The sequence below is a fragment of the Pararobbsia silviterrae genome (assembly GCF_003628125.1).
In the GTDB taxonomy this organism is placed as follows: domain Bacteria; phylum Pseudomonadota; class Gammaproteobacteria; order Burkholderiales; family Burkholderiaceae; genus Pararobbsia; species Pararobbsia silviterrae.
Window position 1 is genome coordinate 454,954 of the sequence record NZ_RBZU01000003.1, and the last position, 57,069, is coordinate 512,022.

Below are 57,069 nucleotides of genomic sequence, written 5' to 3' on the forward strand. Positions count from 1 at the left end.
AAGCGCGGTCGACATCGTGTTCTGTTGGCCGAGGTTCGTCGTCGTATCCGTGCCATGTCCGAACAACAGCCATGAGAGCTTTTCGGAATCGGGCAGATCGGGGATCGAGACGAGCTTCGCGATCGGCGCGCGCACGGTCCCCGTGACTTGCACGCCCGCCTCGTACTCCTGGTTGCGGCGCATCGCGAGAATATTGATGCCGGGGTTGTCGACCGGTCCGTTGAACGTGAAGTAGCCGTTCTCGATGTCGAGCTTGCGGCCGAACGCCTCGTACGTCGATCCGGGTTCGACGCGCACGTTGCCGTCGGCGCGCAGCGGCTCGTTCGGCGCGCTGACGACCGTGATCGCGCCGCGCAACGCCATATCGGCGCCGCTCCCCTTGAAATAGAACCGCTGTCCGAGATCGATCGACACGTTCGCGCGCGGCGCAAAGCGGCTGACCGGTTTCTCCGACGCGGCCGGCACGCCGGTCGCGGGCGCGGCGCCCACGAGTTCGCCGTCGCTGCGCACGATCTTGACGTCGTCGCCGAGCGCGGGCGCGGCGCTCTCGGGCAGGTCGAATTGCGCGTGATCGACGACGAACTTGCCGTCGATCGCGAGGCCGCCGACGGGCCCCGAGTGTTTGAGATCCGCGCTGCCCGAGAGCGACAGTTGCCGATCGGGCGAGGCGAAGATCTGAAGCTTGTCGGCGATGATCTGCGCGGAGATCTGCGGATCGTCGCGGTCGAGCTGGATCTCGCCGGTCGCCTTGAGCAGGCCGTCCGCGCCATGAAACTCGACTTGTTTGAGGTCCACGCGGTTGTCGGTCAGATCGATCCGCACGATGCCGTTCTTGAGCGTGATCTGCTGGTCGACGGCCGTCACCGACAAATCGTCGCCCGTCAGCGCGCCGTTGAGCTTGAGGCGGCCGACTTCGCCCGAGACATCGAGCGCGAGCGCCGCGCGGCCCGCAAGCAGATAAGCGGGGCCGAACAGTTCGCCCGTCGTCTTGAGCGCCGGCACATCGGCCTGAATATGGCCGCTGATCGGCTCGCCGCGCTCGAACGTCAGCATGCCGTCGCGCGCCGCGAGTTCGACCGTCAGATCCGCGCTCGCCGTGCCGATCCGGCTCGCATCGACGGCCGCGTTCACGTGCGCGCGATTCGCGCCCTCGAAATCGACGCGCGCCGCGAGCTTGCGCAAGCCGAGCGGCACCACGCCGCGGCCGTTCCCCGACTGCAGATCGCCCGTGCGGCGCTGGATCGCGAGATGGCCCGATGCCGTGTTCGCGAGCGTGAAATCCCAATCCGCATCGAAGACGAGGTCGGTGCGCAGCGTCGACGGCGTGCCGCTGAACTCGGCCTGGATCGCGAGCACGCGGGCGAGCGCGAGGTCGCTCAGCGAACCGGCCGACGTGATCCGGCCGTGATCGAGTTCGAAGCGACCGAGCGCCAGCGTCGCCGTATCGATCGCGATCTTGGTGTCGCCGATCGAGACCTTCTGATCGGCCACAGCGACCTGTACGGGCGATTGCAGCGCGATACGCGGCGAGCCGCGGTTGTCGAGCGCCGAGATCGTGCCGGACCATGCGGTCGCGCCGCGCGCTTCGGTCAGCGCGCCGCGTCCGGCCACGCCGAGATCGACCGGATGTCCCTGGACCTTGCCCGTCGCGCTTGCATCGAAGGTATGCGCGGCGCGCGTACCGCTCAGGTGCGCGGCGAGCGTCGCGAACTCGACACCGGGCACCGCGACGTCGCGCGCGTCGAGCGTCAGCGAGAGCGCGCCGTTCGCGCCGTCGCGCAACTCGGCGCGCCCTTGCGCGTGGCCGACGCGGTTGTCGCCGAAGACGAGATGCTCGGCATCGTAGGTCGCGCTCGCGTTCGGGTGCGCGAGCGTGCCGGTCAGATCGGCATCGGCCTTGACGAAGCCCGCGACGCCGAAACCGAGCCGTTCGAGCGCGGGCGCGTCGACATGCACGAGCAGATGGTCGCCCGCGCCGCCGAAGCCGCCCTTGAGACTCGCGTCGTTGCCCGCGACGGACAATTCGATATGACTCGGCAGCAGGCGCATGCCGGCGAGCGCCACGGTGCCGGCGCCCGTCATCGGCAAGCCCGCGTAGACCGCGTCGCGCAAGGTGAACGTCGCCTTGACCGTCGTCGGCGCGGCGAGCGTGCCGTCGGCGCTCAAGGTGCCCGAGATCCGGACATCGCGCGGATCGAAGCTCGGATGCGCGGGCGCGGTATGGGCGACGGGCGTCGCGGTCGTCACGCCCGCCGGGGTCCCGCCGGCGACCGCTGCGGATGCTGAGGCCGCGGATGCCGACACCGCCGCGCTAGCGCGCGCCGCGTCGCCGTGGACCGCCTGGCTCCCGCCCGCATCCGCCTGCACCGCGGGTTCCGCCTTGCTCGGCGGCATAATGGGTTTTGACGCGGCTTTTGACGCGGGTTTTGACACCGGTTTCGGCGCAGATTTCGAGGCGGATTTCGATACGGGTTCCGACGCGAGCAGCACGAACGGATCGAAGTCCGTCAACGTGGCCTTGACCGAATAGCGCGAGGCGAGGTCGTGCTTGAGCGACCCGCTCGCTTCGACGCGGCCCTTGCCGAGCTGGAGCTTCAGCGAATCGATCTGCGTCTGCGACGGCGTGAGGCTGACCGCGGCCTGCGCCCGCAACGCGAGCGCCGGATCCGCGAGGTCGGCTTCGACCTGCTGCGCGCCGTCCTTGAGCACGATGCGCACGGGGCCGCCGACCCGCGTCTCGCGCACCGCGGGCGTCAGCGTGCGCAGATCGAAATTCGCGATCCGGAGATCGAACTGGCCCTTGCCGTCATGCAAGCGGCCGCTGCCTGTCACGCTCGCGTCCTTGACGATGCGCACCTGCAGTCCGTCGATCGCCTGATCCGTCGGATCGAGATGAATCTGCGCGTGCGCGTCGATCAGCGGCAACTTGCCGTCGCCGATCAGGCCGGGCGTCGCATTGACGATCGACGCCGTGCCCGCGACGGTGAACGCCGTGCTGCCCGCCGTCGGCGCAACGGGGGCGACGTCGGCATGCACCGACAAATCGGCCGACGGCGCGCTCGCGCTGAATGCGCGCGGATCGACATGCTCGAACGCGAGCGACAGCGTCTTGAGCGGCACGTCGGCGAACGGCATCGCGACCGCGCTCGCGTGGCCGACGAGCTGCATGCCGCTCGCGTCGACCTCGGCCGTCAGCGTTTCGAGCGATCCGCTCACGCGTGCGCCGACCTTGATTTCCTGTTCGGAGACCTTGCCCGACCATCCTGCGTCGCCCGACAGCGCGAACGGCCGCACGCCGTCGAGCTTGGCCGCGGCGGTCAACGCGCCCCACGGCGTCACGAAGCTGTCGATCGCGACCTCGTGATGGCGCCCGTCGGTGCGGCCGCGCGCCGCGATATCCGTGAATTCGGTCGTCGCATCGCCGTCGTGGATGCGGACTTTCGATACGCGCAGTTCCTCGATATCGAGCGCGAGCGGCACGCGCAGATCGCGCGGCAGCGTCATCGGCGTCGTGCTCGTCGATGGCGCGATCCGTACGTCGATCGTGCCCGCGCGAACGTAATCGATCGTGAACTTGAGCGGACGGCGCGTCAGGCGCCAGCGCCCGTCGAACCGGTCGATCTCGATATCCGTACCCGCGTCGTGCCAGCGCAGATGGCTGAACCGCACGCCCGTGGCGAGCGCGCCGCCTTCGAACGTGCCCGACAGATGGCCGTCGAGCAGTTGCACGGCGGCCTGCCAGACGTGTCGCGTGCCCTTCTCGGTCTGGATCGCGCCGAGCACCGAGCCGAGCGCCACGACGACGAGCGCGGCGAGCGCCACCAGCGGCCAGACCGCCGCCCGGAGCCAGCGGCCGCGCCGCAGCGCCGCGCGACGTTCGGCGCGCCGCGCGTGCCGCGGATCGCCGCCGTCACTGTCGCCGTTGCCGCCATCGCCACCGTTGCCGCCGCCTCCGGAACGGCCGCCGTCACCCGCGCCTTCCGCGGGGTCGGGGTTCGCGCCGGGCGCGTGCTCTGGATTGTCGGAAGTCGGGTCTGGATTCATCGGCCGAGGTCAGAACGCGATGCCGAGCGTCAGATACGGACGCCACGAATGGTTCTGGATTCCATACGCAATATCGAGATTGACCGGGCCAACGGGGCTGCGCCAGCGCGCACCCGTGCCCACGCCGCTGTAGATCGTCTTTTCGTACCAGGTATCGGTCGCGGTGCCGACATCGTAGAACACCGCGGCGCCCCAGTCGCGCGTGAACCAGTGCTGGTACTCGGACGTGCCCGTGATCATGTATTTGGTCGGCAGGATCGAGCCGCCGACGTTGTTGCCGAGGGCGTCGTAGCTATAGCCGCGCACGGAGTTCGCGCCGCCCGCGCGATAGAGCAGCGAAGCGGGCACGTCGAGCGTACTGGCCGACGTGAAGACGGCGCCGAGTTCGAGCCGCAGCAGCACGAGATCGGTCTTGCCGATCGCCACGTACTCGCGCCCGGCCGCGTAGAGCCGCCCGAACGTCGCATCGCTCGCGAGCTGCTTGACGCCGACGCCCGCCGAGATCGTCACGATATTGCCCGAGCGCGGGAACACGAGATCATCGACGTCGCGGCGCGTCCAGGTCCAGTTCGGCACGAGCGCGGAACTCGTGACCGACGATCCGACGTTCTGGAGCAGCCGGTCGCGGTAGTAGAGCAGCGAATACGTGAAGTCGTAGTACTGCGACGTGCGCGCGCGCTGGATACCCGCGCGCATGCTGAAGATCTCCGTGTCCTGAATATCGCTGCGCGTGTACGCCGCGAGCGCGCTGTTGACCCAGCCGTACCGGCCCGGCGGCATCGAGATCTGGACCTGCCCCTGGTCCTGATCGCGCTCGATGCGCCCCGTCACGCTGAACACCCACGCGCGGTCGAACAGGTTGAAGTACTGATAGTTGCCCTGGATGTAGGCGCCCGTGTCCGAGCTGTAGCCGACGCCCGTGCGGACCGACTGATACGGGTATTCGCTGACTTTGAGCCGCACGGGCGTGTCGTCCGGGTGCGCCGTATCGCTGTCGACGTCGAGCGCGACGCTCGCGAAATACGGCGTCGCCTGAAGCTGCTTCTGGAGTTCCTGCACACGCTCGGCCGAGTAGATCTCGCCGACATTGAGCGGATTGATATTGGTGATGATCCAGTCGGGATACCGGCGCGTGCCGTCGATCGACAGCGCGCCGAGCGTGAACGTCGGCCCGCTCTCGAAATTGACCTGCAGCGACGCCTTGTGCGTCGCCGGATTGATCCGCGCCTCGGAATGCGTGATCTTGGCGCCGAGATAGCGCTCGGCCTGCAAGGTCTTGAGCGCCGTGTCCTTGGCGGCATCCCAGGCCTCCTGGCTGAACGGGTCGCCCTCGTGCAGCGACCACGCGTCGCGCGTGGCTTTCGCGCGCGCCGGCGCTTCGGTCAGCATGGGGCCCGCGAAACCGAGATTGACGGTCGTCACGACCGTGATCGGGCCCGGTTCCACGTTGATGTCGACATGCCGCTTGCCTTCGATCACGCGCTCGTCGGTCGTCACGGCCGGCGTGAAGTAGCCCTGGGTTTCGAGCAGATCGGCAACCTGGCGCGGCGCGGCCGTCACGAGAAACTCGTATTCGTCGTCGGTCAGATCCTGGCGATCGGCGAACCGCGCGAGATCGAGGTGCGCCTCGAGCAGCTTGCGCAGCGCGCGCGGCGCATGAATGTCGACGACGTACAGGGCCTTGGGCTTCGCTTCGGCGCGCGGCGCGGCGATCGACACGGCGAGCGCGGCGGCCACGAGCATCCGGACCGCGATCCGCGCCGCGGGCCGCCGTACGGACAGGGCCACGCGGCAAAGGCGGGCGACAAAGGCGCGGGCGCGGACCGGCAAACAGAAATCTCCTAAACGAGGGTCGTATCAGTCGTCGATGAAGCGACGGGCGTTCGAGAGCGCCGGCCCGCGTTATTTGACCACAACCCAACCCCGACCGGCCGCGAAAGCGTCAACCCGCTCGCGCGATGCAATCTGCGAAGAACGCAAATTCGTAATCTGCGTTCTTCGCAGATTCGTGCGGTAAAATCCGGTTCGCGCATTCCCGCGCTTAGACGACAACCGCGCGTTCCCCGCGCAATGCCAGCCATGTACCAGTCGGACATTACTCAATTCCTCAACAAGCTCAAGGCAGATCGTCCGCAACTCGAAGACGAGCAGCGCAAGGGCCGCTCGCTGTTGTGGGACAAGCAGCCGATCGACCTCGAGGAACGTGCTGACCAGCAAGCGTCGCGCATTGCCCAGACGCCGTACTCGTACTACCAGAACTTCTAAGCCCGCCGTTCGAGCCCCGCGCCCACGCCGATGACCGCTCAGGTATCCGCCCCGGTAAGCGACGACGCGCTCGCGGCCCCGGTTGCCGATTCGACGCCCGACGTCGTCGACGGGGTCGCGTTCGCGCGCCTCTACGGCGAGCCGCTGTTCAAGCTGCCGCAGGATCTCTATATCCCGCCCGAGGCGCTCGAAGTCTTCCTCGAAACCTTCGAGGGACCGCTCGACCTGCTGCTGTACCTGATCCGCAAGCAGAACTTCAACGTCCTCGACATTCCGATGGCCGAGGTCACGCACCAGTATCTCGGGTACGTCGACCAGATCCGCGGCACCAATCTCGAGCTCGCGTCCGAATATCTGCTGATGGCCGCGATGCTCATCGAGATCAAGTCGCGCATGCTGCTGCCGGTCAAGAAGGCCGACACGGGCGAAGAGGCCGAGGATCCGCGCGCCGAGCTTGTGCGCCGGCTGCTCGAATACGAACAGATCAAGCTCGCCGCGCGCAAGCTCGACGAGATTCCCCAGCTCGGACGCGACTTTCTGCGCGCCGAGGTCTATATCGAGCAATCGCTCGCGCCGCGCTTCCCCGACGTCGATCTCGGCGAACTCCGCGAAGCCTGGGCCGATGTGCTCAAGCGCGCGAAGCTCGTCGCGCATCACAAGATCAGCCGCGAGGAACTATCGGTCCGCGAGCATATGAGCCTGATGCTGCGCCGGCTCCAGGGCGCGCGGTTCATCGAGTTCGCCGAGCTGTTCGACGTCTCGCGCGGCGTGCCCGTCATGGTCGTCAACTTCATCGCGATGCTCGAGCTCTCGCGCGAATCGCTGATCGAGATCACGCAGGCCGAGCCGTTTGCGCCGATCTATGTGCGGCTCGCCTACCTACCGACCTGAACCCGACCGGAACGGCGCGGGCCGGGCGCAGAGTCCCGGCGCGCGCCGCTTCCTCCCTCGACACCCTGAAGGACAACCGCTCCGATGAAAGTCATCAGCTCGATTCACGAACTACGCGACCAGTTGCGCGGACAGAACCGCGTCGCGTTCGTGCCGACGATGGGCAATCTCCATGAAGGCCACCTGTCGCTGATGCGGCTCGCGCGCCAGCACGGCGACCCCGTCGTCGCGAGCATCTTCGTGAACCGGCTTCAATTCGGCCCGAACGAAGACTTCGACAAATATCCGCGCACGCTCGAAGACGACATCGAGAAGCTCCAGAAGGAGAACGTCTACGTGCTGTTCGCGCCGACCGAGCGCGATCTGTACCCCGAGCCGCAGGAATATCGCGTGCATCCGCCGGCCGACCTCGGCGACATCCTCGAAGGCGAATTCCGGCCGGGCTTCTTCCAGGGCGTCTGCACGGTCGTCACGAAGCTGTTCTCGTGCGTGCAGCCGCGCGTGGCCGTGTTCGGCAAGAAGGATTACCAGCAGCTCATGATCGTGCGCGGCATGGCCCAGCAGTTCGCGCTGCCGACCGAGATCATCGCGGCCGAGACCGTGCGCGCCGAGGACGGCCTCGCGCTGTCGTCGCGCAACCGCTATCTGTCGCCCGAAGAGCGCGCCGAAGCGCCGAAGCTCAAGGCCTTGCTTGACGACGTGCGCCGTCAGGTGCTCGACGGACGCCGCGACCTCGCGGCGCTCGAAGCCGAAGCGCTCGGCACACTGGCCGCGCGCGGCTGGAAGCCCGACTACGTCTCGATCCGCAAGCGCGCGAATCTGCGCGCGCCGGCCGCCGACGAGGCGTCGGCCCCGCTCGTCGTGCTCGCGGCCGCGAAGCTCGGCCAGACGCGGCTCATCGATAACCTCGAAATCTGAGCGATGCGCCGGCCGCGGCCCGGTCCGGCGTCGCGTCCGCGCGCCACCAGCCGCCGCGAGCGGCCCGACCCCATGGCGATGCGCGCCAAGACGCGCCGCGCATCGCGCCCCGTCTTGAATCAAGGAGTCATCCGTGCAACGCATCATGCTGAAGTCGAAGATTCACCGCGCGACCGTCACCCATTGCGAGCTTCACTACGAAGGATCGTGCGCGATCGACGAAGACCTGCTCGACGCATCGAATATCGCCGAGAACGAACAGATCGATATCTGGAACATCAACAACGGCGAGCGCTTCACGACCTATGCGATCAAGGGTGAGCGCGGCAGCGGCATCATCTCGCTCAACGGCTCGGCCGCGCGGCGCGCGCAGCTCGGCGATCTCGTGATCATCGCGGCGTTCGCGATGGTCGAGGACGCCGACGTGCGGGGCGGCAAGCACAAGCCCGATCTCGTGTTCGTCGATGCGCAGAACCGGATCAAGGGCACGCGCGACCACGTGCCGACCCAGGCCTACGAAACCGTCTGACACCGCGCGCGCGGCCTGCCGGCGGGACGCGGCGCCGCCTCTGGACGCCTGCCGTTCACCGCTCGCGGTTCAAGCCTTGGCGTCGAGCCAGTCGAGGATCGGCTGCCATTGTTCGAGATCCTTCGCGACGCGGCTCGGCGTGACGTCCCAGAGCGTCAGGCCCTGCGCGGCCAACTGGACGTAGTTCTGCGTATCGCGGATATAGCCGAGGACCGGGAGGCCGAGCCCTTCGACGAATCGATGCAGTTGGTCCGCCGATTTGGTCCGCGCGTCGACGCGCATGCCGACGATGCCGATCTTGATGTCGCCCTTGCGGACCGCCTTCTCCTTGGCCAGCCGATCGAGGAAATCGCGCGTCGCGAGGATGTCGAAAATCGACGGCTGGAGCGGCACGATGACCCGATCCGCGAGGCCGAGCGCGACGTCGAGCCGGTTGCCGTGCACGCCGGCCGGCGTATCGACGACGACCTGTTCGAGTCCCTTCGGCGGCTTCTGCGGCGCGTCGAGATTGATGTTCCAGGCCTCGATCGCGGGCAATGCCGCCGGACGGATATCGAGCCAGGCGTGCGCGGACTGCTGGCGGTCAAGGTCGGCGAGCGCGACCCACTCGCCGCGTGAGGCGAAAAAGCCCGCCAGATTGGTCGACAGCGTGCTCTTGCCTACGCCGCCCTTCGGATTCGCGACAACGATCACCGCCATAGGGTCTCCCGGAGCGAAGGTGTTCTTGAAGCAGATTCGGTGCTGATGTGTTTGACGTGCCGCGCATCGCGCACGAAGGTGCGCGTGCGTCAGCGGCGCTTTATTATCGACGAAACCGTCGTCGTGCGGGAAATGCCCCCATGCAAGGCCCTCTTCCGGTAATTCCACTTATGACCCCAGGTGATTCGGAGTCGATGTCGGCCTCTCCCGTTCCGGCGTCGTCAACCGCGCGCACGGTGTTCGTGCTCGGCGGCGCGCGCTCGGGCAAGAGCGCTTACGCGGAACGCTGTGCCGCGCAAAGCGGATACCCCGTGCGCTATATCGCGACCGCGACACCACCGAGCGCGCACGACGATCCGGAATTCGCCGAACGCATCGCGATCCATCGCGCGCGCCGGCCGGCCGGCTGGCAGACCGTCGAGGCGGGCGCGGATCTCGCGTCGGCCTTGCGTGACACGGGTGACGCGGGCGACGCCTGCCTCATCGTCGACTGCCTGACGCTCTGGCTGACCGGACTGTTCTTCCCGGCCGGCGGCGGGGGCCCGGTCGCGGACTGGGCCCGTCACGTCGATGCGTTCGACGCCGCGCTGGCCGGCGTTCGCGCGCCCGTCTACGTGATCAGCAATGAAATCGGCCTCGGCGTCGTGCCGCTCGGGGCCGACACGCGCCGCTTCGTCGACGAACTCGGCCGGATCAACCAGCGCATGGCCGCGCGATGCGACGAAGTCGTGCTGATGGTCGCGGGCCTGCCCATGCGCGTCAAACCATGAGACACACGACCATGCCACGCTCCGGCGCCCTCGCCTTGGCCCTGGCCCCCGCGCGCCCCGGGCCCGCGTACCGAATCAGCCTGAAGGGTGCCGCATGCGCCCTCTCGGTCACGCTCGTCGCATCGCACGCGCACGCCGCGGCGATCACCGTGACCGACGACAGCGGCGCGGTCGTCACGCTCCAGGCCCCGGCGCACCGGGTGATCAGCCTCGCGCCGCACACGACCGAACTGATCTACGCGGCGGGCGGCGCCGATGCGATCGTCGGCGCCGTCAGCTTCAGCGACTACCCGAGCGCCGCGCGCGCGTTGCCGCGCGTGGGCGACAACCAGGCGCTCGACCTCGAGAAGATCGTCGCGCTCAAGCCCGATCTGCTCGTCGTCTGGCGTCATGGCAACGTCGCGCAACAGATCGACGCACTGCGCGCGCTCGGCATTCCGATGTTCGAGAGCGAGCCGAAACGGCTGCCCGAGATCGCGCAGAACCTGCACAAGCTCGGCGCGCTGATGGGCACCGAGGCGGTCGCCGATCATGCGGCGGCGGACTTCACGGCGCGTATCGACGCCTTGCGCGCGCGCTATGCGCAGCGTTCGCCGGTCCGCGTGTTCTATCAGATCTGGGACAACCCGCCGATGACGCTCAGCGGCCAGCATATGGTCAGCGACGTCATCGCGCTCTGCGGAGGACAGAACGTCTTCGCGTCGCTGGCGCCGATCGCGCCGACCGTCTCGACCGAAGCGGTCATCGCCGCGAATCCCGAAGCGATCGTCACGGGCCGCTACGACGATTCACCGCATGCCGGGACCGATGATCGGGCACGCGACGCCTCTTCGCCGCAAGCGACGCCGGCGCTACCGAAAAGCCTCGACCGCTGGAAAGCATGGCCGCAGATCGCCGCGGTCGCGCATGACAATCTGTTTTCGGTCAATGCCGACTGGATGGATCGCGCGGGCCCGCGGATCGCCGACGGCGCGGGCGAGCTCTGCGCGGAGCTCGACGTCGCACGCCGGCATCTCGGGCGTTAGGCATCGCCGCGATTGAGCCGATCGGCGGCGATTCGAGAGTGCCGTCGGGTGGTCGGTGGTCGGTGGTCGGTGGTCGGTGGTCGGCGGTCGGCGGTCGGTGCGGTGGTCAGCGGTTGGCGGTTGGCAGTCGGCCTGTTGTAGCTAACCGTCGCGCTCTCCGCCCGCCGGCGCGCCGACGTCCTCGCCGTTCCAATGCGTGAGTGCCCAGTCGCCGACATTCGCGGCCCCGTCCGCGCGATCGGACGGGGTGCGTCGCGCGAAGCAGCAGACCCCCTCGAATTCGAGCGGTCGCCGCAGACTCTCCGCGATCGGCTCGCCGAGCAGACGCGCGGCAGCCACACGCATGACACCCGCATGCGTGATCGCGACGAGCGTGCCGGCCCCTTGCGCGGACGCACGCGCAAGCCAGCGCTCGACACGCTGGCCGACCATCGCCACGCTCTCGCCGCCATGAGGCCGGCCATGTTCGAGATCGGCCGCCCAGGCATCGAGCGCGTCGCGGTCGATCGAATCCCAGGGCCGGAGCTCCCAGCGCCCGAAGTCGAGTTCGGCCAGATCCGAATCGATCGCGAGCGGCCCCCCCCATTGCGCGGCCAATGCGCTCGCGACATCCGCGCAGCGCACGAGCGGACTTGCGTAAAGCCGCACGGATCGCGCGCGCGTCCCGGTGATCGCACATAAGGCCGCCACACGCGCAGCAATCCGATCCGCGCCGGTTGTCGGGGGCGCTTTGAGCGATATGTCACTACGTCCATAACAGATACCCGGCGCTATCGCGACTTCGGGATGACGGACCAGCACGAGTCGCATCGGCTCGTGCTGGTCCGGGTCGGCATCGGCCGGGCTCATGGTCGGACGCGGGTCTCGATTCATGTGGCGAGCCGCGTCCCGATCCGCGCCGGCGTCGCTCATCGCCCGATCCACGCGAGCGCGACGAGATAAATCGCCAGCTCGAAGAGCTGCTGCGCGAATCCGAGGCAATCGCCCGTATAACCGCCGATCCGTCGCACGAACCACCGCCCGAGCGCGTATCGCATGCCGGCCAGGATCGCCGCGGTCAGCAGGCCGAGCCGCCAGTCGGGCCAGAAGAGCGCGGGCAGCCCGGTCAACGCGATCCACGCGAACGACGCGGGCCCGAGCCGTTGGACGACGGGCTTGGCCTTGCCCTGCGCGCGGACGTAGTCGAGCGTCATCACATAGCTGATCGCGCACGCACGACTCGCCGCATGCGCGGCGATCAGCAGGCCCGCGACGCGTGTCGCGGGCAGCGCGGCGATCGTCTGCCACTTGAGCAGCAACGCGATGACGATCCCGATCGCACCGAATGCGCCGATCCGCGAATCGTGCATGATCCGCAGCACGTCCTCGCGCGTGTAGCCGCCCCAGAACGCATCGCAACAATCCGCGAGTCCGTCTTCGTGGAAGGCGCCCGTGAGCAGCACGGTCGCGGCCATCGAAATCAAGACCGCGACGGGCTGCGCGACCACGTGCGCGCAAAGCGCAAACACGCCGGCCGCGATACCGCCGACGAACAGACCGACGCACGGAAACCAGCGCGCCGCGGACTCGAGATAGTGGGCCTCGTAGCCGACCCACTTCGGGATCGGCACGCGCGTGAAATAGCCGAGCGCGGTCCACGCATAGCGCATCTCGTCGACGAGCGCCGCCGCGAGGCCGCGCCGCCGCCCGGCGCGCGGGCTGTCAGCCTTCATGGGACGCCGCGTCGGTCCGATCGCTGACGCCGGCCGATTCGAAGCTCGCCATCTCGCTCAAGAAGCCGGCGGCCGCACGAATCAACGGCATCGCGAGCGCCGCGCCCGTGCCTTCGCCAAGCCGCAGTCCAAGCGAGAGCAAGGGCTTCGCGCCGAGCGCATCGAGCATCGACTGATGGCCCTGCTCGCCCGACGCATGCGCGAACACGCAATAGTCGAGCACGCGGACATCGATCTTCGATGCGGCAAGCAGCGCGGCCGTCGCGATGAATCCGTCGACGACGATCGTCATGCGCGCATGGGCCGCCGCGAGATACGCGCCCGTCATCATCGCGATCTCGAAGCCGCCGAACGTCGCGAGGACGTCGTATGGATCGGCGCTCGCCGGATGATGCGCGAGCGCGGCGCCGAGCACCGCGCGCTTGTGCGCGAGACCGGCGTCGTCGAGGCCCGTGCCGCGTCCGACGCACGCGTCGATCGGAAGGTCGAGCAACCGGCTCATCAGACAGGCGGCCGACGACGTATTCGCGATTCCCATCTCGCCGAAGCCGATCGTGTTGCTGCCCATCGCGACTTGATGATCGACGCGCCGCGCGCCCTCGGTCAGCGCCTGCGCAAGCTGCGCGCGCGTCATCGCGGGTTCGATCGAGAAGTCGCGCGTGCCGCGGGCGACCGCGCGCGCGACGAGATTGCCCGGATACTCGAGCTCGGTCGCGATCCCCGCATCGACGACTTCGAGTTCGATACGCGCGGCGCGCGAGAACGCGTTGATCGCCGCGCCGCCCGCGAGAAAATTCATGACCATCTGCGCGGTCACGGCCTGAGGAAAAGGACTCACGCCCTGTGCGGCAATGCCGTGATCGCCCGCGAACACGATGATCGCGGGGCGTCGGATCACCGGGCGCAACGTGCGCTGAGTCAACGCGAGCCGGTAAGCGATCTGTTCGAGCACGCCGAGACTGCCGAGCGGCTTGGTCTTCGTATCGATCGCATGCTGCACACGCGCGGCGAACGCGCGTCCGTCGACCGCCGGTTGGGGGAGGCCCGCCGTCGCGACGCCCGGCATCGCGACGACGTCGGCCTCGTCCAGCAGCGGCGCGATCGAGGGAGGCGTGTAATCAGGGCAAGCGATCGGGGCAGTCGACATAAGCATGAAGTCAAGAGTGAAGCGGCGTGCGCGGCGTCGCGAAGTCGCCAAGGGCGGACCGATTCGGGTTTCGGTTCGGGTATCGATTCCGGAACGGTCCGGGCCCACATGCTACTCGCGCGGCGCGGGCGTGGGTGTGGACGCGGGTGTGGACGTCGGCGTCGGCGTCGGCGTCCCAAGATGCGGCACGAGCATGTCGCGTTCGCCATCGCCAAGCAGCACGAGCGGAAAACCGAACGCGCGGCTCGCATGCTCGGGCGTTAGCACGTCGCGGACCGGACCGCAGACGACCGCGCCCGCGCCGTCGAACAGCATCGCATGGGTCGCGAACGTTCGCGCGAGATTCAAATCGTGGCACGAAAAGATCACCGTTCGCTGCTCGCGCGCATCGGCGACCCAGCGTTCGAGCACGCGCAGGCAGTCGATCTGATGCCGGAGATCGAGGTGCGCGAGCGGCTCGTCGAGCAAGAGCAGCGGCGCCTGCTGGCACAGCGCCGCCGCGAGCGCGACGCGTTGGCGTTCGCCGCCCGACAGCGTCGTGATATCGCGCTGCGCGAGCGCGTCGATGTCGAGCGCATGCAGGGCGTCGCGCGCGATCTCGCGATCGGCGTCGCGTTCCCAGCCCCAGCCGCCGAGCCACGGATACCGGCCGATCAGCACGGTTTCGAGGACCGTTGCGCCGAATGCGTCGTGCGTCGCTTGCGGCATCAGCGCGCGACGCCGCGCGAGCGGCTCGGCCTGCCATTGCGCGAGCGGCGCGCCGTCGACGACGATCCGCCCCGCGGCCGGCGCGCGCAGACCCGCGACGACATCGATCAGCGTCGTCTTGCCCGCGCCGTTCGGTCCGGCGACGCACCAGATCTGGCCCGCGCCGATCCGCAACGAGAGATCGTCGGCCAGCACGCGGGTGCCGGCGCGCAGACGAATGCGATCGAGTTCGACGCACGCGTTCATCGCCGGCGCCCGAGCAGGATATAGAGGAACACGGGCGCGCCGACGAGCGCCGTCACGACCCCGACCGGCAATTGCGCGGGCGCGACGATCGTGCGCGCGGCCAAATCGGCGGCCGCCACGAGCGCGCCGCCGCCGAGCGCCGCCGCGGGCAGCAGCATGCGCTGATCGTTGCCGAACGCGAGACGCAGCAGATGCGGGACGATGAGTCCGACGAAGCCGATCGTGCCGGCCGTCGTGACCGCGACCGCCGTCGCGAGCGATGCGATCAGATAGATCCGCCTGCGCAGCGGCGGCACGGCGATGCCGACGGACTGCGCGAGCGCTTCGCCGCGCATCAACGCATTGAGCCTGGGTGCGAGCGGCGCCGTGACGGCGAGCGCGAGCGCGAGCGCAAGCCAGGCCGGCCACGCGCGTTCGACGCCGTCGAGATCGCCCGATAGCCAGAACACCATGCCGCGCAGACGCGCGTCGGGCGCGAGGCTCAACATCAAGGTAATCAAAGCGCCCCACGCCGCGGCGAGCACCGCGCCCGTGAGGAGCAAACGCGGCGAGACGTCGCGCGGCTCGGCGCGCCAGAGATCGCCGCGCGTCAGCACGAGGACGAGCGCAATCGAGACGATCGCGCCTGCGAAGGCGGCGGCGTCGACGCCCCACCAGGGCAGCATGAGCCACATGGCGGGCAAAGCGAACACGGCGGAACCGCCCGACACGCCGAGGACATACGGATCGGCGAGCGGATTGCGCAGCAACACCTGAAGCAAGGCGCCCGCGAGCGACAGCAGCGCCCCGCAGGCGAAACCCGCCAGCGCGCGCGGCAAGCGTAGTTGGAGCACGATCGCGCGGGCGAGCGGATCGCGCGCGCCGTCATGCGCGACCGACGCCGACGCATCGAAGACGTGGGCGAACAGCGCGCCGAACCCGCGCGCAATCGGATCCCATGCAAGATGCGCCAGCACGGCCGGCGCGATCACGACGCTGCCGATGCAGACCGACGCGGCCAACACGACGCACGCCACCGCGGCGAGCGCCAACCAGATCAGCGACGCGCGTCGCGCGGTCATCGGTCGCACGATGCCGGGCTCCTGGAATGCGTAACGTGCATCGTCACTATTTGCATGTTTGACATCGATGGGGAAATCCAAAGGCGATCACGTCATCGCGAATACGCGATGGGCATGTCGAACGCCCGATCCGCAACGGCCTGCCAGTGTATGAAGCGCACTCCGGAGCGTCAAGAATGCGGGCAGCCTGCGCGCGTCGCGCGCATGACGCCTGTCGTGCGGCAAAACGGCGAGGGCCCGCGATTATCGAAAACACCGCACGCTATCCCGAATTCGTAACTACGCGTATCGCTTCTCGGACGTGCAAGCGATTGGAGTTAGAATGGCAAGCCCTGTGAGGACGCAGCAGACATGCTTAACGAACTCGATCAACTATCGAAAAATATTGGCCGCTTGATCGCAATCAGCGGCCAGCATCAAAATCGGCTGCGCGAACTCGAATCGCAAGTCGCGCATGCGCGCGCCGAACACGAGACGCTGCATGCCGAGGTCGAAGCACTGCGCAGCGAGCGCGACGCCTTACGCGCCGAACGCGATGCGCTATCGTCGAAAATCGACGATGCGCAAGTACGCCTCAATGCGATCCTCGAAAAATTGCCGCACAGCCGTACCGACGAGAGCCAGCTCGATCTGCTCACGCCGGTCGCGCATACGCCTGCCGAGGGGAACGCACAATGAGCACCAAACAAATCGAAGTGCAGATCATGGGGCAATCGTATCGGCTCGCATGCGCGCCCGAGGCCGAAGCCGCATTGCGCGAAGCCGTCGAACGCGTCGATGCCGAAATGACGAAGGCGCGCGATCTCAGTTCGGTGCGCGGCACGGATCGCGTGGCCGTGCTCGCGGCGCTGTCATTGGCGTCGGAATTGCTTAAGCTGCAAAAGAGTGTTCGACACGGAGAAGCTTTTCCGGTCGAGGAAATCCGGCGTACAATGTCCCTCATGAATTCGCAGCTCGATGCGGCAATCGGGCAACTCGAAACACAGGCTTCGGTTCAGTAATCACTTCCGGATTGTGTGTTTCGGATGTATTGATTCACTCGTTTCAACAGTTTCAAAGCTTCCCTGCCTGGTTCGCCAAGGTCATAAATTCCTTGAACCAATGCTATATGCAAGGTTGTGGAAATTGAAGCGCGGGCGTGAGCGTCACACTGTCTGATGAACCCGAAGCGCTTTTGACTGCAACCGTCTTGAACCTCCGGTTCAGGATGCCGGCCTAGCGGCCAAGGTGGGGACCCTAACGAACGGCGTTGGCTGCAGGCCAACGCCGTTTTTCTTTGTGGATCGGCGCACGCGCGCTGCCGCTGCGGAGGATCGACGGACATGCACTATTGGCTCATGAAATCGGAACCCGACGAGGCCAGCATCGACGACCTCGCACGCGCCGCCAACCAGACGCTTCCGTGGACCGGCGTGCGCAACTATCAGGCGCGCAACTTCATGCGCGATCAGATGGCGATCGGCGACGGCGTGCTGTTCTACCACTCGAGCTGCGACGTCCCCGGCATCGCGGGCGTCGCGCGCGTGGCCTCGACGCCGTATCCGGATCCGACGCAATTCGATGCATCGAGCGTGTACTACGATGTGAAATCGAGCCCCGCCGAGCCGCGCTGGATGCTCGTCGACGTCTCGTTCGTCTGCAAGACGCCGCTGATCACGCTGCCGATGCTGCGTGCCGAACCGCGTCTCGCGAACATGCGCGTGCTGGCCAAAGGGAACCGATTGTCGATCACGCCGGTCTCTGACGAGGAATGGGATGTCATCACGACCGACCTCGCGGGCGTATCCGCGAGAGCCCTGAACAAAACCTGATGCCGGAGCGCGCATGATCGATCGAAAGACTCTGACCCTCGTTGGCGCCGCCGGCGCGCTGGCCCTCGCCGCCCATGGCGCGTACGCGCAGATGGCGCCGCCGCCGGCCGGCGTGCTGACGCTCGATGCGAGCGCGAGCGCCGAGGTCGCGCAGGACGTCGTGCATATCACGCTCGCGTACGAACAGCAGTCCGACGATCCGGCCGAACTCGCCAATCTCCTCAATACGCGCACGGAACAGGTCCTCGCGGCCGCCAAACGCCAGTCGGCCGTGACGGCGCAGACGGGCGCGCTGACGGTCTATCCGTCGACCGACAGCACCGGCCATATCAGCGGATGGCGCGGCCGCAGCGAAGTGCGGCTCGATTCGCGCGACTTCGCGGCCGCGTCGAAGCTCGCGGGCAGTCTGTCGTCACAGATGCAGGTCGCGAACGTGACGTTCTCGTTGTCGCCCGAAACACGCGACGCCGCACAGGCGAAACTCAGCGGACAAGCCATCGCGGCGTTCCGCCAGAAGGCGGGCACGGCATCGGCGGCCTTCGGATTCGGTGGCTATACGATCCGCGAGGTCAATATATCGAGCGGCGAAAGCGCGCCGCCGCGGCCGGTCATGATGGCGCGCATGAGCGCGGCGCCGGCCGCGAAAATGGCCGATATGCCGATCGAGGCCGGCAATTCGACCGTGACCGTCAACGTCAATGGTTCGGTACAGATGACGCATTGAGCGGCGCGCGTTTCGCACGGCGATACGCGCAGACGAGTATCACGACGCCCACGATGATCATCGGCAGCGACAGCCACTGCCCCATCGACAAACCGAACGAGAGCAGCCCGAGGAAATCATCGGGCTCGCGCGCGAACTCGACGACGAAGCGCGCGACGCCATAGCCGATCAGGAACACCGCCGACACGGCCGCGAGCGGGCGCGGCTTCTTCGAGAAGAAGACGACGAGCACGAATAGCGCAAACCCTTCGAGCGCGATTTCATAGAGCTCGGACGGATGCCGAGGCAGCAACTGGTACCGGCTGAACACATCCTGCAGATGCAGCGCCGCCACGTCCGCCGGATGCGCGAGATACCAGGCGCGATCGTCTTGCGCCGCGCTGGGGAACAGCATCGCCCAAGGTGCGTCGGGACGCGTCACGCGGCCCCATAGTTCGCCATTGATGAAATTGCCGAAACGTCCGCACGCGAGCCCGAGCGGCACCATCGGCGCGACGAAGTCCGTGACCTGCAGCCACGCGCGCCCGCGCTGGTGCGCGAACAGCAGCATCGCGGCAATCACGCCGAGAAAACCGCCGTGGAACGACATGCCGCCTTCCCAGACCTTGAAGATGTCGACCGGGTGCGCGAAGTACCAGCTTGGCTTGTAGAACAGCACGTAGCCGAGACGCCCGCCGAGGATGACGCCGATCACACCGTAGAACAGCAGGTCGTCGATGTCCTTGGCCGTCCAGCCCTGGGCGGCGACGTGCGGCAGGCGAAGACGCAGCCGCGCCACGACGATCGCGAGAATGAAGGCCGCGAGATACATGAGGCCATACCAGCGCACGGCGAGCGGCCCGAGATGAAGGGCGATGGGATCGAATTGGGGATGAATGAACATCGTTGAGCGTTATCCGCGATCAAAAATGGGGGATGGCCGGCCGATCCGGGCACCCCGCTTGCCTCGCGCCACGGCGCGTCCGCGTGCGACATCGCTGCGTCGCAACCGCGCGCCTGCGGCAATCCGTGATGATGTCATAAAAGGACGACAGCAAACGCCGCACGACGGTCACGACCGGCCGCTCGGCAGGTGCGGCTGCCGATGCGTCGTCGCGCGCGCCGCGATCGCGGTCCCGCGGCGTCGAGCTCGAACGCCGCGCTGTCGGGTCATCGACGTGAATCGCAGCCCGCTCATTTCCTTGACCGAATCGGATGTTCGATTCAATAGACGCTGAATACGCGCGTTTGCGCTTCGGCGCTTCGGCGCGATCGCATCCGATCGCCCACGTCCGCCGATTCGACCGCGCCATCTGATTCGACCGCCGGATAGGCGTACGATCGACCGCACACGCGGCCCAACCCGAGACCCCACGGAGACATCCCCATGCCGTTCAATCGCCGATCGAGCCATATCACCCAGGGCGTCGCCCGCTCGCCGAACCGCTCGATGTTCTACGCGCTCGGCTATGAGAAGGACGATTTCGACAATCCGATGATCGGCATCGCGAACGGTCATTCGACGATCACGCCGTGTAACGCGGGACTCCAGCGTCTGGCCGATGCGGCCGTCGGTGCGATCCGCGCGGCCACGGCGAATCCGCAGATCTTCGGCACGCCGACGATTTCAGACGGCATGTCGATGGGCACGGAGGGCATGAAGTTCTCGCTCGTTTCGCGTGAAGTCATCGCGGACTGCATCGAGACGGCGGTTCAGGGTCAATGGATGGACGGCGTCGTCGTGATCGGCGGCTGCGACAAGAACATGCCGGGCGGCATGATCGCGCTCGCGCGCATGAACGTGCCCGGCATCTACGTCTATGGCGGCACGATCAAGCCCGGTCACTGGAAAGGCAAGGACCTCACGATCGTCTCGTCGTTCGAAGCCGTCGGCGAGTTCACGGCGGGCCGCATGAGCGAGGAGGATTTCGAGGGCGTCGAGCGCAACGCGTGTCCGTCGACAGGATCATGCGGCGGCATGTACACGGCGAACACCATGAGTTCGTCGTTCGAGGCGCTCGGCATGTCGTTGCTCTATTCGTCGACGATGGCGAACCCCGACGACGAGAAAGTCGGTTCGGCGGCCGAATCGGCGCGCGTGCTCGTCGAAGCCGTCAAAAAAGACATCAAGCCGCGCGACATCATCACGCGCCGATCGATCGAAAATGCCGTCGCGCTGATCATGGCCACGGGCGGCTCGACGAACGCCGTACTGCACTACCTCGCGATCGCGCATGCGGCCGAGGTCGAATGGACCCTCGACGATTTCGAGCGCGTGCGCCGCAAGGTCCCCGTGCTCTGCGATCTCAAGCCGTCGGGGCAGTACGTCGCGACGGACCTGCATCGCGCGGGGGGCATCCCGCAAGTGCTCAAGATCCTGCTCAATGCGGGCCTGCTGCACGGCGACTGCCTGACGATCACGGGACGCACGATCGCCGAGGAACTCGCGGACGTGCCCGATACGCCGCGCGCCGACCAACGCGTGATCTTCCCGATCGAGCAGGCGCTGTACAAGGAAGGACATCTCGCGATCCTCAAGGGCAATCTCGCGCCCGATGGCGCGGTTGCGAAGATCACGGGGCTCAAGAATCCGGTCATCACGGGTCCGGCGCGCGTGTTCGACGACGAGCAGAGCGCGATGACGGCGATTCTCGGCGACCAGATCCGCGCGGGCGATGTGCTCGTGCTCCGCTATCTCGGCCCGCAAGGCGGCCCCGGCATGCCCGAGATGCTCGCGCCGACGAGCGCGATCATCGGCAAGGGGCTCGGCGAATCGGTCGGCCTGATCACGGACGGCCGGTTTTCGGGCGGCACCTGGGGCATGGTCGTCGGACATGTCGCGCCCGAGGCGTTCGCGGGCGGCACGATCGCGCTCGTCCAGGACGGAGATTCGATCACGATCGACGCGCATGAGCTCAAGCTCGAACTCAATGTCGACGCGGCGGAACTCGAACGCCGGCGCGCCGCGTGGAAACCGCCCGCGCCGCGATATACGCGCGGCGTGCTCGCCAAGTTCGCGACGCTCGTCAAACCCGCGAACCGGGGCGCCGTGACGGACTGAGGGACTGACGCGAAGCGGAGCGCGCACGACATCGCGCGCCGGGACTCGGATCCTATAATGCAGGCGTCGTGCGCGTCTGACGCACGGCCCTTCATGCGCCGGATCCCGGCGCGCGCATCGACAGCTTGCCTATGAATCTCGTGAAGCGCGGGTCGCGGCGATCCGATCCGTCAAATTCGCCGAGCATCCAGTCCCGGCACTCGCCGGGCGTGGTCGACGTGGAAGCGCCGCCGGATACCGACGCGCGACGCGCCCGAACCGGCGTCGTCGGCGTGCACGTCATGCGTCGGTGTGGCCGATCCGCCGTGCGCGCGGTCGGCATCCCGCTCGTCTTCGCGGCCGCATGCGCATGGGCACAAACACCGGACGGCGCAAACCTTTCGCGCAAACTGAATTGCATGAGCTGCCACGCCGCGGACCGTACGCTGCTCGGCCCTTCGATCGCGGATATTCGCCGGCGGTACGCGAACGATCCGGACGCGCGCGACATGCTTGCGCGCAAGATCCAAAAGGGAAGCGAGGGATCGTGGGGATCGGTGCCGATGCCGGCCAATACGCAGGTCAATGACGACGAGGCCCATGCGCTCGTCGACTGGATATTGGCGCCGCAACACTAGGGGATGCGTGTCAGGGCGATCGGGCGGTCGGCTAGTCGAAGCGCCAAATCGCGGGCTGATGGCCCGATTGACCGATTGAATGATCGGCCGACCGGCCGGTCGAGCGACGGTCAGCGGGTCAGCGGGTCAGCGGGTCAGCGGGTCAGCGGGTCAGCGGGTCAGCGGGTCAGCGGATCAGTCAGGCGGAGCAGACGCACGTTCCGCGTCTGCTCCTAGAGCGCTCACTTCGTCGGGTCGCGACGCTCGAGCGTGTCCTGGATGGCCTGCTGAACCCACTGCGAGATTTCGCGTTCAAGTGACGCGGCGATTTCACGCGTGATCCGATGCGCGAGCCAGACCGCCTGCTCCTGGCACCGCTCTTCGATCAAGGTGTGACCTTCGCCGCTCAGATAACGCAGTGCGCGCTCGCCGACTTCCGACGCGACGCGTTCGAGTTCCGCGGGCGTCGGCGCGGCCGTCGCCTGAGCGAGCGGCTCGGGTTCGGGCAACGTGAGTTCGGCCGCGACGGGCTCGTGTCGCGACAGCACCGCCGCGAGATGATCGGCTTCCTCGTCGGCCATATGGACGCCGTGCGAGGGCTCGGTAACGACGGCGTCGGCCGCGTCGTGCGCGGCCCGATGCGCGAGCGCGTCAACCGACTCCGCGACCCCGGCCGTCTCATGCTCGGCGGCACCGACGCCAGGCGCGGCGTCATCGGCCTCGTGGGCCGTTGCGTCTTCCTTATGCGTCAGCGCTTCGGCATGAGCGGTCTCATCCGCCTCATGCACCGCCGCTTCAGCCGCATGGACAGCGTCTTCCTCATGCATCGGTACTTCGGCATGAGCGATTTCACCTGCCTCGTGCACCGCTGCTTCAGCCGCGTGGACGGCGTCTTCCTCATGCATCGGCGCTTCGGCGTGGGCAATTTCACCTGCCTCGTGCATCGCTGCTTCAGCCTCGTGGACGGCGTCTTCCTCATGCATCGGCGCTTCGGCGTGGGCGATTTCGCCTGCCTCGTGCACCGCTGCTTCAGCCTCGTGGACGGCGTCTTCCTCATGCATCGGCGCTTCGGCGTGGGTGATTTCACCTGCCTCGTGCATCGCTGCTTCAGCCTCGTGGGCAGCGTCTTCCTCATTCATGAAAGCTTCGGCATGAGCATGCTCATCCGCGTCGTGCATCGCGGCGTCGATTCCATGCGCCGCTTCACCCGCGACCTCAGCGGGCTCGTTCAGCACGGCGTCCGTTTCCGCGCCGGTTACCTCGGCATGTCCGTGCGCAGGCGCTTCGACGTCCGCTGCCAGCGGGTCGACAAGTTCGAGTTCGGCAAAGCCGGATTCACCGGGCGGCAGCGTATCGAACACGGGTTCGGATGCATGTTCAGCGTGCGCCGGATGGTCCAATTCAGATGCCGCCGCATGCCCCGCCTCGCCATGCTCGACCGTCTCGTCGGCAGCGATCTCGGACGTCGTGAACGGCGGCTCGGACAAGGCCGATTCCAGTTCGTCGGGCTCGTGCGCATTCAACGAATCCGAATCCTCGACGTGACCGAAATCGCGTGAGTCGACTGCCTCCGGCTCGACGTCGAATCGATGATCGACTGCATCGGCAAGCCGATGCGGCTCGTGGTCGCCGAAATCACGTGGATCGAGCGCCGCATCAGCGGCGAGATCCGGTGCAAGCGCGTGCTCCGGATCGATCGCATGGGCACGTTCGGAGGCGAGCGGCTCAGGCAGCGCGGGCTCGCGGAAGGACTCGTCGAGGTCGGCCGAACCGAACGGTTGCGGCACATGGGCCATCGGATACGCGTCCGGCACATCGGACGCGCCGGACAGCAAGGGCTCGACAGGCTTCTCGCCCGGGAACGAACAGAATGCGCGGAACGGTAACTCCGGATCGAACAGATGGGCATCGATCGAAGAAGCCAGCGCCCGAAGATCGTTCGCCGTGTGTGCCGGCGTCGGTAACGGTTCTTCGTCGAATGCCTCGGATGCGTGAGCGAGATCCGGGATCTCCGCATGAGGCGGCTCACCGCGATGGTCCTGCGACAGGGCAGGCTCATGCGAATGCGTATCGGCCGACGCAACCGTAGCGTCTTGCTCCGCATGCACCGCATCGCTCAGTACCGGGATATCTTCATGCGCATGCGAGGCATCCGATGCGACCGGCTCATGAGCCTCGTCATGCACGACATCGCTCAATACCGGGATGTCTTCATGCGCATGCACCGCTTCCGATGCGACCGGCGCTTCGACCTCGTCATGCACAACGTCACTCAAGACCGGAATGTCTTCATGCGCATGCAAAGCATCCGACGCGACCGGCGCATCGACCTCGTCATGCACGATGTCGCTCAAGACCGGGATGTCTTCATGCGCATGCGCCGCTTCCGATGCGACCGGCACATCGGCTTCGTCATGCACGACATCGCTCAATACCGGGATGTCTTCGTGCTCATGCGCCGCTTCCGACGCGACCGGCTCGTCGGCCTCGTCATGCACGACGTCACTCAATAGCGGGATGTCTTCGTGCTCATGCACCGCTTCCGATGCGACCGGCGCTTCGGCTTCGTCATGCACGACATCGGTCAAGACCGGGATGTCTTCATGCGCATGCACCGCTTCCGATGCGACCGGCGCATCGACCTCCTCATGCACGACATCGCTCAATACCGGGATATCGTCATACGCGTGCGACGCTTCCGATGCGGCCGTCGGATCGTCTTCGGGATGCACGACATCGCTGAGCATCGGAATGTCGTCATGCGCATCGACCACATCGGTCAGCACCGGAATCGACGCGTCGTCATGCGCATCGGCGTGCTTTCCAAGATCGCCGATCGCATCGCGATACGACACGACGTCGTTCAGCAGCGGAATGCTCAACGTCGCGTCTGCCGCATGCGGCGCCGGATGCGCGCGTTCGGGATCGCCCTCGGCGAGCACGTCGCTCAACGTCGGAACCGCGCCAAGCGGCTGGTCGTGCGTATCGAGCTGCAGCGCGTCGGCCCATGCATGGGCGACGGGCTGCCGCGGTACGGCAAGATCGGCCTTGGCCGGATCACCTGGCACGAGCACGTCGGCCAGAACGGGAATCGATAGATCGTCGTCTCTCAATTGAGGCACTCCGTCGGGCTCGGCCCGGCCAGATCCAGATATTCCCCGGCGTCCGCACGTGGCGTCGCGCCCTTCGCGATGTCCGCTCCGGTTCGCAACCGCGCGCGGACCGCCTGCTCACCCTGCGTCACCGCAAAAATCGCGGTCTATGCGTCCTGTTTATGATTCGCAAGAGGATAACCCCGATCGCGGTAAAAGCGGTAGCGCTCTCGACCTGCATGGAGTTCTTGCGCGTCGCCGCCGACGATCTCCAGCAGGCGCTCGAAGCTCGCAAAATTCGCCGGCAGCGTCTGCCCCAGATTCATCAGCACCTGGTGGTGCGGCAGCTTGCCTTCAAGCGTTGACGTCAGCACGACCGGCGTCTGCGCCGCAAGCGCATTGTCGGCCATGCAATGCGGCACGAACTCGAGCGGCGCGAACGTCCAGAGCCGCTCGTCGAACGCGCGCAGCTCGGACGGCTCGGCCAGCACGACGACAGGCTGCCCGGCCAGATAGGCCTTGCGCGCGAGCCGGCATGCATAGCCGAGCTTGTCGGCGACGTTCGTGTGGAAGTCGACGCGCGTCACGGCCCGCTCAGTCCGCGCGATCGATCAGATATTGCGAGAGCAGCGGCACCGGACGCCCGGTCGCGCCCTTCGCCGCACCGCCCTTCCATGCCGTGCCCGCGATATCGAGGTGCGCCCACGGATACGCCTCCGTGAAACGCGCGAGGAAGCACGCGGCCACGACCGCGCCGGCGCCCGGCGAGCCGATATTCGCGACATCGGCGAAATTCGACTTCAGTTGCTCCTGATACGCGTCCTCCAGCGGCATGCGCCATGCGGCATCGCCCGACGTCTTCGACGCGGCGAGCAAGTGCTCGGCCAGCGCATCATCCTTCGTAAACAGGCCGCTGTTGTGATGGCCGAGCGCCACGACGCATGCGCCGGTCAGCGTCGCGATATCGATGACGGCCGCCGGCTTGAAGCGCTCGACGTACGTGAGCGCATCGCAGAGAATCAAGCGGCCTTCGGCGTCGGTATTGAGCACTTCGATCGTCTGACCCGACATGCTCGTCACGATGTCGCCGGGCTTGACCGCATTGCCGCCGGGCATGTTCTCGCAGGTCGGAATCACACCGATCACGTTGAGCTTGAGGCCCATTTCCGCGACGGCCGCGATCGTGCCGAGCACCGAACCCGCGCCGCACATGTCGTATTTCATTTCGTCCATCGACGCGCCCGGCTTCAGCGAGATCCCGCCCGTGTCGAACGTGATGCCCTTGCCGACGAGCACGACCGGCGCCTGCTTGGTCGCCGCGCCATGGTACTGGAGCACGATGAACTGCGGCGGCTCGGACGACGCGCGCGCGACCGACAGGAACGCGCCCATCTTGAGCGCCTCGATCTGCTTCTGACCCAGCACTTCGACCTTGAGCTTGAAATCCTTCGCGAGCTTGCGCGCGGTCTGGCCCAGATACGTCGGCGTGCAGATATTCGGCGGCAGATTGCCGAGTTCGCGCGTAAGGTCGGCGCCGTTCGCGATCGCGACGCCCTGCTTGAGCGCGAGCTTCGCGGCCTTCTCGTCGGCCGGATCGACGATCAGCGTCACCTTCTTGAGCACACGCTCGTCGGGCTCCGCCTTACTCTTCGTTTCGGTATAGCGGTACGCGAGTTCGCGGCCGGTCGTGACCGTGACGCGCACCGCCCAGTCCGCGCCGCGCCCGTTGACGGGTGTCTGCGTGAGCGCCCAGGTCGCATTGGCCGCACGCGTCTGCGACAGCGCGCGCCATGCCGCGCGCGTCGCGTCGGTGAAGGCCTTGACATCGAACTTGTCCTGCTTGCCGAGACCGACGAGCAACACGCGTGCCGCGCCGATGCCTTCGACGTCGTGCAGCACGAACGTGCTGCCGTTCTTACCCGTCATGTCGCCGCTCTTGATGAGCCGCGCGACGCGGCCCTTGCTCAGGGTGTCGAGCTGGCGGCTCGCTCCCGACAAGGTCTGCCCCTCGAACACGCCGATGACCACACAGTCCGATTTGGCAGCCAGCAAGGAGGGGGTTCCCGTCTTGCTCCAGTCGAAAGCTTTTATGCTAAAGTCCATCGCGCTTGTCCTTGGATATCATTACGCCCCGATTCCGCTCTCGTCGGGCAAGCGCCGATTATCCGCTATTTTTATTTCGGCGGTGGCACCTGCGCCGCTTGCACGAATCCCCGGACATGATTTTCGAACGTTCCCTTCAACGAGAACTCACCTATACCGCAGGCGCGGTGTTTCTCGTGTTGCTGACCATCATGCTGTCCACGATGATGATCCGCATCGTGGGCTTCGCCGCGTCGGGCGAGATCGATCCGCGTGACGTCGTCGTGCTCATCGGGCTCACGATCGTCGGCTATCTCGCCGTCATGCTCGTCGTCACGATGTTCGTGTCGATCCTGTTCGTGCTCACGCGCTGGTACCGCGACTCCGAAATGGTCGTCTGGTTCGCGTCGGGCGTCAGCCATACGCGGCTCATCCGGCCGATCGCGAAATTCGCGGCGCCGCTCGTCGTCCTCATTGCGTTCTTCGCCTTCGTCGGGTGGCCCTGGTCGAACGAGCAAAGCCAGCTCGTGCGCGAGCGGTTTGCCCAGCGCGACGAAGTCTCGCTGCTCGCGCCCGGCCAGTTCCGCGAGTCGCCGGCCACGCACCGCGTGTTCTTCATCGAGAAGATGTCGCCCGACTCGAAGAGCGTGAGAAACGTGTTCGTGACGGGCACCGAAAACGGCAAGATCAATGTCGTCGTGTCGGCGCAGGGCAAGGTCGAGACCGAGAAGAACGGCGACCGCTTCGTCGTGCTCGAAGACGGACGCCGCTACGACGGCGTGCCCGGACAGCCCGACTACCGGATCATGGAATTCCAGCGCTACGGCGTGCGCATCGAAAGCCACGACATCATCGATACGCCGGGACCGCGCGACCTCATGACGACGACGCTGTTCGCGCATCCGACGCCCGCGAATCTCGGCGAGCTCGCGTGGCGCATCGGCCTGCCGCTCGTCGCGATCAACCTGATGCTGCTCGCGATCCCGCTCTCGCATCAGTCGCCGCGCCGCAGCCGCACGACGAATCTCGTGATGGCCGTGCTGATCTATCTGACCTACTCGAATCTGCTGAACCTCATGCAATCGTGGATCGAGCAGCGGCGCGTGCCGTTTGTCGTGGGTCTCGTCTCGCTGCACGTCGTGATCTCCGTCATCGTGTTCGTGCTGTTCAAGCTGCGCGCGCGCAATCGCCCGCTGTTCCGCCTGCGTTCGCCGGCCGCCACGACGGGGACCGCGCAATGAAGGTCTACGAACGCTATTTCGCGCGTCAGATCTACCTGACGTTCATCTTCGTGCTGTTTGCGTTCTCGGGGCTGTTCTTCTTTTTCGACCTGATCAGCGAACTCGATTCGGTCGGCAAGGGAACGTACGGCTTCGGCTACGCGGTCTTGCGCGTCGCGCTGCTCACGCCGTCGCGGTTCTACGAAATCATTCCGGTCGCCGCGCTGATCAGCGCGATCTACGTGTTCGCGACGATGGCGGCTCAATCGGAGTACACGATCTTCCGTGTATCGGGACTCTCGACGCGGCGCGCGCTCGGCTCGCTCATGAAGATCGGCATTCCGCTGCTGTTCGTGACCTATCTGATCGGCGAGGTCGTCGGCCCGTACGCGGATCAGTTGTCCGAGCGCGTGCGGCTCGAGGCGCTCGGTTCGTCGGTCTCGTCGAGCTTCCGCTCGGGCGTCTGGGTCAAGGACACGCTGACCGCCGACGGCGGCCATCCCGTCACGCGGTTCGTCAACGTCGGCGAGCTGCTGCCCGATACGACGATCACGAAGGTCCGTATCTACGAATTCGATTCGACCTTGCATTTGACCGACGTGCGCACGGCGGAGCGCGGCCGCTTCCAGGCCCCCGATCACTGGGCGCTCGAAGACGTGTCGGAGACGAAGATCGATCCGGTCGTCTCGGACACGACCGACCCGAAAGAGGCGCTGAATCCCGTCTATCGCTCGGTGCTCACGCACGCGCCGCACTATCTGCTGCGCTCGCAGCTGACGCCGCAGATCCTGTCGGTGCTCCTCGTGTCGCCCGACCGGATGTCGATCGTCAATCTCTACAAGTACATCCAGCACTTGCAGGAGAACCATCAGGATTCGCAGCGCTACGACGTCGCGCTCTGGAACAAGCTGCTCTATCCGTTCGCGATCCTCGTGATGCTCGTGCTGTCGCTGCCGTTCGCGTACCTGCATACGCGCGCGGGCGTCGTCGGCATCAAGGTGTTCGGCGGCATCATGCTCGGCATGAGCTTCCAGCTCGTCAATACGCTGTTCTCGCACGTCGGCACGCTCAACACGTGGCCCGCGGTCACGACCGCGGCCGCGCCGAGCCTGCTCTATCTCGCGGTCGGGCTCATCGGCCTCAAATGGGTCGACCGGCATTGAATCGACGTTGCGCGCGGCCTTGGCGCGATCCGGGGCCGCGCCGGCGGGTTCTCTGAAACGCTTCGCACTCGGGCGACGCTGAACCATGACACACGGCCTGATCCTGTTCGGTCACGGCGCGCGCGACGCGCGCTGGAAAGCCCCGTTCGAACGCCTTCAACGCATGCTGGCGACGATGCACACGGGCCCCGTCTCGCTCGCCTTCCTCGAACTCATGTCGCCCGATCTGCCGAGCGCCGTCGATGCGCACGTCGCGCAAGGATGCGCGCGCGTCACGGTGATTCCGGTGTTTTTCGGCCAGGGCGGTCATGTGAGGCGCGACCTGCCCGACATCGTCGCGCAATGCCAGGCGCGGCATCCGGGCATCGAGATCCGATGCGCGACGGCCGTCGGCGAAGACGAAGGCGTGCTCGCGGCGATCGCGGCGTACTGCGTCACGCAGGCCGCGCAATGAATGCGCCGTCGAATCGCGGTCGCTCAGCGACAGCGATTCGACGGCTCGGTCATGAAGTTCTGAATGACTAAGGCGCGCGGTGGCTCAAACACGCGGGCCGCGTGACCTACCCGGCCCGCCCCGCCTTACGCCGCGCGTTGCCGCGAGGCGCTCTCGGGGGCCGCGTCGTCGAAGGTTTCGCGCGCCGGCGTCGGATCGACCGACTCGCCGTCGATCTGCGACGCGCGCGCGGCGAATGCCGCACCGATCATCACGAGACTCGGCTGTGCCGGATCGAGCCAGCCCTGCGCGGCACCGGCGGCGAGCGCATCGAGCGTCAACGTCAGCGTGCGTTCATGCGGCGTGCTGCAGGCCTCGACCAGCGCCACGGGCGTCGATCCCGCACGCCCTGCATCGATGAGTTCCTGCGCGATCGTCGGCGCGCTGTCGCGCCCCATGTAGAACACGAGCGAATCGGCGCTCGCGCGTTCGCGAATCGTCTCGCTATCGGGCGCGCGGCTATGTGTGATGAACGCGACGCTGCGCGACACGCCGCGCAGCGTCAACGAACGCCGCAGCGTCGCCGCGCTCGCGAGCGCGGCTGTAATGCCGGGCACGATCTCGTAGTCGATGCCGGCCGCTTCGAGCGCGCGCATTTCCTCGTCGGCACGGCCGAACAACATCGGATCGCCGCCCTTGAGCCGCACGACGACCGCATGCTCGCGCGCCGCGTCGACGAGTTGCTTGTTGATGAAATGCTGCGCCGTCGAGCGCTGGCCGCAGCGCTTGCCGACCGCGATTTTCTTCGCGCCGGGCGCGAGATCGAGCATCGCGTCCTCGATCAGGGCATCGTGCAGCACGACCTCGGCCTGCGCGAGCAGACGCGCGCCGCGCACCGTAATGAGGTCCGCCGCACCAGGACCCGCCCCGATCAAATACACCTTGCCCATTTCAATGCCCGAAGAGTGTGCCGCGCACGAGTCGCCGACGATGGATCAGTTCGACGCCGCACGAATCATGCCGGCCGCGACCGTGTGATGCGTCGCTTCGTCGATCAGCACGAAGGCGCCGGTCGCCGGTTGCGTGTCGTATTCGTCGGCGACGATCGGCTTTTGCAGCGTCAGCGAGACCGAGCCGATGTCGTTCATCTTGAGCGAATGACGATCGAGCGCATGCGACAGCGTGTGGACGTCGAGCACCTGACGCACCGCGCCGACGCGTGCAAATACCGTATTGCTCGTTTGCTTGAGCAGATACTTGCGCTGCGTCGACAGCGGCTCTTCGTCGAACCAGCAGAGATCGGCTTCGAGCTTGCGCGCGGGCGTCGGCACGTCGTTGGTCGACACGAATGTGTCGCCGCGCGACACGTCGACGTCCTCGGCGAGGCGCACGGTCACGCACTGGCCCGCGAACGCGCGGTCGACCGAGGCCGTGCCGCCCGGCACCGGCGCGATGATCTCGGCCACGATCGCTTCACGATTCGCGGGCAGCACGACGATCGTGTCGCCGACCGAGACTTCGCCGCTCTCGACGCGGCCCATATACCCGCGGAAGTCGTCGGACAGATGACCGTCCTGACGCGCGACCCACTGGACCGGGAAACGCAGCGCGTGACGCGCGCGGCGCACGGGCAGCGATTCGAGCAGCGGCAGCAGCGGCTCGCCCGCGTACCACGGCATGCTCTCGCTGGCCTGCACGACGTTGTCGCCCTTGAGCGCCGAGACGGGCACGAAGCGCACGTCGTCGAGTTTCAGATGCGCCGCCAGCTCGACATACGCGTCGCGGATCTCGTTGAACCGTTGCTCGCTGTAGTCGACGAGGTCCATCTTGTTGATCGCGACGATCACGTGCTGGAGGCCCAGCAGCTTGACGATCGCGCTATGGCGCTTGGTCTGCGCGAGCAATTGCGTCTTGCCGTCGACCGTCGTCACGCGCGTCGCATCGACGAGCACGATTGCCGCATCGGCCGTCGACGCGCCCGTCACCATATTGCGCGTGTACTGCTCGTGGCCCGGCGTGTCGGCGATGATGAACTTGCGGCGCACCGTCTGGAAATAGCGGTAAGCGACGTCGATCGTGATGCCCTGCTCGCGCTCGGCTTCGAGGCCGTCGGTCAGCAGCGACAGATCGATTTCGTCGCCGACCGTGCGCTTGTTCTTCGCGCGCGAGAGCGCCGAAAGCTGGTCGGACAACACAGCCTTGCTGTCATAGAGCAGGCGGCCGATCAGCGTGCTCTTGCCGTCGTCGACGCTGCCCGCCGTGATAAAGCGCAGCACGCCCAGGTCTTCGGTGTGATTCGTGGTACTCATCGTGATTCGTTCCTTGCCCGGCTCAGAAGTAGCCTTGCTTCTTGCGTTGTTCCATCGCGGCTTCGGACGCTTGATCGTCCATACGCGTCGCACCGCGTTCGGTGATTTCAGTCACGGCCGTCTCGGCGATGATCTTGTCGAGATCGTCGGCATCGCTTTCGACAGGGCACGTGCAGCTGATATCGCCGACCGTGCGGAAGCGGACCGTGGCGATTTCGCTCGTCTCGCCGTCGCGCATCGGCGTCAGGTTCGTAACCGGCACGAGCAGGCCGTTGCGGCGCACGATCTCGCGCGAGTGCGCGTAGTAGATCGCGGGCAGTTCGAGGCGCTCGCGCGCGATGTATTGCCAGACGTCGAGTTCGGTCCAGTTCGAGATCGGGAACACGCGCAAGTGTTCACCCGCGTGCAGCCGCGCATTGAACAGGCTCCAGAGTTCGGGGCGTTGCGCCTTCGGATCCCATTGGCCGAATTCGTCGCGGAACGAGAAGATGCGCTCCTTCGCGCGCGCCTTCTCTTCGTCGCGGCGTGCGCCGCCGATCATCGCGTCGAACTGGTGTTCGGCGATCGTTTCGAGCAGCGTCACGGCCTGCGCCGCGTTGCGCGAATCGGTTTCCTTGCGCAGACGCACGGTGCCCTTGCGGATCGAGTCCTCGACATGACCGACGACGAGACGCGCGCCGATCTCGGCCGCGCGACGATCGCGGAAATCGATGACCTCGGGATAGTTGTGTCCCGTGTCGATGTGCACGAGCGGGAACGGCAGACCCGTCTTGCGGTTCGGACCCAGGCCGAATGCCTTGAGCGCGAGATGCAGCACGACGACCGAATCCTTGCCGCCCGAGAACAGCAGCGCCGGATTCCGGCATTCGGCGACGAGCTCGCGCAGGATGTGAATCGATTCGGCCTCAAGCCAGTCGAGATGGTCCATTTTCTGCGCGGCGGTGCGCGTGTCGGTGTTGGCGGGTACGTTGAGCTCGGTGCTCATGATTCGGTCCTTCCGTTACGTGGGCGCCGGCGCTCCGAGGCGCCGATGCTTGTGAATGCTGACAAATGCGTGGTGCGATTCGCGTAAGCCGATCCGTGCGTCGATCAACGCGACGGCAAGGCGGACGATGCGCCTTCGCCGCCCTCGACCGCGACGATCGGAATATGGAGTCCGCACTCCTTCGAGTCGCGCGACTCCCACCACCAGCGGCCCGCGCGGCTGTCTTCGCCGGGACGGATCGCACGCGTGCAGGGTTCGCATCCGATGCTCGGGTATCCGCGCGCATGCAGCGGATTCACGGGCACGTCGAAGTGCTTGAGGTAGGCCCAGACGTCGGCCTCGGTCCACTCGGCGAGCGGGTTGTACTTCTCGATGCCGCGCGCGCCGTCGTGCTCGTGCTCGTCGAGTTCGGTGCGCGTCACCGACTGCTCGCGACGCTGACCCGTGACCCACGCTTCGACACCCGCGAGCGCGCGGTTCAGCGGCTCGACCTTGCGGATTCCGCAGCACGCCTTGCGCAGATCGACGCTCTCGTAGAACGCGTTGAGGCCGTGATCCTTGACGTACGTCTCGACGGCTGCGGCATCGGGATACCACTGCTCGATCTCGTAGCCGTAGCGTTCGCGCACGCGATCGATCATGCCGAGCGTCTCCGCGTGCAGGCGGCCCGTGTTCAGCGAAAACACCGTGATGCCGAGCTTGCGCGTGAGGATCACATGCGTGACGAGCATGTCTTCGGCCGCGAGACTGCTCGCGAACTTCACGCGCGTATGCGCGGCCGCGATCGCGTCGAGGCGCGCTTCGAGGCGCGCGATCTTCGCGTTCAGCTCCGCGCTCAGCGCATGGCCTTCGACCGTGCTCATAGCCGCGCCCCGGTTGCCTCGCGGCGACGGAACAGCGGCAGCTTCTCGTCGGTGCCCGTCTGATAGTGGATCGTGAGTTCACCGAACGCGCGCAACGCGTCGTGGATGTCCTTGTCGGCGCGCACGGCGAACGCGTCGAAGCCGCAACGGCTCATATAGAGCAATTGATCGCGGAGCACGTCGCCGATCGCGCGGATCTCGCCCGTGTAGCCATAACGTTCGCGCAGCAGACGCGCGATGCTGTAGCCGCGGCCGTCGCGGAACACGGGGAAATCGATCGCGATCAGCGCGATCGCGCCGAAGTCGTCGACGATCTCGGCCGGTTCGTCGTCGGGCGCGAACCAGACGGCGACCTGCGACGCGCCGCGTGCCGACAGCTCGGCGCGCGCGGCTTTCCAATAGCTGAACGGCACGATGACCTTGCCGGCCGGCAACGCGTCGGGCGGCGGCAGTCCGCCGTCTTCGGCTGCGCGCACGACGAGCCAGTCGTCGTCCACGACGGTACGGTTCCTGATGATCTGAGGCATGGCGTGGTTCCTGTGCGAACCGCCGTCAAGCGGTCCGCGTAATCTCTCGAATGTCTGTCCGTATCCCGGCTCGCGCGGCGACTCACCGCCGCGGCGTCACGCCGGGTCTCGCGCAAGCGCGATCGACTCCCGTGCGGGCGCCTCAGGCGCTCGCGGTATCGCGTGCGTAGACGCGCTCCTTGAACGGCGCCATGCCGATACGCTGATACGTATCGATGAACCGCTCGTCGCCGTCGCGATTCGCGACGAACGTCTCGATCACGCGCGTGACCACGTCGGGCATCTGTTCAGCCTTGAACGACGGGCCGATCACGCGCGCGAGCTTCGCGCCTTCGCCCTGCTCGCCGCCGAGCGACAGCTGGTACCACTCCTCGCCGTCCTTGTCGACGCCGAGAATGCCGATGTTGCCGACGTGATGGTGACCGCACGAATTCATGCAGCCCGAGATGTTCAGCGACAGTTCGCCGAGGTCGTGCACGTAGTCGAGATCCGAGAACCGTTCCTGGATCGCAAGTGCAATCGGGATCGACTTCGCGTTCGCGAGCGAGCAGAAATCGCCGCCCGGGCACGCGATGATGTCGGTCAGCAAGCCGATGTTCGCGGTCGCGAACTGCTGCGCCTTCGCGAGTTGCCAGACTTCGAACAGATCGCGCTTCTTGACGTCGGCGAGCACGAGGTTCTGCTCGTGCGTGACGCGCACTTCGCCGAAGCTGAAGCGATCGGCCCAATCGGCGACGGCGAACATCTGCGCCGACGTCGCATCGCCCGGCGGCGCAGTGGTCGGCTTCAGCGACAGCGTGACGCTCGCATAGCCCGCGACACGGTGCGGACGCACATTGCGCTCGACCCAACGCGCGAACTGGCGGTTTTCGAGCAAATGCTTTTCGTAGGCCGGATCGGTGTCGGCGAGCTTTTCATAGGCGGGCGGCGCGAAGAAGGCCGCGACGCGGTCGAATTCTTCCTGCGTGATCGTGGCCGGGCCGTCCTTCAGATGCGCCCATTCCTGCTCGACCTGTTCGGCGAACTTGTCGGCGCCGAGCGCCTTGACGAGGATCTTGATCCGCGCCTTGTACAGGTTGTCGCGACGGCCATAGCGGTTGTAGACGCGCAGCACGGCTTCCGCGTACGTGAGCAGATGCCGCCACGGCAGATTTTCCTTGATGACCGAGCCGATGATCGGCGTACGGCCCAGGCCGCCGCCCGCGATCACGCGCGCGACGACTTCGCCTTGCGCGTCGCGGCTCAGGTACACGCCGAGATCGTGGATCAGCACGGCCGCGCGATCCTGGACCGTGCCCGAGACCGCGATCTTGAACTTGCGCGGCAGCCATGCGAATTCGGGGTGGAACGTCGACCACTGACGCATGATTTCCGAGTACGGCCGCGGATCGACGATCTCGTCGGGCGCGACGCCCGCGAACTGATCGGCCGTGATGTTGCGGATGCAGTTGCCCGAGGTCTGGATCGCATGCATCTCGACGTCGGCGAGCTTGCGCAGGATGTCCGGCGTCTTTTCGAGCTCGATCCAGTTGTACTGGATGTTCGTGCGCGTCGAGAAATGGCCGTAATCGCGGTCGTAGTCGCGCGCGATCTCCGCGAGCGTGCGGACCTGGCGGCTGCTCAGATGGCCGTACGGGATCGCGACGCGCAGCATGTACGCGTGGCGCTGCATATAGAGACCGTTCTGCAGGCGCAGCGGACGGAACTCCTCTTCCGACAGCTCGCCCGACAGGCGGCGGCGGACCTGATCCCGGTACTGCTCGACCCGTTCGTCGACGATGGCCTGATCAAGCCGATCGTATTGATACATGGGGCACCCTCTGTTTTTCTGTGATCCGACGCCCGCGGCCCCGATGGACCGTCCGCGCGACGGATGTATCTCGACATCAACCGACTCAACCCGTCTGGACCGCGTCCCGCCAAACCGGTTCGGATCGATTGCTCATTTGCAAATGACGAATGCTGCTATCGATATTGGAAAAAGTGCGTTGATCGTAATAAACTCGCTTTATATTTCAAACGACTGAATTTTTCTTTTGATATGCGGCGAGGTTATATATGAACTTGCACCAGTTCCGCTTCGTCCGCGAAGCTGTTCGTCAAAACTACAACCTGACCGAGGCCGCCAAGGCGCTGTACACCTCGCAGCCCGGCGTGTCGAAGGCCATCATCGAGCTCGAAGAGGAGCTCGGCGTCGAAATCTTCACGCGGCACGGCAAGCGGGTCCGGTCGTTGACCGAGCCCGGTCGGATCATTCTGGTCTCGGTCGAGAAGATCCTTCAGGAAGTTGAGAGTTTAAAGCGAGTTGGGAAAGACTACGCGGCTCAGGATCAGGGGAACCTGACGATTGCCGCGACGCACACCCAGGCGCGCTACTCGTTGCCGTCCGCCGTCGCCGAGTTCAAGCGGCGTTTTCCGAAGGTCCGGCTCTCGATTCTGCAGGGCAGTCCGACGCAGGTCGCCGAGATGGTGCTGCACGATCAGGCCGATATCGGCATCGCCACGGAAGCCCTGTCGGGCTACAAGGATCTCGTTTCGCTGCCGTGCTTCCAGTGGCATCACGTCGCCATCGTGCAGCCCGACCATCCGCTGCTCGAGCGCGCGAGCGTGACGCTCGACGATCTCGCGCGCTACCCGCTGATCACCTACGACCCCGCGTTCGCGGGCCGGTCGAAGATCAATCAGGCTTTCGCATTGCGAAATCTTACGCCGGACGTCGTGCTCGAAGCGATCGACGCCGATGTGATCAAGACCTATGTCGAACTTGGACTGGGCGTCGGCCTCATGGCCGATGTCGCGTTCAACGCCGAGCGCGACCGGCATCTGCGCGCGATTCCGGTCGGTCATTTGTTCGGCAGCAATGTGACGCGGATCGCGCTCAAGCAGGGTGCGTATTTGCGCGGCTATATCTATACGCTCGTCGAGCTCCTGTCGCCGACGCTCACGCGCAAGCTCGTCGAGCAGGCGCTGCGCGGCGAGCACGAGAACTACGAACTCTGAGCACGACCCATTCCAACGCTAGAAAACACGCAAGGGGACCCGCATGCATCCGAACCCGACACTCGGACGGTTCAAACGTCACGCCGCAGCCGCGGCGATCGGCCTGTGCGCGGCGCTGGCGGCGCTTGGCGCGCACGCGAAGGGCGTGACGGTCGGCATCGATCTGTCGACGACGGGCCCAGCCGCGGCGATCGGGCTGTCGAGCCAGAAGGCCGTGCAGATGTGGCCGCGCCAGCTGGGCGGCGAGGACGCGAAATATGTGATCCTCGACGACGCGAGCGACCCGGGCAACGCCGTGCGCAATGTGCGGCGCCTGCTGACCGAGGACACGGTCGATGTGATCGTCGGTCCGAACGTGACGGCGGCCGCGCTCGCGGCGCTCGATCCCGTGGCGGCGGCGACGACGCCGATGATTACGCTCGTGGGTTCGGGCTCGGTCGTCGAACCGCAGGAGGGATCGCGGACGTGGGCGTTCAAGATGGCGCAGAACGACAGCGCGATGGCCGACGTCATGACGCGCTATATGAGTGCGCACAACGTCAAGACGGTCGGTTTCATTGGCTTCGCGGACGGCTACGGGGACAGTTGGCTCAAGCAGTTCAGCCAGTTTGCGCAGATCCGCTCGATCCGGATCGTCGACGTCGAGCGGTATAACCGGACGGATACGAGTGTGACGGGTCAGGTGCTCAAGGTCATGAGCGCGCATCCTGACGCGGTGCTGGTCGCGGGGTCCGGTACGCCGGCCGTGCTGCCCGAGCGCGAACTCAAGGCGCGCGGCTTCAAGGGGCCGATCTATCAGACGCACGGGATCGCGACGCCCGAGTTTCTGAAACTCGGCGGCAAGGATGTCGAAGGCACGCTGTTTCCGACGCAGCCGGTCGTCGTGGCCCAGAGCCTGCCGTCGAGCCACCCGGTCAAGAAGGCCGCGATGACCTTCGTCAATCAATATGAAGCCAGCTACGGTGCGGGCACGGTCACGCAGTTCGCGGGCGATGCGGCGGGGGTCTGGCCGTTGCTGAACGCGGCGGTGTCGAGCGCGTCGAAGGTCGCGCAGCCGGGCACGCCGGCCTTCCGGGCCGCGTTGCGCGCGGCGCTGGAACAGACACACGACCTGATCGTCCCGAACGGGATCGTCAATATGAGCGCGCACGACCACGTGGGCCTCGATCAGCGCGCGAGCGTGATGGGCGAGATCAAGGACGGGAAGTTTGTCTATTTGAGTCAGTGAGGGCGCCTTCGCGCGCTCGAATCCCTGCCCGGCGGGATGGCCCGCGTGTGGTCCTCCCGCGCGCCGTCGCCGCTGTGTCGTCGGGTGCTTGCCCGTCCGGCGGCTTTCGGCCATAATCGCCGTCTTCGCGCGCAGCCCTATGCAGCTAGGTGGCGGCGCATGCAACAGCGATCAGCCCGGGTGGTGAAACAGGTAGACGCAGGGGACTCAAAATCCCCCGCCGCGAGGCGTGCCGGTTCGAGTCCGGCCCCGGGCACCACATTGCTGTTCCAACGATTCCGAGCTTTGCCAAAGAAACCCCGCCAGACTAGCGCTCGCGGGGTTTTTTATTGCCGGTGCCCGATGCGCAAGGCATCGATCGACGCCGCGTTAAGCCGCCTCGGCTAAATGGGACGGCGAATATGACAGCCATATGGCGCCTCGGCAGGGTCAGGCATGAATGCAACACTGCGCATCGCATAACGCGCAAGCGGATGGTGCGGCGCAGGCTCCGCGTGGGATCCCCGCCCGCCCCTCATCTCCGCCTCATACCGCGAATCGCCCGTCCCGCAAGCGTCGCGGCGCCATCCGCGCGACCCGCCCTATACGAAAGCCGGCCCGCCGCTCTGTACTCATACCAACGTATACGGTCTCGCCCCGTGCGATTTCGAAATCGCCGTGCGGACTGAAAAGACCGCGTCATTACGCCTCTTCATACTCGGATCGTTGCCTGTTCGGATTGCGCACGCTGCGCATGGACATCTCCCATCCGCCCTCACCGAAACATGCAGCCTTCGGCACAGACGCGATGCACGGATGCCCGAGTCCCGACCCGGCTCGAAGCTCAATCAACGGAGCGTGATCCATGAAAAGCAATGCTCTCAAACGCAATGCACTCGTTGGTGACCCGTGGAAGGGCATTCTTCATTGCCTGCTCGAATCGACGACGGCCGACGAATGCGCGAGTCCGTCGGCCAGCGACTCGCGTGCGCTCGCGTCCCGCGAAGCCGCCAACGACCGTCGCCGCTATCAAATCGAAGCGCAGGACGACGGCACGCACTCGGGGCGCATCGTCAACGTGCTCGATCGGCTGAGCGAACGCACGGTCGCCGTCTCGTGGCGCGACTCGACCTCGTGCCACTACAACGATCAAATCTGGCGCGTCGGCATCGCGCATCAGCCCGGATGCTGCGCCATCACCGGCATGCATATCGATCCCGGCGATGCGATCTACCGTCCGATTCCGGCCGTCCCCGCGCCGCTCAACGCGCACGCGATGATCCTCGCGAGCGCGCTCGCACAGGTGCGCGCCGAGATCTGAGCGAGGCGCGAACACACGCGACACACGCGGCGCCGCTCAAGCGCCGCGTGCTACAGTCGCGCCGATGATTCTCGAACGCATTCTCCACTCGCAAGGCTTCGGCACGCGCCGCCAATGCCGCGCGCTGATTGAAAACGGCCGCGTCGCGATCGACGGCGCGATCGTGACCGACGCCGACGCCGACTACCCTCCCCAGGGCCTCGCCTTCACGATCGACGCGATCGAATGGACGTGGCGCGAGCATGCATATCTGCTGATGCACAAGCCCGCGGGATTCGAATGCTCGCGCAATCCGCACCATCATCCGAGCGTCTTCACACTGCTGCCCCAGCCGCTCGTCGAACGCAACGTCCAGTGCGTGGGCCGGCTCGACCAGGACACGACGGGCCTCCTGCTGCTATCCGACGACGGCGCATTCATTCACCAGAACACGTCGCCCAAGCGCAAGGTGCCCAAACGCTATCGCGTCGGCACCGCGCGCCCGATCGAGGACGCGCAACTCGAAGCGCTCGAACGCGGCGTCCTGCTGCACGACGAAAAAGCGCCGCTCGCGGCACTGTCGGCCGTACGCGAATCGGCCCATACGCTCGTGCTGACGATCCACGAAGGCAAGTACCACCAGGTCAAACGCATGGTCGCGGCGACGGGCAACCACGTCGAGACGCTCCATCGCGACGCGCTCGGCGCGCTCGTTCTGCCCGCCTCGCTCGACCCCGGTCAATGGCGCTGGCTCGAACCGCACGAGTTCGACGCGCTCAAGCCGGGCGCGGCCGCGCGCTGATCCCGGATCGGCCTCAACCCTCGCTGTCGAAAAAATCCTCGACGGTCGGAAAGCGCAGCCGGTAGCCGAGTTCGTGCTTGAGCCGCCCATTGTCGATCCGGCGCGACTCGCGCATAAAGCTCAGCAACACGGGCTCGAGCACGGCCTCCGCCACGCTGCGCGCGATCCGCGGCGGCCGCGGCAGCCCCGTGCGATCGGCCACCAGGTCAAAGTAGTCGGCCATCCGAAGCCGCGTATCGTCGGCGGCCAGATAGACGCGTTGCGGTCGTCCGGCGCGCGCCGCACGGATCACGATCGCCGCGAGATCGTCGGCATGGATATGGCTCGTGAAGACGTCGTCGGCCTCGGCCAGGGCCGGCGTGCCCTTGCGCAGGCGTTCGACGGGCAAGCGCTGCGCCGAGTAGATGCCGGGAATCCGTACGATGCGCAGATCGACCGCGCGACGCGCCCCGGCCGCGCGCCACGCGCGCTCGGCCGCCACGCGCCGCACGGCGCGCGGATTCGCGGGTCGCACGGGACGCGTCTCGTCGACACGCGCGCCGCCGCAATCGCCATACACGCCCGTCGTGCTGGCGTAGACCACGGTCGGCGGGCGTCGCTCGGGTACAATGGGCGCCCGTCCGCGCGCTCGCGCAAGCGCGGCGATCAGAGCCTCGGATCGCGGGTCGCGCGCGCCGCTCGCAGGCGGCGGCGCAAGATCGAGGATCGTGTTCGCCAGCCGCGCGGCGCGATGCAGGCTTCGGCGCCGGTCGAGGTCGCCCGCGACCGGCACGGCGCCTGCCTCGCGCAATGCGGCGAGACGCGCCGGATCATCGTCGCGCGTGAGCGCGAAGACGCGATACCGGTCGCGCAGCAGGGTCACGCAGCGCAAGCCGACGTGGCCCGCCCCGACGACGAGCACGCGCGGACGACGCAGTTTTCGGGTTCGGATCATGGTCCGGCATTGTAGCGATCGATCGACGAACCCATCGCGGCAGCATGCGCGCGACGCAACTCCGGCATCCCCGCGAGACGGGCGTGCCGAACCTGCGTCGGCATGCTGCCGCAACGAACCTCGGGTGCGCCGGCGCATGACGCGCGGCGCGATGTTTCTCCACCAATACGACGTAATTCGACTGACCCGTTATGGCATTCAATGTGACGATCCGGCAAAGCGGCCGGCAATTCCAGGTCGAGGGCGACGAGCCCGTGCTGACCGCGGCGGTCCGCCAGGGCGTCGGCCTCCCGTACGGCTGCAAGAACGGCGCGTGCGGCTCGTGCAAGGGCTCGGTCCTCTCGGGCGAGTTCGACCAGGGCCCCCACTCGTCGTCGGCGCTGTCGAACGACGAAAAGACCCGCGGCATGGCCCTGTTCTGCTGCGTGACCGCGAAATCGGATCTCGAGATCGATATCCGCGAGGTGTCCGGTGTCGGCGACATGCCCGTCAAGAAGCTGCCCTGCCGCGTCAACGCGCTCGAACGCCTGGCTGACGACGTCATCGTGCTCAAGCTCCAGTTGCCCGCGAACGAACGCCTGCAATACCTCGCGGGCCAATACGTCGAATTCCTGCTCAAGGACGGCAAGCGCCGCAGCTATTCGATGGCGAGCGCACCGCATCACGAAGGTCCCGTCGAGCTGCATATCCGCCATATGCCGGGCGGCGTGTTCACCGATCACGTGTTTGGCACGATGAAGGAACGCGACATCCTGCGCTTCGAAGGCCCGCTCGGCACGTTCTTCCTGCGCGAAGACTCGGACAAACCGATCGTCTTCCTCGCATCGGGCACGGGCTTCGCGCCGATCAAGGCGATGATCGAGCACGCGATTCATACCGGCATCACGCGGCCGATGTCGCTTTACTGGGGGGCGCGCTCGAAAAAGGACCTTTATTTGGCGTCCTTGGCAGAAAAATGGGCGGCTGAACTGCCACACTTCCGCTTCATTCCCGTGCTGTCCGAACCGACCGAAGCCGACGCCTGGACGGGTCGAACCGGATTCGTTCATCGCGCCGTCATCGAGGACCTGCCAGACTTGTCGAATTACCAAGTCTATGCGTGCGGCGCGCCCGTCATGGTCGAATCGGCGCATCGGGATTTCAGTTCGCACCACGGCCTGCCGGCCGAGGAATTTTTTGCGGATTCGTTTACGAGCGCCGCGGATCTGGTCAACGCCGTCTGAAGGAGTGAAGCGACCATGAAGTTCAATGACTACCCGATCGATTCGCTGATGTACATCACGAGCCGGCCCGACATCGTGTTCACGCGCGGCGAGGGATCGTGGCTTTACGACAATAACGGCAAGCGATATCTGGACTTCATTCAGGGCTGGGCCGTCAACTGCCTCGGCCACTGCAATCCCGGCATGATCCAGGCGCTCGAAACGCAGGCGCGCAAGCTCATCAATCCGAGCCCCGCGTTCTACAACGAGCCGATGACGCGTCTCGCGAATCTCCTGACCGCGAACAGTTGCTTCCAGAAGGTGTTCTTCGCCAACAGCGGCGCCGAAGCCAACGAAGGCGCGATCAAGCTCGCGCGCAAGTGGGGCCGCAAGTTCAAGAACGGCGCCTACGAGATCATCACGTTCGACCACAGCTTCCACGGCCGCACGATCGCGACGATGTCGGCCAGCGGCAAGCCCGGTTGGGACACGCTCTACGCGCCGCAGGTGCCGGGCTTCCCGAAGGCCGACCTCAACGACATCGCGTCGGTCGAGGCTTTGATCAACGACAAGACCGTCGCGGTCATGCTCGAACCGATTCAGGGCGAAGGCGGCGTGATTCCGGCGACGGCCGAATTCATGAAGCAGTTGCGCGAGCTCACGCGCAAACACAATCTGCTGCTGATCGTCGACGAAGTGCAGACGGGCTGCGGCCGCGCGGGTTCGCTGTTCGCGTACCAGCTCTCGGGCATCGAGCCCGACATCATGACGCTCGGCAAGGGCATCGGCGGCGGCGTGCCGCTCGCGGCCTTGCTTGCGCGCGAGGAGATCGCGGTGTTCGAAGCCGGCGATCAAGGCGGTACGTATAACGGCAATCCGTTGATGACGGCCGTCGGTCTGTCGGTCATCGAACAGTTGATCGCGCCGGGCTTCCTCGAAGGCGTGCGCGCGCGCGGCGAGTATCTGAAGGCGGGCCTGCTCAAGATCTCGGCCGACTACGGCATGAACGGCGAACGCGGCGAAGGCCTGCTGCGCGCGCTGCTCATGAATCACGACAAGGGCAACCAGATCGTCGAACGCGCGCGCGAGCTCCAGCCGGATGGCGTGCTGCTCAACGCCGCGCGTCCGAACCTGATCCGCTTCATGCCCGCGCTCAACGTGACGAACGCGGAAATCGATCTCGCACTCGGCGCGCTGCGCACGGTGCTCGACAGCCTCGCCTGAGTCGCGGGCCGGCATCGGCCGCCGTCATAAAAAAGGGGTGCCTTGGCGGGCACCCCTTTTTTTGCGAGTCACGTCGAACGGGCTCGCATCGGATCCGTCCATGCGCGCGCGGGCTTATGCATCAGCGCCCACCACACGTCAGCCACCGTCCCTCGGCCCGCCATCCGCGCGGACCGAAGCACAGACACGCGCTACTCGCCGAGATACGCCGCGCGGACCTTCGGATCGTCGAGCATCTGCTTCGCCTCGCCCGACATCGTGATCGTGCCCGAGTCCATCACGTAGCCGCGCGTCGCCGCCTGCAGGGCGAGCTTCGCGTTCTGCTCGACGAGCAGCACCGTGAGCCCTTCCTTCGAGATCTCGCGCACGACTTCGAAAATTTTCTCGACCATGATCGGCGAGAGTCCCATCGACGGCTCGTCGAGCAGGAGCAGCTTCGGCCGGCTGATGATCGCGCGCGCCATCGCGAGCATCTGCTGCTCGCCGCCCGACAAGGTGCCCGCGAGCTGCGACGCACGTTCCTTGAGCCGCGGAAAGAAGCCGAACATGCGCTCGACATCCTTCTGGATGCCGTCGCTGTCGTTACGCAGGTACGCGCCCATCTGCATGTTCTCGAGAATCGTCATGCGCGCGAAGATGCCGCGGCCTTCGGGCACCATCGCAAGACCGCGCTTGAGCAACTCGTGCGGCGGCACGCCCTTGATCGACTCGCCGCGATAGACGATATCGCCGCCGCTGATCGGCTTGATACCGGTGATCGCCTTCATCGTCGTCGTCTTGCCCGCGCCGTTCGCGCCGATCAAGGTGACGAGTTCGCCCTCGCGGACCTCGAGATTGACGCCCTTGACGGCCTGAATGCCGCCGTAGGCAACTTTGAGCCCCGAGATCGAGAGCATCGCTGAACCGTTCGTCGTCATCAGTGGCCTCCCCCGCCAAGATAGGCTTCGATCACTTTCGGATCCTTCTGCACGTCCTGCGGCAGCCCTTCGGCAATCACCTTGCCGTAGTCGAGCACCGTCATCCGGTTGCAGAGGCCCATCACGAGTTTCACATCGTGCTCGATCAGCAGAATCGTCCTGCCATCGGCGCGAATCTTGTCGAGCAGGCGCGTGAGTTCGACCTTTTCGGTCGCGTTCATGCCGGCCGCGGGCTCGTCGAGCGCGAGCAGCTTCGGATCGGTCGCCAGCGCGCGCGCGATCTCGAGACGGCGCTGATGGCCGTACGACAGGTTCCGCGCGGTGTAGTCGGCATACTGCGTGACGCCGACGTATTCGAGCAGATCGAGCGCACGCTCCTTGATCTCGCGTTCTTCCTTGCGTTCGGACGGCGTCCGGAGCACCGCGCCGATCAGACCGTGCCGCGTGCGCACGTGACGGCCGACCATCACGTTTTCGAGCGCGGTCATGCCGCCGAACAGCCGGATGTTCTGAAACGTCCGCGCGATACCGGTCTTCGCGACTTCATGGACGGCCGTCGGCTTGTAGGCCTGCCCGTCGAGCACGAAGTCGCCCGAGTCGGGTTCGTAGAGGCCCGTAATCACATTGAAGAACGTCGTCTTGCCCGCGCCGTTCGGACCGATGAGGCCGTAGATCTGTCCTTCCTCGATCTGCAGCCCGACATCGGACAAGGCCTGCAAGCCGCCGAATCGTTTGTTGACACCCTTCACGGAGAGTCGAATGGATTTGCTCATGGTTCGTGGATCCCCGTCCGGTTAAGCGCGTACCGTCTTGTCGCGGCGCGACGCCTTGAGGAGCTTGTCCTCATGCTTGGGCGACGGCCAGAGACCCGCGGGGCGATACAGCATGATGACGACCATCGCGAGACCGTAGAGAAGCTGGCGAATGACTTCGGTATCGAGAATCTGATGGCCGAACAACATGTTTTGCAGCGGGCCCATCGTCGAGCGCAGGAATTCAGGGAAGATCGACAGCATCACCGCGCCGAGGATCACGCCCGGAATATGGCCCATGCCGCCGAGCACGACGCACGCGAGCACCACGACCGACTCCCAGAACGTGAACGACTCGGGCGACACGAAACCCTGGAACGCGCCGAACATCGCGCCCGACAGGCCGCCGAACGACGCCCCCATCGCAAACGCGAGCAGCTTGATGTTCCGCGTGTTGATCCCCATCGCCTTCGCGGCGATCTCGTCCTCGCGGATCGCGGCCCAGGCGCGGCCGATCCGCGAATGCTGGAGCCGCACGCAGACGAAGATCACGAACAACGCGCAAAGGACGAACAGGTAGTAGTAGAGATACACCGACGGCATCGAGATGCCGAGCACGGAGTGCGTCTCGTTGAAGTTGAAACCGCCGATCGAGACGGGGTCGACCCCCGTGATGCCCTTCGGTCCGTTGGTCACGTTGACGGGCCGATCGAGGTTGTTCATGAAGAGCCGCACGATCTCCCCGAAGCCGAGCGTCACGATCGCGAGATAGTCGCCGCGCAGACGCAGCGTCGGCGCGCCGAGCAGAATCCCGAAGATCGCGGCGACGCACATCGCGAGCGGCACGATGAGCCAGATCGAAAGATGCAGGCCGTGCGGAAATATCGCGGCGATCCAGGCGAATTGCGTCGTCAGATGCGGCGACGACAGCAGCGCCGCGATATACGCGCCGACCGCGTAGAACGCGATATAGCCGAGATCGAGCAGGCCGGCGAAACCGACCACGACGTTCAGGCCGAGCGCGAGCATCACGTAGAGCATCGCGAAGTCGAGCACGCGGACCCAGTAGTTGCCGCCCGCGGCGCCGATGATCATCGGCGCGAGGATCACGCCGAGCGCGATCAGGGCGACCCCGGCATAGTGCCTGGGCGTCTTCTTCTCGGGAATGACGGCGGTCGACGGTTCGACGGGTTGAATGGAAGTCATGACGATATCCCCGTTTGGCTTAGGCGCGATCCGCGACGCGTTCGCCGAGCAGACCCGACGGACGGAACACGAGCACGACGATGAGCACGATGAAAGCGAACACGTCCTGGTAGTTCGAACCGAACACCCCGCCCGTGAAGTCGCCGATATAGCCCGCTCCGAGCTGTTCGATGATGCCGAGCACGACCCCGCCGACCATCGCGCCAGCGAGATTGCCGATGCCGCCGAGCACGGCCGCGGTGAACGCCTTGAGACCCGGGATAAAGCCCATGTAGAAGTGCGCGTTGCCGTATTCGGACGCGATCATGACGCCCGCGAGCGCGGCGAGCGCCGAGCCGATCATGAACGTCGCCGAGATCACGAAATTCGGGTTCACGCCCATGAGACCCGCGACCGCGCGATTCTCGGCCGTCGCGCGCATCGCGCGGCCGAGCCGCGTCTTGTGCACGAGCAACAGCAGGCCCGCCATCGTCAGAAACGCGACGACGATGATGATGATTTCGGTCGCCGAGATCACGGCGCCCGGATGATCGCCCTGCGGCGCGATGACGGTCAGCGGATCCGTCGGCAGCAACTGCGGGAAGCTCAAGGGGCTGCGGCCCCAGATCATCATCGCGATCGTCTGCAGCAGGATCGAGACGCCGATCGCCGTGATCAGCGGCGCGAGCCGCGGCGCATTGCGCAGCGGCCGATAAGCGACACGCTCGATCGTGTAACCGGCGGCCGCACAGACGAGGGCCGAGATGATCAACGCGATCACGAGCGTGGGCACCATGCCGAGCGCGGGAAAGTGTGCCTGGAGCACGTTGATCGCCGACAGCGCGACCATCGCGCCGATCATCAACACGTCGCCGTGCGCGAAATTGATCATGCCGATGATCCCGTAGACCATCGTGTAGCCCAGCGCGATGATCGCGTACACGCTCCCTAGGACCAGCCCATTGATGAGCTGCTGGATAAAGATATCCATCTGATACTCCTTTGCCCGTACGTCCGGTTTGTCTTGATCGCCGGGCGTATGGGCCCGGACCCCGACAGTGTGCGACGGAACGGCTCGTAGAAAAAAATAACCGGTGCGCCGATGGCGCAAGGACGGGGTCTGCCCCATGCATGTCCGGTCTGGCGCCGCCGGCAACAGAGTGCAACCTGCCGAAAGCGCGCGAATTTTACAGCCAGATCAAAGGTGAGCAATATTCGATGCGCTCGGGTTTTCCTGCATTGCCGGTTCGTTTATGTCGGTCAGGTGCCACCCGCATCGCAACTGGGTTGCACTTTCGCGCCACGCGATCCGCCGCAAGGTTGCGCCACACCCCGGTCGAACGTCAATGCGGGCCTGCCCGGAGAGGCCTGCGGCGTCCGGACAAAAAAAATGCAGCCGGACGGCTGCAGAAAAATATACGCCACGCAAGCGCGCGCTGCATGGCGTTGTTGGATTGAATCAGATGTTCGGTCAGCGCATCGCTATGCTGCGGTTGCACTCAGTCCGCGCGGCAGCGGGAACGTCACATTTTCCTCGACGCCGTCGAGCGGATGCACGGACGACGCGCCGAGCTCGCGCAGGCGGCCGATCACGGCCTGAGCGAGCACCTCGGGCGCCGATGCCCCCGCGGTAATGCCCACTCTGCGCTTGCCGACGACCCAGCCCGGATCGATTTGCGACGGATCGTCGACCATATAGGACGGAATGCCGTACCGTTCGGCGACCTCGCGCAGCCGGTTCGAATTCGAACTATTGGGGCTTCCGACGACGATCACGAGGTCGCAGCGCGGCGCCATGAACTTGACCGCGTCCTGGCGATTCTGCGTCGCGTAGCAAATGTCCTGCTTCTTCGGCTCGCGGATCTCGGGGAACCGCGCGCGCAGCGCGCCGAGCACTTCGGCCGCGTCGTCGACCGAGAGCGTGGTCTGCGTGACGACGGCGAGCCGGTCCGCGCGTGCGACCACGAGCCGGTTGACGTCGGCGACATCCTCGACGAGATGCATGCCCTCGCCGCTTTGCCCCATCGTGCCTTCGACTTCGGGATGGCCCTTGTGGCCGACCATGATGATCTCGTAGCCGTCGGCGCGCATCTTCGCGACTTCCATATGCACCTTCGTCACGAGCGGGCATGTCGCATCGAAAATGCGCAGGCCGCGGCGCTCGGCCTCGGCGCGGATCGCCTTCGAGACGCCGTGCGCCGAGAAGATCACCGTGCCGCCGTCGGGCACCTCGGCGAGATCCTCGACGAAGATCGCGCCTTTTTGGCGCAGATCGCTCACGACGTACGCGTTGTGAACGATCTCATGACGCACGTAGATCGGTGCGCCGTACAGATGGATCGCACGTTCGACGATCTCGATCGCGCGATCGACCCCGGCACAGAATCCACGGGGTTGCGCAAGAAGAATCTCAAAATCCGACATGCCTACCTCTCGGAGCTCAGAGAATGCCGATGACTTTCGCTTCGAACGTCAGGCTCTGCCCCGCCAGGGGGTGATTGAAATCGAACAGCGCGTAGGTATCGCCAAGCTCCTTGAGCACCCCGGCGTAGCGGCCGCCGCTCGGCGCATTGAATTCGACGACATCGCCGGGCACATAGGTTTCGCCCAGATTCGACTGCTTGCGCAGCGTCGCGAGCGACACCTTCTGAATCAGTTCGGGATTTCGCTCACCGAACCCCTGCTCCGGCGCCAGCTCAAAAGACGCATGATCGCCGACCGCCATCCCGATCAGCCTCTGTTCGAGCGACGGCGCGATCTGCCCCGCGCCGATCAGCAAGGTCGCGGGTTTGTCGTTGAAGGTGTTGGCGATGTCCGCGCCGTCGGCGAGCGAGAGGCGGTAGTGCAGCGTGACATGGGAGCCAGCCTGAATGCGTGCGGTGTCGATGACGGTCATGCAATGCTCGGCGAAAAACGAGGCGCACGAAGCGTGCGCCAAAACCCGTATTGTAAGCGAGGCTCCGCGAGACCGTCGGGCGTTCGGCATGCAAGGAGGAATCACGATGGATCCACAAGACACGATCGGAACGGCATTCGGTGCCGAGCAAGGGCGCCGGGATCACGCCGCGTCCGAACCCGCGCGGGCGCCCCTTCTTGCGCGCGGCGGCTTGCGGCCGCGCGCAAGAAGGGGCCGCGCCACGTTCGCGGGCTTCGACCGGGTGCGCGCGGATCTGCCGCGCGAACGGCTCGCGACGCAGGGCCCCGAAGCGCTGACCGACGCGCAACTGCTCGCCATTTTTCTTGGCACGGGCCCCGCGGGCACGGATGTGTTCGAGGTCGCCGAGACGCTGCTGCGCCGTTTCGGATCCTTGCGCGGCGTCCTGTCGGCGGCGCCCGCCGCGCTTCGACAGGTCCATGGAATCGGTCCGGCGAAAATGTCGCTGTTGCGCGCGATCGGCATCGCCGCGCAGCGCGCACTCGCGGACGAGATGCGGACATCCCAGGCCTCGATGACGCCCGAGACGATCCAGTCGTTCATGAAGCTCTGGATCGGGTCGCGCCCGCACGAAGTGTTCGTCTGCATCTATCTCGATGCCCGGCACCGGATGCTCCACTACGAGGAGTGCTCGCGCGGCGGCCTCACGCGCACGGCCGTGCATCCGCGCGAACTTGCGCGCAACGCGCTCGACTGGAACGCGGCCTCGGTCATCGTCGGGCATAATCACCCGTCCGGCGACGCCGAACCGAGCCCGAGCGACCGCGAACTCACGCGTGAACTCGCGCGGACCTTCGAAACCATCGAAGTGACGCTGCTCGACCACATCGTCGTCGGCGCCGGGTCGGTCGTCTCGTTCCACGAGCGCGGCTGGCTCTGAGCGGGCCATGCACCGGAATCCGACCCCGATCGCCGCGCGGAACGTCGGCGCGCGAATCGCGGAAAAGCAAAAAACGGTTTGATTTCCCTGCGCTTTTCCCGCTATACTCCCGGATTCCTGTTCCAACCTATTCAGGCGTTCGCCCAGTAAGCAGTACGTGTCTATGACGGGGCCTACGCGTTATACCCAAGAATTCAAGCTAGGAGTGCTTCATGGCACGCGTATGTAAAGTGACCGGGAAAGCGCCGATGGTCGGCAACAATATTTCCCACGCCAACAACAAGACCAAGCGCCGTTTTCTGCCGAATCTGCAAAACCGTCGTTTCTGGGTCGAAAGCGAGAACCGTTGGGTGCGTCTGCGCCTGTCGAACGCTGGCCTGCGCCTGATCGACAAGAACGGTATCGACGCTGTGCTCGCAGACCTGCGCGCACGCGGTGAAGTCTAAGGAGCACGGACATGGCCAAGGGCATTCGCGACAAGATCAAGCTGGAGTCGACCGCAGGTACGGGTCACTTCTATACGACGACGAAGAACAAGCGCACGACGCCGGAAAAGATGCTGATCAAGAAATTTGATCCGGTCGCTCGCAAGCACGTCGACTACAAAGAAACGAAGATCAAGTAAGACACTCGACCCCCAGCGTTCGAGTGGCGTCAAAAACCCCGCACTGCGGGGTTTTTTGTTATGTACGTCGCATACGCACGTCGCCCGCAAGGTTTGTGCATGTCCGTTAGACTGCACGCTCGGTTTCCCGACATGGGTCGCACCAGAATCGGCCCAGCACCTGAGACAGAACACGATGAACTTCGATGTAGCGATCGTTGGAAGCGGACTGGCGGGCATGTCCGTCGCATTGAATCTCGCCGAGACCCGCAAGGTCGTGATCCTGGCGAAGCGATCGATGACCGACGGCGCGAGCGATTGGGCCCAGGGTGGCATCGCGGCCGTGCTCGATTCGACGGACAGCGTCGAGAATCATGTCCGCGACACGCTGATCGCGGGCGGCGGACTCTGCGATGAAACCGCCACGCGCTTTATCGTCGAACACGGTCGCGACGCGATCGAATGGCTGATTGCGCAGGGCGTCCCCTTCACGCGCGACGACGCGGCCGAACTCGGTTTTCACCTGACGCGCGAAGGCGGCCATAGCCATCGCCGCATCATCCACGCCGCGGATGCGACGGGCCACGCCGTCGTCACGACGCTCAACGAGCGCGTACGCCAGCACCCGAATATCACGATCCTCGAAGACCACTTCGCGATCGACGTCATCACATCGGACCGGCTCGGCCTCAAGGGCCGCCGGTGTCACGGCCTCTACGCGCTCGATCTCAAGCGCGGGCGCACGGTCACGATCGACGCGCCGCACACCGTGCTGGCCGCCGGTGGTGCGGGCAAGGTCTATCTGTACACGACGAATCCCGATACGGCGACGGGCGACGGCATCGCGATGGCCTGGCGCGCGGGTTGCCGAATTTCGAACATGGAGTTCATCCAGTTCCATCCGACGTGCCTCTATCACCCGTACGCGAAGTCGTTTCTGATCAGCGAGGCCGTGCGCGGCGAAGGCGGTCTGCTCAAACTGCCCGACGGCACGCGCTTCATGCCGCAGCACGACGCGCGCGCCGAACTCGCGCCGCGCGACATCGTCGCGCGCGCGATCGACTTCGAAATCAAGAAGCGCGGGATCGACTGCGTCTATCTCGACATCAGCCATCAATCGCCCGAATTCCTCAACGAGCACTTCCCGACGATCCTCGCGCGCTGCCGCGAATTCGGCATCGACATCACGAAGGATCCGATTCCGGTCGTCCCGGCCGCGCACTATACGTGCGGCGGCGTCGTCACGGACCTCGCGGGCCGGACCGATCTCGCCGGACTCTATGCAGTCGGCGAGACGGCATGCACGGGGCTGCACGGCGCGAATCGCCTCGCGAGCAACTCGCTGCTCGAATGCCTCGTGATCGGCCGCGCGGCCGCGCAATCGATTCTCGACGACAAGGACGCGATGCCCGTCGGACCGCATTTGCCCGAATGGGACGAAAGCCGCGTCTCCGATCCCGACGAAGAAGTCGTCGTCGCGCACAACTGGGACGAATTACGACGGCTCATGTGGAATTACGTCGGGATCGTGCGCACGGACAAGCGGCTCGCGCGCGCACGTCATCGGATCGCGTTGTTGCGCGACGAGATTCACGAGTACTACGCGCATACGCGTATCGGCCGCGACCTGCTCGAACTGCGCAACCTTGTCGACGTGGCGTCGCTGATCGTCGAAAGCGCGCGCAGCCGCCGCGAAAGCCGTGGCCTGCATTTCAGCGCGGACTGGCCCACGTCGCTACCCAAGGCCTTGCCGTCGGTGCTGGCGCCGCGCCGGATGCGCAACAAGCCGCTTTGAACGAAGATCCCGCCCGATCAGATATCGGTCTGGCGGGGTCGAGTCTGCCGGAGCGCCGGCCCTCGTCACCGGCCCCCGGTCGACCGGGAGGCGGTCACCGATAGATACACGGGGCTCGAACAGTCGAGCCCCGCAATCATCCTGTCGTGCCGGGCAAGCGCGCGCTTAGTCGATGATCCGCATCGAAAAATCGCCGGCCTTGACGTCCTTCGTCAACGTGCCGATCGAGATCCGATCGACCCCCGTCTCGGCAATCTGCCGGACCGTATCGAGGTTCACGCTGCCCGAGACTTCGAGCACCGCACGGTCGCCCGTCACACTGACCGCCTCGCGCATCATCTCGAACGTGAAGTTATCGAGCAGAATCGACGTCGCGTGATGCTCAAGCGCTTCGCGCAGTTGGGCAATCGACTCGACTTCGACCTGGATCGACAGATCGCGGCCTTCGGACTCGCGTACGCGTCGACCGATCGCAAGCGCCGCGTCGACCGCCGGGCCCACGCCGCCCGCCGCGGCGATATGGTTTTCCTTGATCAGGATGCCGTCGTACAAGGCGAGCCGATGATTGTCGCCGCCGCCGACGCGAACCGCGTATTTCTGCGCGAGCCGCAGTCCGGGCATCGTCTTGCGCGTATCGCGAATCCGCGCGCGCGTGCCTTCGACGCGATCGACGTAGCGACGCGTCGTCGTCGCGACGCCCGTGAGCAACTGAATGAAGTTCAACGCATTGCGCTCGGCCGTCAGCAACGAACGCGCGGGCCCGACGATCTCGCAGACCACGTCGTTCGGCGCCATGCGGTCGCCGTCATGCTTGTGCCACTCGATCCGGAGCGTCGGATCGACCGAGCGCATGACCTCGTTGAACCACGGCACACCGCACAGCACGGTGTCCTCGCGCACGATCACGCGCGCGCGGCGCGGCGGCCCCTCGGGCACGAGCTGTCCCGTGAGGTCTCCGCTGCCGACGTCTTCGGCAAGCGCATCGGCCACGTTGCGCCGAAGCGCATCATCAAGCGCCGCGCCGTAAAGCGCGCGGATCTCTTCCCAACGATTCCCCATGATGTCTCCTGTCGTGTCCTGTCAGGCCGGTCCCACGTTCGTGAACAGCGCCCCATCGCGCGCGAGATCGCCGCTCGCGCGCACCACTGCATTCTTGTTCGCGGCGAAATCGAGCATCCGATCGATCGGCAGACGCGCGCGGAGACCGATACGCGGGTCGACGTGAATTTCGTTGCGGCCGTGTTCGAGCACGTCCGCAAGATTCGCGAGCCCGTTCATCGCCATCCACGGGCAATGCGCGCAGCTCTTGCACGTCGCGCTGTTGCCTGCTGTCGGAGCTTCGATAAACACCTTGTTCGGCGCGGCCGCGCGCATCTTGTGGAGAATGCCGAGGTCCGTCGCGACGATAAATTCCTTCGCGTCGAGCTCCTGCGTCGCCCGGATAAGCTGCGTCGTCGAACCGACGACATCGGCCTGCTCGACGACGCTCGCCGGCGATTCGGGATGCACGAGGATCTTCGCGCCCGGGTGTTCCTTGCGCAGCAAATCGAGTTCGATGCCCTTGAACTCGTCATGCACGAGGCACGAGCCCTGCCAAAGCAGCATGTCGGCGCCCGTCTGCTTCTGGATATAGCCGCCCAGGTGACGATCGGGCGCCCAGATGATCTTTTCGCCGCGCGCATGCAGCGCGCGCACGATATCGAGCCCGATCGACGACGTAACCATCCAGTCGGCACGCGCCTTCACCGCCGCGCTCGTGTTCGCGTAGACGACGACGGTCCGATCGGGATGCGCATCGCAAAACGCCGAGAATTCATCGATCGGACAGCCGAGATCGAGCGAACAGGTCGCATCGAGATCGGGCATCAGCACACGCTTTTCGGGACTCAGGATCTTGGCGGTCTCGCCCATGAATCGCACGCCCGCGACGACCAGCGTCTGCGCGGCATGATCGCGGCCGAAACGCGCCATTTCAAGCGAATCGGCCACGCACCCGCCGGTCTCCTCGGCAAGATCCTGCAGATCGCCATCGACGTAGTAGTGCGCGACAAGCACGGCTTTCTCGCGAACGAGCAAGGCGCGAATGCGTGCCTTCAGGTGTTCGCGCTCCTCGACGGACGGCGCATCGGGCACGCGCGCCCAGGCTTGTCCGACACCGCAAACGAGACCCTGCGCTTGCGGGCGATCGAACTCGATCGCCTTGACTGACTGTTCCAACATGATGTCCCCTGATTCCGCTGGGTATGAACGACACAATGCCAAAAAACAAAAAACCCCGCGTCGGCGGGGTTATTCGTGGGGGCCAATGGACTTCGATCGTGTCTTCGATCGTTTTTATCCGCACCGCGGACCTTGGCCAGCCCGCGGTGTGTCCTGCGACGACGTTTCCGGAGTGTAGCGGATTTCGCCGGACCCAATCACGCGTAGCGACGCAGTCGGCCCGCAAACTCACGCAGCGCGACGATGCCGCTTTCTTCGGCGCGATGGCACCATGCCTGCAATTGCTGGAGCAGTTGTTCACGCGACGTGTTCGAACGCGCCCAGATCGCCGCGAGCTCGCCGCGCATTTCGTGGTACGTCTTGAGCGCCGTGCTTTGCTCGAGAATATTCGGCAACTGCTGCTTCTGCGGTTCCTGAAGGTCGTCGGTGTCCTTGTGGAACCAATTGCGCGCGTTCTTGAGCATCAGATACTTTTCGCGCGCGCCGAATGCCTTCAGATGCGCAAGTTCCTGGCGATACGCGCGCTTGACGGTCTTCCCGTAACTCGCCATGACCTCGTAGCGATTCGCGAGCACGACCTGCAGCGTGTCGAGATCGACAAGCGCCTTGCGCGCGCCGAGCTTCGGCGTCGGCGCCACCTTCTTGACCTTCGCGAGCTTCGCGAACGACAGCAGGCGGATATACATCCAGCCGATATCGAACTCGTACCACTTGTTCGACAGCTTCGCCGACGTCGCGTACGTATGGTGATTGTTGTGAAGCTCTTCGCCGCCGATCAGGATGCCGAACGGGATCAGATTCGTGCTCGCGTCTTCCGAGTTGAAGTTCCGATACCCCCAGAAGTGGCCGAAGCCATTGACGACGCCCGCGGCCCAGAACGGAATCCACGCCATCTGCACGGCCCAGACCGTCAGGCCGACGATACCGAACAGCGCGACGTCGATGACCATCATGATGCTGACGCCGAGAATCGGGTAACGCGTATAGAGATTGCGCTCGATCCAGTCGTCGGGCGTACCGTGGCTGTAGCGGCGCAGCGTGTCTTCGTTTTTCGCTTCGGCGCGATAAAGCTCGGCGCCTTCGAGGAACACCTTCCAGATGCCGCGCGTTTGCGGGCTATGCGGATCGTCCTCGGTTTCGCACTTCGCATGGTGCTTGCGGTGAATCGCAGCCCATTGACCCGTCAGCATGCCCGTCGTGGCCCAGAGCCAGAGACGGAAGAAATGCGAAACGATCGGATGCAGGTCAAGCG

The 57,069-nt window shown here is 65.7% G+C and carries 53 protein-coding genes, 1 tRNA gene and 1 other RNA gene (2 of these 55 cut by a window edge); 27 read left to right on the forward strand and 28 right to left on the reverse strand.

The annotated features are described in order from the left end of the window. Both D7S86_RS10115 and D7S86_RS10120 read right to left on the reverse strand, forming a co-directional pair. Window positions 1–4,044: the 5' portion of a translocation/assembly module TamB domain-containing protein gene (locus D7S86_RS10115; RefSeq protein ID WP_121085933.1), read on the reverse strand. Its footprint begins 276 nt before the window's first position; only the first 4,044 of its 4,320 coding nucleotides appear in the window; the start codon lies at window positions 4,042–4,044; its stop codon lies off the left edge, out of view. 9 nt (window positions 4,045–4,053) lie between these two features. Next, a complete protein-coding gene (locus tag D7S86_RS10120; protein WP_121085935.1) occupies window positions 4,054–5,787 on the reverse strand; it encodes an autotransporter assembly complex protein TamA in 1,734 nt (577 codons plus the stop codon). Between the two features lie 336 nt (window positions 5,788–6,123). Between D7S86_RS10120 and D7S86_RS10125 the strand changes: the two genes are divergently transcribed. From D7S86_RS10125 to panD, 4 genes are all read left to right on the forward strand, one after another. After that, window positions 6,124–6,309 (forward strand): DUF3460 family protein, encoded by a 186-nt coding sequence (locus D7S86_RS10125; protein WP_166444113.1) that lies wholly within the window; start codon window positions 6,124–6,126, stop codon window positions 6,307–6,309. Between the two features lie 30 nt (window positions 6,310–6,339). Then, window positions 6,340–7,200 carry a segregation and condensation protein A gene (locus D7S86_RS10130; protein WP_121085939.1) on the forward strand — a complete coding sequence of 287 codons (861 nt, stop codon included), beginning with the start codon at window positions 6,340–6,342 and terminating at the stop codon, window positions 7,198–7,200. 84 nt (window positions 7,201–7,284) lie between these two features. Further along, window positions 7,285–8,118, forward strand: a complete 834-nt coding sequence (gene panC, locus D7S86_RS10135) for a pantoate--beta-alanine ligase (protein WP_121085941.1) — start codon at window positions 7,285–7,287, stop codon at window positions 8,116–8,118. A gap of 133 nt (window positions 8,119–8,251) precedes the next feature. After that, on the forward strand, window positions 8,252–8,647 hold the full coding sequence (panD, locus tag D7S86_RS10140; protein WP_121085943.1) for an aspartate 1-decarboxylase: 396 nt from the start codon (window positions 8,252–8,254) through the stop codon (window positions 8,645–8,647). Window positions 8,648–8,716: 69 nt separating this feature from the next. On the opposite strand, the gene D7S86_RS10145 is transcribed toward panD, so the two are convergent. Continuing rightward, entirely contained in the window at window positions 8,717–9,346 is a 630-nt protein-coding gene (locus D7S86_RS10145) for a ParA family protein (protein WP_121085946.1), read from the reverse strand. 194 nt (window positions 9,347–9,540) lie between these two features. Between D7S86_RS10145 and cobU the strand changes: the two genes are divergently transcribed. Next, window positions 9,541–10,116: a bifunctional adenosylcobinamide kinase/adenosylcobinamide-phosphate guanylyltransferase gene (gene cobU, locus D7S86_RS10150; RefSeq protein WP_121085948.1), complete on the forward strand. Its 576-nt coding sequence runs from the start codon at window positions 9,541–9,543 to the stop codon at window positions 10,114–10,116. 35 nt (window positions 10,117–10,151) lie between these two features. Then, the gene (locus D7S86_RS10155; protein ID WP_420813215.1) at window positions 10,152–11,141 is read left to right on the forward strand and encodes a cobalamin-binding protein; all 990 of its coding nucleotides are present in this window, start codon (window positions 10,152–10,154) and stop codon (window positions 11,139–11,141) included. Window positions 11,142–11,282: 141 nt separating this feature from the next. Here D7S86_RS10155 and cobC read toward each other — a convergent pair whose 3' ends face one another. From cobC to D7S86_RS10180, 5 genes are all read right to left on the reverse strand, one after another. After that, window positions 11,283–12,014: an alpha-ribazole phosphatase family protein gene (gene cobC / locus D7S86_RS10160; RefSeq protein WP_240648076.1), complete on the reverse strand. Its 732-nt coding sequence runs from the start codon at window positions 12,012–12,014 to the stop codon at window positions 11,283–11,285. A gap of 35 nt (window positions 12,015–12,049) precedes the next feature. Continuing rightward, on the reverse strand, window positions 12,050–12,853 hold the full coding sequence (locus D7S86_RS10165) for an adenosylcobinamide-GDP ribazoletransferase (protein ID WP_121085952.1): 804 nt from the start codon (window positions 12,851–12,853) through the stop codon (window positions 12,050–12,052). Beyond that, window positions 12,843–13,985 (reverse strand): nicotinate-nucleotide--dimethylbenzimidazole phosphoribosyltransferase, encoded by a 1,143-nt coding sequence (gene cobT / locus D7S86_RS10170; protein ID WP_420813226.1) that lies wholly within the window; start codon window positions 13,983–13,985, stop codon window positions 12,843–12,845. The genes D7S86_RS10165 and cobT overlap by 11 nt, the downstream gene beginning before the upstream one ends. A gap of 126 nt (window positions 13,986–14,111) precedes the next feature. Further along, on the reverse strand, window positions 14,112–14,954 hold the full coding sequence (locus tag D7S86_RS10175; RefSeq protein ID WP_121085954.1) for an ABC transporter ATP-binding protein: 843 nt from the start codon (window positions 14,952–14,954) through the stop codon (window positions 14,112–14,114). Continuing rightward, window positions 14,951–16,015: a FecCD family ABC transporter permease gene (locus tag D7S86_RS10180; protein ID WP_121086142.1), complete on the reverse strand. Its 1,065-nt coding sequence runs from the start codon at window positions 16,013–16,015 to the stop codon at window positions 14,951–14,953. The genes D7S86_RS10175 and D7S86_RS10180 overlap by 4 nt, the downstream gene beginning before the upstream one ends. A gap of 351 nt (window positions 16,016–16,366) precedes the next feature. Here D7S86_RS10180 and D7S86_RS10185 point away from each other — a divergent pair, with 351 nt between their 5' ends. The 5 genes from D7S86_RS10185 to D7S86_RS10205 all read left to right on the forward strand — a co-directional run bounded on the left by D7S86_RS10185 (window position 16,367) and on the right by D7S86_RS10205 (window position 18,550). After that, window positions 16,367–16,693, forward strand: coding sequence for a coiled-coil domain-containing protein (locus D7S86_RS10185; RefSeq protein ID WP_121085956.1), 327 nt, complete (start codon window positions 16,367–16,369; stop codon window positions 16,691–16,693). Next, on the forward strand, window positions 16,690–17,016 hold the full coding sequence (locus D7S86_RS10190; RefSeq protein ID WP_121085958.1) for a cell division protein ZapA: 327 nt from the start codon (window positions 16,690–16,692) through the stop codon (window positions 17,014–17,016). Before D7S86_RS10185 ends, D7S86_RS10190 begins: the two co-directional genes overlap by 4 nt. 57 nt (window positions 17,017–17,073) lie before the next feature. Beyond that, a non-coding RNA gene (ssrS, locus tag D7S86_RS10195) (6S RNA) lies at window positions 17,074–17,253 on the forward strand. A gap of 84 nt (window positions 17,254–17,337) precedes the next feature. Further along, a complete protein-coding gene (locus tag D7S86_RS10200; protein ID WP_121085960.1) occupies window positions 17,338–17,826 on the forward strand; it encodes an EVE domain-containing protein in 489 nt (162 codons plus the stop codon). 16 nt (window positions 17,827–17,842) lie between these two features. Beyond that, window positions 17,843–18,550 carry an SIMPL domain-containing protein gene (locus D7S86_RS10205; protein WP_121086144.1) on the forward strand — a complete coding sequence of 236 codons (708 nt, stop codon included), beginning with the start codon at window positions 17,843–17,845 and terminating at the stop codon, window positions 18,548–18,550. Here the strand turns inward: D7S86_RS10205 and lgt are convergent. Next, a complete protein-coding gene (gene lgt, locus D7S86_RS10210) occupies window positions 18,522–19,433 on the reverse strand; it encodes a prolipoprotein diacylglyceryl transferase (protein ID WP_121085962.1) in 912 nt (303 codons plus the stop codon). The two genes, D7S86_RS10205 and lgt, sit on opposite strands and share 29 nt — an antisense overlap. 483 nt (window positions 19,434–19,916) lie before the next feature. On the opposite strand from lgt, the gene ilvD reads away from it, so the two are divergent. After that, the gene (ilvD, locus tag D7S86_RS10215) at window positions 19,917–21,590 is read left to right on the forward strand and encodes a dihydroxy-acid dehydratase (RefSeq protein WP_121085964.1); all 1,674 of its coding nucleotides are present in this window, start codon (window positions 19,917–19,919) and stop codon (window positions 21,588–21,590) included. A 281-nt stretch (window positions 21,591–21,871) separates the two neighbouring features. Next, a complete protein-coding gene (locus D7S86_RS10220) occupies window positions 21,872–22,207 on the forward strand; it encodes a c-type cytochrome (RefSeq protein WP_121086146.1) in 336 nt (111 codons plus the stop codon). 221 nt (window positions 22,208–22,428) lie between these two features. On the opposite strand, the gene D7S86_RS10225 is transcribed toward D7S86_RS10220, so the two are convergent. The 3 genes from D7S86_RS10225 to D7S86_RS10235 all read right to left on the reverse strand — a co-directional run bounded on the left by D7S86_RS10225 (window position 22,429) and on the right by D7S86_RS10235 (window position 27,381). After that, complete coding sequence (locus D7S86_RS10225; protein ID WP_147432287.1) at window positions 22,429–25,299, reverse strand: DUF2486 family protein; 2,871 nt, start codon at window positions 25,297–25,299, stop codon at window positions 22,429–22,431. Between the two features lie 146 nt (window positions 25,300–25,445). Further along, window positions 25,446–25,865, reverse strand: coding sequence for a DNA polymerase III subunit chi (locus tag D7S86_RS10230; RefSeq protein WP_121085968.1), 420 nt, complete (start codon window positions 25,863–25,865; stop codon window positions 25,446–25,448). 7 nt (window positions 25,866–25,872) lie between these two features. Then, window positions 25,873–27,381, reverse strand: a complete 1,509-nt coding sequence (locus D7S86_RS10235) for a leucyl aminopeptidase (protein WP_121085970.1) — start codon at window positions 27,379–27,381, stop codon at window positions 25,873–25,875. Window positions 27,382–27,497: 116 nt separating this feature from the next. On the opposite strand from D7S86_RS10235, the gene lptF reads away from it, so the two are divergent. The 3 genes from lptF to D7S86_RS10250 all read left to right on the forward strand — a co-directional run bounded on the left by lptF (window position 27,498) and on the right by D7S86_RS10250 (window position 30,197). Further along, entirely contained in the window at window positions 27,498–28,601 is a 1,104-nt protein-coding gene (gene lptF / locus D7S86_RS10240) for an LPS export ABC transporter permease LptF (protein ID WP_121085972.1), read from the forward strand. Then, complete coding sequence (gene lptG / locus D7S86_RS10245) at window positions 28,598–29,743, forward strand: LPS export ABC transporter permease LptG (RefSeq protein WP_121085973.1); 1,146 nt, start codon at window positions 28,598–28,600, stop codon at window positions 29,741–29,743. Before lptF ends, lptG begins: the two co-directional genes overlap by 4 nt. A gap of 85 nt (window positions 29,744–29,828) precedes the next feature. After that, on the forward strand, window positions 29,829–30,197 hold the full coding sequence (locus tag D7S86_RS10250) for a sirohydrochlorin chelatase (protein WP_121085975.1): 369 nt from the start codon (window positions 29,829–29,831) through the stop codon (window positions 30,195–30,197). Window positions 30,198–30,322: 125 nt separating this feature from the next. Here the strand turns inward: D7S86_RS10250 and cobA are convergent, their stop codons facing one another. The 6 genes from cobA to D7S86_RS10280 form a co-directional block, all read right to left on the reverse strand. Continuing rightward, window positions 30,323–31,126 carry a uroporphyrinogen-III C-methyltransferase gene (gene cobA, locus D7S86_RS10255; RefSeq protein WP_121085977.1) on the reverse strand — a complete coding sequence of 268 codons (804 nt, stop codon included), beginning with the start codon at window positions 31,124–31,126 and terminating at the stop codon, window positions 30,323–30,325. A 45-nt stretch (window positions 31,127–31,171) separates the two neighbouring features. Further along, complete coding sequence (locus D7S86_RS10260) at window positions 31,172–32,485, reverse strand: sulfate adenylyltransferase subunit 1 (protein ID WP_121085979.1); 1,314 nt, start codon at window positions 32,483–32,485, stop codon at window positions 31,172–31,174. Between the two features lie 22 nt (window positions 32,486–32,507). Next, on the reverse strand, window positions 32,508–33,470 hold the full coding sequence (gene cysD, locus D7S86_RS10265; RefSeq protein ID WP_121085981.1) for a sulfate adenylyltransferase subunit CysD: 963 nt from the start codon (window positions 33,468–33,470) through the stop codon (window positions 32,508–32,510). Window positions 33,471–33,574: 104 nt separating this feature from the next. Next, window positions 33,575–34,333 carry a phosphoadenylyl-sulfate reductase gene (locus tag D7S86_RS10270; RefSeq protein WP_121085983.1) on the reverse strand — a complete coding sequence of 253 codons (759 nt, stop codon included), beginning with the start codon at window positions 34,331–34,333 and terminating at the stop codon, window positions 33,575–33,577. Next, window positions 34,330–34,860, reverse strand: a complete 531-nt coding sequence (locus tag D7S86_RS10275; protein WP_121085985.1) for a DUF934 domain-containing protein — start codon at window positions 34,858–34,860, stop codon at window positions 34,330–34,332. The genes D7S86_RS10270 and D7S86_RS10275 overlap by 4 nt, the downstream gene beginning before the upstream one ends. A gap of 142 nt (window positions 34,861–35,002) precedes the next feature. Beyond that, a complete protein-coding gene (locus D7S86_RS10280; RefSeq protein ID WP_121085987.1) occupies window positions 35,003–36,670 on the reverse strand; it encodes a nitrite/sulfite reductase in 1,668 nt (555 codons plus the stop codon). Between the two features lie 248 nt (window positions 36,671–36,918). Between D7S86_RS10280 and D7S86_RS10285 the strand changes: the two genes are divergently transcribed. The 5 genes from D7S86_RS10285 to D7S86_RS10305 all read left to right on the forward strand — a co-directional run bounded on the left by D7S86_RS10285 (window position 36,919) and on the right by D7S86_RS10305 (window position 41,169). Beyond that, on the forward strand, window positions 36,919–37,860 hold the full coding sequence (locus tag D7S86_RS10285) for a CysB family HTH-type transcriptional regulator (protein WP_121085989.1): 942 nt from the start codon (window positions 36,919–36,921) through the stop codon (window positions 37,858–37,860). A 43-nt stretch (window positions 37,861–37,903) separates the two neighbouring features. Then, the gene (locus D7S86_RS10290) at window positions 37,904–39,088 is read left to right on the forward strand and encodes an ABC transporter substrate-binding protein (RefSeq protein WP_121085991.1); all 1,185 of its coding nucleotides are present in this window, start codon (window positions 37,904–37,906) and stop codon (window positions 39,086–39,088) included. Between the two features lie 174 nt (window positions 39,089–39,262). Further along, window positions 39,263–39,347, forward strand: a tRNA-Leu gene (locus tag D7S86_RS10295). A gap of 585 nt (window positions 39,348–39,932) precedes the next feature. Then, entirely contained in the window at window positions 39,933–40,388 is a 456-nt protein-coding gene (locus D7S86_RS10300; protein WP_121085992.1) for a DUF3331 domain-containing protein, read from the forward strand. Between the two features lie 64 nt (window positions 40,389–40,452). Further along, complete coding sequence (locus D7S86_RS10305; protein WP_121085993.1) at window positions 40,453–41,169, forward strand: pseudouridine synthase; 717 nt, start codon at window positions 40,453–40,455, stop codon at window positions 41,167–41,169. A 13-nt stretch (window positions 41,170–41,182) separates the two neighbouring features. Here D7S86_RS10305 and D7S86_RS10310 read toward each other — a convergent pair whose 3' ends face one another. Then, window positions 41,183–42,103 (reverse strand): NAD-dependent epimerase/dehydratase family protein, encoded by a 921-nt coding sequence (locus tag D7S86_RS10310; protein ID WP_121085994.1) that lies wholly within the window; start codon window positions 42,101–42,103, stop codon window positions 41,183–41,185. Window positions 42,104–42,294: 191 nt separating this feature from the next. On the opposite strand from D7S86_RS10310, the gene D7S86_RS10315 reads away from it, so the two are divergent. Together D7S86_RS10315 and D7S86_RS10320 are read left to right on the forward strand one after the other, a co-directional pair. After that, entirely contained in the window at window positions 42,295–43,326 is a 1,032-nt protein-coding gene (locus D7S86_RS10315) for a CDP-6-deoxy-delta-3,4-glucoseen reductase (RefSeq protein WP_121085995.1), read from the forward strand. 15 nt (window positions 43,327–43,341) lie between these two features. Continuing rightward, window positions 43,342–44,529 carry an acetylornithine transaminase gene (locus tag D7S86_RS10320; protein WP_121085996.1) on the forward strand — a complete coding sequence of 396 codons (1,188 nt, stop codon included), beginning with the start codon at window positions 43,342–43,344 and terminating at the stop codon, window positions 44,527–44,529. A gap of 191 nt (window positions 44,530–44,720) precedes the next feature. On the opposite strand, the gene D7S86_RS10325 is transcribed toward D7S86_RS10320, so the two are convergent. The 6 genes from D7S86_RS10325 to D7S86_RS10350 all read right to left on the reverse strand — a co-directional run bounded on the left by D7S86_RS10325 (window position 44,721) and on the right by D7S86_RS10350 (window position 50,279). After that, on the reverse strand, window positions 44,721–45,425 hold the full coding sequence (locus D7S86_RS10325; RefSeq protein ID WP_121086148.1) for an ABC transporter ATP-binding protein: 705 nt from the start codon (window positions 45,423–45,425) through the stop codon (window positions 44,721–44,723). 20 nt (window positions 45,426–45,445) lie between these two features. Continuing rightward, window positions 45,446–46,219 (reverse strand): ABC transporter ATP-binding protein, encoded by a 774-nt coding sequence (locus tag D7S86_RS10330; RefSeq protein WP_121085997.1) that lies wholly within the window; start codon window positions 46,217–46,219, stop codon window positions 45,446–45,448. Window positions 46,220–46,240: 21 nt separating this feature from the next. Further along, window positions 46,241–47,404: an ABC transporter permease subunit gene (locus D7S86_RS10335; protein WP_121085998.1), complete on the reverse strand. Its 1,164-nt coding sequence runs from the start codon at window positions 47,402–47,404 to the stop codon at window positions 46,241–46,243. A gap of 19 nt (window positions 47,405–47,423) precedes the next feature. Next, window positions 47,424–48,374 (reverse strand): branched-chain amino acid ABC transporter permease, encoded by a 951-nt coding sequence (locus tag D7S86_RS10340; RefSeq protein ID WP_121086000.1) that lies wholly within the window; start codon window positions 48,372–48,374, stop codon window positions 47,424–47,426. Between the two features lie 491 nt (window positions 48,375–48,865). Then, window positions 48,866–49,807, reverse strand: a complete 942-nt coding sequence (gene ispH / locus D7S86_RS10345) for a 4-hydroxy-3-methylbut-2-enyl diphosphate reductase (protein ID WP_121086002.1) — start codon at window positions 49,805–49,807, stop codon at window positions 48,866–48,868. A gap of 16 nt (window positions 49,808–49,823) precedes the next feature. Further along, window positions 49,824–50,279 carry an FKBP-type peptidyl-prolyl cis-trans isomerase gene (locus tag D7S86_RS10350; protein ID WP_121086003.1) on the reverse strand — a complete coding sequence of 152 codons (456 nt, stop codon included), beginning with the start codon at window positions 50,277–50,279 and terminating at the stop codon, window positions 49,824–49,826. A gap of 106 nt (window positions 50,280–50,385) precedes the next feature. Here D7S86_RS10350 and radC point away from each other — a divergent pair, with 106 nt between their 5' ends. The 4 genes from radC to nadB all read left to right on the forward strand — a co-directional run bounded on the left by radC (window position 50,386) and on the right by nadB (window position 53,597). Beyond that, window positions 50,386–51,198 carry a RadC family protein gene (gene radC, locus D7S86_RS10355; protein WP_158601920.1) on the forward strand — a complete coding sequence of 271 codons (813 nt, stop codon included), beginning with the start codon at window positions 50,386–50,388 and terminating at the stop codon, window positions 51,196–51,198. A 212-nt stretch (window positions 51,199–51,410) separates the two neighbouring features. After that, complete coding sequence (gene rpmB, locus D7S86_RS10360) at window positions 51,411–51,644, forward strand: 50S ribosomal protein L28 (protein WP_121086007.1); 234 nt, start codon at window positions 51,411–51,413, stop codon at window positions 51,642–51,644. 11 nt (window positions 51,645–51,655) lie between these two features. Next, complete coding sequence (gene rpmG, locus D7S86_RS10365; protein WP_121086009.1) at window positions 51,656–51,823, forward strand: 50S ribosomal protein L33; 168 nt, start codon at window positions 51,656–51,658, stop codon at window positions 51,821–51,823. Window positions 51,824–51,998: 175 nt separating this feature from the next. Further along, complete coding sequence (nadB, locus tag D7S86_RS10370; protein ID WP_121086011.1) at window positions 51,999–53,597, forward strand: L-aspartate oxidase; 1,599 nt, start codon at window positions 51,999–52,001, stop codon at window positions 53,595–53,597. 165 nt (window positions 53,598–53,762) lie between these two features. On the opposite strand, the gene nadC is transcribed toward nadB, so the two are convergent. The 3 genes from nadC to D7S86_RS10385 form a co-directional block, all read right to left on the reverse strand. Continuing rightward, on the reverse strand, window positions 53,763–54,656 hold the full coding sequence (gene nadC, locus D7S86_RS10375; RefSeq protein ID WP_121086013.1) for a carboxylating nicotinate-nucleotide diphosphorylase: 894 nt from the start codon (window positions 54,654–54,656) through the stop codon (window positions 53,763–53,765). Between the two features lie 21 nt (window positions 54,657–54,677). Further along, entirely contained in the window at window positions 54,678–55,817 is a 1,140-nt protein-coding gene (gene nadA, locus D7S86_RS10380) for a quinolinate synthase NadA (RefSeq protein WP_121086015.1), read from the reverse strand. 197 nt (window positions 55,818–56,014) lie between these two features. Then, window positions 56,015–57,069: the 3' portion of a DesA family fatty acid desaturase gene (locus D7S86_RS10385; RefSeq protein ID WP_121086017.1), read on the reverse strand. 142 nt of this gene lie beyond the right edge of the window; 1,055 of the gene's 1,197 nt are visible here — the last part of the coding sequence; its start codon lies beyond the right edge, outside the window; the stop codon is at window positions 56,015–56,017.

Coding starts and splice junctions, on each gene's coding strand:
- D7S86_RS10120 (WP_121085935.1), bottom strand. CDS start 5,787: ATGCTCGTGGCCGCCGCGCTCGCCGTGTCGATCGCCGCGCCGCGCGCC.
- D7S86_RS10125 (WP_166444113.1), top strand. CDS start 6,124: ATGTACCAGTCGGACATTACTCAATTCCTCAACAAGCTCAAGGCAGAT.
- D7S86_RS10130 (WP_121085939.1), top strand. CDS start 6,340: ATGACCGCTCAGGTATCCGCCCCGGTAAGCGACGACGCGCTCGCGGCC.
- panC (WP_121085941.1), top strand. CDS start 7,285: ATGAAAGTCATCAGCTCGATTCACGAACTACGCGACCAGTTGCGCGGA.
- D7S86_RS10145 (WP_121085946.1), bottom strand. CDS start 9,346: ATGGCGGTGATCGTTGTCGCGAATCCGAAGGGCGGCGTAGGCAAGAGC.
- cobU (WP_121085948.1), top strand. CDS start 9,541: ATGTCGGCCTCTCCCGTTCCGGCGTCGTCAACCGCGCGCACGGTGTTC.
- cobC (WP_240648076.1), bottom strand. CDS start 12,014: ATGAATCGAGACCCGCGTCCGACCATGAGCCCGGCCGATGCCGACCCG.
- D7S86_RS10165 (WP_121085952.1), bottom strand. CDS start 12,853: ATGAAGGCTGACAGCCCGCGCGCCGGGCGGCGGCGCGGCCTCGCGGCG.
- D7S86_RS10175 (WP_121085954.1), bottom strand. CDS start 14,954: ATGAACGCGTGCGTCGAACTCGATCGCATTCGTCTGCGCGCCGGCACC.
- D7S86_RS10180 (WP_121086142.1), bottom strand. CDS start 16,015: ATGACCGCGCGACGCGCGTCGCTGATCTGGTTGGCGCTCGCCGCGGTG.
- D7S86_RS10185 (WP_121085956.1), top strand. CDS start 16,367: ATGCTTAACGAACTCGATCAACTATCGAAAAATATTGGCCGCTTGATC.
- D7S86_RS10190 (WP_121085958.1), top strand. CDS start 16,690: ATGAGCACCAAACAAATCGAAGTGCAGATCATGGGGCAATCGTATCGG.
- D7S86_RS10200 (WP_121085960.1), top strand. CDS start 17,338: ATGCACTATTGGCTCATGAAATCGGAACCCGACGAGGCCAGCATCGAC.
- lgt (WP_121085962.1), bottom strand. CDS start 19,433: ATGTTCATTCATCCCCAATTCGATCCCATCGCCCTTCATCTCGGGCCG.
- ilvD (WP_121085964.1), top strand. CDS start 19,917: ATGCCGTTCAATCGCCGATCGAGCCATATCACCCAGGGCGTCGCCCGC.
- D7S86_RS10220 (WP_121086146.1), top strand. CDS start 21,872: ATGCGTCGGTGTGGCCGATCCGCCGTGCGCGCGGTCGGCATCCCGCTC.
- D7S86_RS10235 (WP_121085970.1), bottom strand. CDS start 27,381: ATGGACTTTAGCATAAAAGCTTTCGACTGGAGCAAGACGGGAACCCCC.
- lptF (WP_121085972.1), top strand. CDS start 27,498: ATGATTTTCGAACGTTCCCTTCAACGAGAACTCACCTATACCGCAGGC.
- lptG (WP_121085973.1), top strand. CDS start 28,598: ATGAAGGTCTACGAACGCTATTTCGCGCGTCAGATCTACCTGACGTTC.
- D7S86_RS10250 (WP_121085975.1), top strand. CDS start 29,829: ATGACACACGGCCTGATCCTGTTCGGTCACGGCGCGCGCGACGCGCGC.
- cobA (WP_121085977.1), bottom strand. CDS start 31,126: ATGGGCAAGGTGTATTTGATCGGGGCGGGTCCTGGTGCGGCGGACCTC.
- D7S86_RS10260 (WP_121085979.1), bottom strand. CDS start 32,485: ATGAGTACCACGAATCACACCGAAGACCTGGGCGTGCTGCGCTTTATC.
- cysD (WP_121085981.1), bottom strand. CDS start 33,470: ATGAGCACCGAGCTCAACGTACCCGCCAACACCGACACGCGCACCGCC.
- D7S86_RS10270 (WP_121085983.1), bottom strand. CDS start 34,333: ATGAGCACGGTCGAAGGCCATGCGCTGAGCGCGGAGCTGAACGCGAAG.
- D7S86_RS10275 (WP_121085985.1), bottom strand. CDS start 34,860: ATGCCTCAGATCATCAGGAACCGTACCGTCGTGGACGACGACTGGCTC.
- D7S86_RS10280 (WP_121085987.1), bottom strand. CDS start 36,670: ATGTATCAATACGATCGGCTTGATCAGGCCATCGTCGACGAACGGGTC.
- D7S86_RS10285 (WP_121085989.1), top strand. CDS start 36,919: ATGAACTTGCACCAGTTCCGCTTCGTCCGCGAAGCTGTTCGTCAAAAC.
- D7S86_RS10290 (WP_121085991.1), top strand. CDS start 37,904: ATGCATCCGAACCCGACACTCGGACGGTTCAAACGTCACGCCGCAGCC.
- D7S86_RS10300 (WP_121085992.1), top strand. CDS start 39,933: ATGAAAAGCAATGCTCTCAAACGCAATGCACTCGTTGGTGACCCGTGG.
- D7S86_RS10305 (WP_121085993.1), top strand. CDS start 40,453: ATGATTCTCGAACGCATTCTCCACTCGCAAGGCTTCGGCACGCGCCGC.
- D7S86_RS10310 (WP_121085994.1), bottom strand. CDS start 42,103: ATGATCCGAACCCGAAAACTGCGTCGTCCGCGCGTGCTCGTCGTCGGG.
- D7S86_RS10315 (WP_121085995.1), top strand. CDS start 42,295: ATGGCATTCAATGTGACGATCCGGCAAAGCGGCCGGCAATTCCAGGTC.
- D7S86_RS10320 (WP_121085996.1), top strand. CDS start 43,342: ATGAAGTTCAATGACTACCCGATCGATTCGCTGATGTACATCACGAGC.
- D7S86_RS10325 (WP_121086148.1), bottom strand. CDS start 45,425: ATGCTCTCGATCTCGGGGCTCAAAGTTGCCTACGGCGGCATTCAGGCC.
- D7S86_RS10330 (WP_121085997.1), bottom strand. CDS start 46,219: ATGAGCAAATCCATTCGACTCTCCGTGAAGGGTGTCAACAAACGATTC.
- D7S86_RS10335 (WP_121085998.1), bottom strand. CDS start 47,404: ATGACTTCCATTCAACCCGTCGAACCGTCGACCGCCGTCATTCCCGAG.
- D7S86_RS10340 (WP_121086000.1), bottom strand. CDS start 48,374: ATGGATATCTTTATCCAGCAGCTCATCAATGGGCTGGTCCTAGGGAGC.
- ispH (WP_121086002.1), bottom strand. CDS start 49,807: ATGTCGGATTTTGAGATTCTTCTTGCGCAACCCCGTGGATTCTGTGCC.
- D7S86_RS10350 (WP_121086003.1), bottom strand. CDS start 50,279: ATGACCGTCATCGACACCGCACGCATTCAGGCTGGCTCCCATGTCACG.
- radC (WP_158601920.1), top strand. CDS start 50,386: ATGGATCCACAAGACACGATCGGAACGGCATTCGGTGCCGAGCAAGGG.
- rpmB (WP_121086007.1), top strand. CDS start 51,411: ATGGCACGCGTATGTAAAGTGACCGGGAAAGCGCCGATGGTCGGCAAC.
- rpmG (WP_121086009.1), top strand. CDS start 51,656: ATGGCCAAGGGCATTCGCGACAAGATCAAGCTGGAGTCGACCGCAGGT.
- nadB (WP_121086011.1), top strand. CDS start 51,999: ATGAACTTCGATGTAGCGATCGTTGGAAGCGGACTGGCGGGCATGTCC.
- nadC (WP_121086013.1), bottom strand. CDS start 54,656: ATGGGGAATCGTTGGGAAGAGATCCGCGCGCTTTACGGCGCGGCGCTT.
- nadA (WP_121086015.1), bottom strand. CDS start 55,817: ATGTTGGAACAGTCAGTCAAGGCGATCGAGTTCGATCGCCCGCAAGCG.